The sequence below is a fragment of the Nocardia spongicola genome (assembly GCF_047200775.1).
Classification (GTDB): domain Bacteria; phylum Actinomycetota; class Actinomycetes; order Mycobacteriales; family Mycobacteriaceae; genus Nocardia.
Genome location: NZ_JBJZOO010000017.1, coordinates 1 through 57,671, shown reverse-complemented (window position 1 = coordinate 57,671; position 57,671 = coordinate 1). Strand labels below are relative to the sequence as shown.

Annotated in this window: 46 protein-coding genes, 2 CRISPR repeat arrays and 1 riboswitch (1 of these 49 running past the window's edge); of the genes, 25 read left to right on the top strand and 21 right to left on the bottom strand. The window is 64.9% G+C overall.

The features are described from left to right. A protein-coding gene (locus ACL02S_RS21240; RefSeq protein ID WP_412804226.1) for an NAD(P)H-dependent amine dehydrogenase family protein crosses the window boundary here: on the top strand, positions 1 to 865 show its 3' portion. It extends 212 nt beyond the left edge of the window; only the last 865 of its 1,077 coding nucleotides appear in the window; its start codon lies off the left edge, out of view; its stop codon occupies positions 863 to 865. Positions 866 to 924: 59 nt separating this feature from the next. Here the strand turns inward: ACL02S_RS21240 and ACL02S_RS21235 are convergent, their stop codons facing one another. Beyond that, complete coding sequence (locus ACL02S_RS21235) at positions 925 to 2,064, bottom strand: aminotransferase class V-fold PLP-dependent enzyme (protein ID WP_412804225.1); 1,140 nt, start codon at positions 2,062 to 2,064, stop codon at positions 925 to 927. 410 nt (positions 2,065 to 2,474) lie between these two features. On the opposite strand from ACL02S_RS21235, the gene ACL02S_RS21230 reads away from it, so the two are divergent. Beyond that, positions 2,475 to 3,761, top strand: coding sequence for an IPT/TIG domain-containing protein (locus ACL02S_RS21230; protein WP_412804224.1), 1,287 nt, complete (start codon positions 2,475 to 2,477; stop codon positions 3,759 to 3,761). A gap of 184 nt (positions 3,762 to 3,945) precedes the next feature. Here ACL02S_RS21230 and ACL02S_RS21225 read toward each other — a convergent pair whose 3' ends face one another. The 3 genes from ACL02S_RS21225 to ACL02S_RS21215 form a co-directional block, all read right to left on the bottom strand. After that, positions 3,946 to 4,422 carry a nuclear transport factor 2 family protein gene (locus tag ACL02S_RS21225; RefSeq protein ID WP_412804223.1) on the bottom strand — a complete coding sequence of 159 codons (477 nt, stop codon included), beginning with the start codon at positions 4,420 to 4,422 and terminating at the stop codon, positions 3,946 to 3,948. Positions 4,423 to 4,604: 182 nt separating this feature from the next. Then, positions 4,605 to 6,308 carry an FAD-binding dehydrogenase gene (locus ACL02S_RS21220; RefSeq protein WP_412804222.1) on the bottom strand — a complete coding sequence of 568 codons (1,704 nt, stop codon included), beginning with the start codon at positions 6,306 to 6,308 and terminating at the stop codon, positions 4,605 to 4,607. Positions 6,309 to 6,310: 2 nt separating this feature from the next. Next, the gene (locus tag ACL02S_RS21215) at positions 6,311 to 6,949 is read right to left on the bottom strand and encodes a TetR/AcrR family transcriptional regulator (RefSeq protein WP_412804221.1); all 639 of its coding nucleotides are present in this window, start codon (positions 6,947 to 6,949) and stop codon (positions 6,311 to 6,313) included. Positions 6,950 to 7,169: 220 nt separating this feature from the next. On the opposite strand from ACL02S_RS21215, the gene ACL02S_RS21210 reads away from it, so the two are divergent. Next, entirely contained in the window at positions 7,170 to 8,174 is a 1,005-nt protein-coding gene (locus ACL02S_RS21210; RefSeq protein ID WP_412804238.1) for a zinc-binding alcohol dehydrogenase family protein, read from the top strand. Between the two features lie 245 nt (positions 8,175 to 8,419). Then, positions 8,420 to 9,415, top strand: a complete 996-nt coding sequence (locus tag ACL02S_RS21205; protein ID WP_412804220.1) for an IPT/TIG domain-containing protein — start codon at positions 8,420 to 8,422, stop codon at positions 9,413 to 9,415. A gap of 287 nt (positions 9,416 to 9,702) precedes the next feature. Here ACL02S_RS21205 and ACL02S_RS21200 read toward each other — a convergent pair whose 3' ends face one another. Beyond that, on the bottom strand, positions 9,703 to 11,745 hold the full coding sequence (locus tag ACL02S_RS21200; RefSeq protein WP_412804219.1) for an SDR family oxidoreductase: 2,043 nt from the start codon (positions 11,743 to 11,745) through the stop codon (positions 9,703 to 9,705). Between the two features lie 726 nt (positions 11,746 to 12,471). Here ACL02S_RS21200 and ACL02S_RS21195 point away from each other — a divergent pair. Further along, entirely contained in the window at positions 12,472 to 13,992 is a 1,521-nt protein-coding gene (locus ACL02S_RS21195; protein WP_412804218.1) for a SulP family inorganic anion transporter, read from the top strand. Continuing rightward, positions 13,955 to 14,416 (top strand): MerR family transcriptional regulator, encoded by a 462-nt coding sequence (locus ACL02S_RS21190; RefSeq protein ID WP_412804217.1) that lies wholly within the window; start codon positions 13,955 to 13,957, stop codon positions 14,414 to 14,416. Before ACL02S_RS21195 ends, ACL02S_RS21190 begins: the two co-directional genes overlap by 38 nt. 117 nt (positions 14,417 to 14,533) lie before the next feature. On the opposite strand, the gene ACL02S_RS21185 is transcribed toward ACL02S_RS21190, so the two are convergent. Continuing rightward, complete coding sequence (locus ACL02S_RS21185) at positions 14,534 to 15,190, bottom strand: biliverdin-producing heme oxygenase (protein WP_412804216.1); 657 nt, start codon at positions 15,188 to 15,190, stop codon at positions 14,534 to 14,536. Positions 15,191 to 15,294: 104 nt separating this feature from the next. Next, complete coding sequence (locus ACL02S_RS21180; protein WP_412804237.1) at positions 15,295 to 16,719, bottom strand: threonine/serine exporter family protein; 1,425 nt, start codon at positions 16,717 to 16,719, stop codon at positions 15,295 to 15,297. Between the two features lie 235 nt (positions 16,720 to 16,954). On the opposite strand from ACL02S_RS21180, the gene ACL02S_RS21175 reads away from it, so the two are divergent. Further along, on the top strand, positions 16,955 to 17,806 hold the full coding sequence (locus ACL02S_RS21175; protein WP_412804236.1) for an LLM class F420-dependent oxidoreductase: 852 nt from the start codon (positions 16,955 to 16,957) through the stop codon (positions 17,804 to 17,806). Between the two features lie 93 nt (positions 17,807 to 17,899). On the opposite strand, the gene ACL02S_RS21170 is transcribed toward ACL02S_RS21175, so the two are convergent. From ACL02S_RS21170 to ACL02S_RS21160, 3 genes are read right to left on the bottom strand one after another with little or no spacing between them, the layout of a single operon-like run. After that, positions 17,900 to 19,531 (bottom strand): ABC transporter permease, encoded by a 1,632-nt coding sequence (locus ACL02S_RS21170; protein ID WP_412804215.1) that lies wholly within the window; start codon positions 19,529 to 19,531, stop codon positions 17,900 to 17,902. Then, positions 19,528 to 20,469, bottom strand: coding sequence for an ABC transporter ATP-binding protein (locus tag ACL02S_RS21165; protein ID WP_412804214.1), 942 nt, complete (start codon positions 20,467 to 20,469; stop codon positions 19,528 to 19,530). Before ACL02S_RS21165 ends, ACL02S_RS21170 begins: the two co-directional genes overlap by 4 nt. Beyond that, complete coding sequence (locus ACL02S_RS21160) at positions 20,469 to 21,122, bottom strand: TetR/AcrR family transcriptional regulator (RefSeq protein WP_412804213.1); 654 nt, start codon at positions 21,120 to 21,122, stop codon at positions 20,469 to 20,471. The genes ACL02S_RS21165 and ACL02S_RS21160 overlap by 1 nt, the downstream gene beginning before the upstream one ends. 100 nt (positions 21,123 to 21,222) lie before the next feature. On the opposite strand from ACL02S_RS21160, the gene ACL02S_RS21155 reads away from it, so the two are divergent. The 3 genes from ACL02S_RS21155 to ACL02S_RS21145 all read left to right on the top strand — a co-directional run bounded on the left by ACL02S_RS21155 (position 21,223) and on the right by ACL02S_RS21145 (position 25,019). After that, positions 21,223 to 23,154 (top strand): acyl-CoA dehydrogenase family protein, encoded by a 1,932-nt coding sequence (locus ACL02S_RS21155; protein WP_412804212.1) that lies wholly within the window; start codon positions 21,223 to 21,225, stop codon positions 23,152 to 23,154. A gap of 166 nt (positions 23,155 to 23,320) precedes the next feature. Next, positions 23,321 to 23,740, top strand: coding sequence for a hypothetical protein (locus ACL02S_RS21150; RefSeq protein ID WP_412804211.1), 420 nt, complete (start codon positions 23,321 to 23,323; stop codon positions 23,738 to 23,740). A 331-nt stretch (positions 23,741 to 24,071) separates the two neighbouring features. Then, the gene (locus ACL02S_RS21145; protein WP_412804210.1) at positions 24,072 to 25,019 is read left to right on the top strand and encodes a hypothetical protein; all 948 of its coding nucleotides are present in this window, start codon (positions 24,072 to 24,074) and stop codon (positions 25,017 to 25,019) included. 307 nt (positions 25,020 to 25,326) lie between these two features. Here ACL02S_RS21145 and ACL02S_RS21140 read toward each other — a convergent pair whose 3' ends face one another. The 3 genes from ACL02S_RS21140 to ACL02S_RS21130 all read right to left on the bottom strand — a co-directional run bounded on the left by ACL02S_RS21140 (position 25,327) and on the right by ACL02S_RS21130 (position 28,435). Then, complete coding sequence (locus ACL02S_RS21140) at positions 25,327 to 25,989, bottom strand: phosphatase PAP2 family protein (protein WP_412804209.1); 663 nt, start codon at positions 25,987 to 25,989, stop codon at positions 25,327 to 25,329. 28 nt (positions 25,990 to 26,017) lie between these two features. After that, entirely contained in the window at positions 26,018 to 26,914 is an 897-nt protein-coding gene (locus ACL02S_RS21135; protein ID WP_412804208.1) for a nuclease-related domain-containing protein, read from the bottom strand. Between the two features lie 126 nt (positions 26,915 to 27,040). Then, positions 27,041 to 28,435 carry a DUF2252 domain-containing protein gene (locus tag ACL02S_RS21130; protein ID WP_412804207.1) on the bottom strand — a complete coding sequence of 465 codons (1,395 nt, stop codon included), beginning with the start codon at positions 28,433 to 28,435 and terminating at the stop codon, positions 27,041 to 27,043. Between the two features lie 353 nt (positions 28,436 to 28,788). On the opposite strand from ACL02S_RS21130, the gene ACL02S_RS21125 reads away from it, so the two are divergent. From ACL02S_RS21125 to gcvP, 8 genes are all read left to right on the top strand, one after another. After that, positions 28,789 to 29,382, top strand: a complete 594-nt coding sequence (locus ACL02S_RS21125) for a CDP-alcohol phosphatidyltransferase family protein (RefSeq protein ID WP_412804235.1) — start codon at positions 28,789 to 28,791, stop codon at positions 29,380 to 29,382. Positions 29,383 to 29,424: 42 nt separating this feature from the next. Further along, positions 29,425 to 29,823 carry a glycine cleavage system protein GcvH gene (gcvH, locus tag ACL02S_RS21120; RefSeq protein ID WP_412804206.1) on the top strand — a complete coding sequence of 133 codons (399 nt, stop codon included), beginning with the start codon at positions 29,425 to 29,427 and terminating at the stop codon, positions 29,821 to 29,823. A 168-nt stretch (positions 29,824 to 29,991) separates the two neighbouring features. Continuing rightward, positions 29,992 to 30,477, top strand: a complete 486-nt coding sequence (gene odhI, locus ACL02S_RS21115; RefSeq protein ID WP_412804205.1) for an oxoglutarate dehydrogenase inhibitor Odhl — start codon at positions 29,992 to 29,994, stop codon at positions 30,475 to 30,477. A gap of 97 nt (positions 30,478 to 30,574) precedes the next feature. Then, positions 30,575 to 31,378 carry a transcriptional regulator FtsR gene (gene ftsR / locus ACL02S_RS21110; RefSeq protein ID WP_412804234.1) on the top strand — a complete coding sequence of 268 codons (804 nt, stop codon included), beginning with the start codon at positions 30,575 to 30,577 and terminating at the stop codon, positions 31,376 to 31,378. A gap of 147 nt (positions 31,379 to 31,525) precedes the next feature. Then, on the top strand, positions 31,526 to 31,999 hold the full coding sequence (locus tag ACL02S_RS21105; protein ID WP_412804204.1) for a bifunctional nuclease family protein: 474 nt from the start codon (positions 31,526 to 31,528) through the stop codon (positions 31,997 to 31,999). A gap of 186 nt (positions 32,000 to 32,185) precedes the next feature. Further along, the gene (locus ACL02S_RS21100; protein ID WP_330231358.1) at positions 32,186 to 32,743 is read left to right on the top strand and encodes a MerR family transcriptional regulator; all 558 of its coding nucleotides are present in this window, start codon (positions 32,186 to 32,188) and stop codon (positions 32,741 to 32,743) included. A 142-nt stretch (positions 32,744 to 32,885) separates the two neighbouring features. Continuing rightward, positions 32,886 to 34,241 carry a M14 family zinc carboxypeptidase gene (locus ACL02S_RS21095; RefSeq protein ID WP_412804203.1) on the top strand — a complete coding sequence of 452 codons (1,356 nt, stop codon included), beginning with the start codon at positions 32,886 to 32,888 and terminating at the stop codon, positions 34,239 to 34,241. Positions 34,242 to 34,355: 114 nt separating this feature from the next. After that, positions 34,356 to 34,455, top strand: a riboswitch (glycine riboswitch). 158 nt (positions 34,456 to 34,613) lie between these two features. Continuing rightward, positions 34,614 to 37,424, top strand: coding sequence for an aminomethyl-transferring glycine dehydrogenase (gcvP, locus tag ACL02S_RS21090; protein ID WP_412804202.1), 2,811 nt, complete (start codon positions 34,614 to 34,616; stop codon positions 37,422 to 37,424). A gap of 24 nt (positions 37,425 to 37,448) precedes the next feature. On the opposite strand, the gene ACL02S_RS21085 is transcribed toward gcvP, so the two are convergent. From ACL02S_RS21085 to ACL02S_RS21060, 6 genes are all read right to left on the bottom strand, one after another. Further along, the gene (locus ACL02S_RS21085; RefSeq protein WP_412804201.1) at positions 37,449 to 39,044 is read right to left on the bottom strand and encodes a VWA domain-containing protein; all 1,596 of its coding nucleotides are present in this window, start codon (positions 39,042 to 39,044) and stop codon (positions 37,449 to 37,451) included. Between the two features lie 201 nt (positions 39,045 to 39,245). Further along, positions 39,246 to 39,518, bottom strand: a complete 273-nt coding sequence (locus tag ACL02S_RS21080) for a WhiB family transcriptional regulator (RefSeq protein WP_412804200.1) — start codon at positions 39,516 to 39,518, stop codon at positions 39,246 to 39,248. A gap of 27 nt (positions 39,519 to 39,545) precedes the next feature. Further along, complete coding sequence (locus tag ACL02S_RS21075) at positions 39,546 to 40,091, bottom strand: HNH endonuclease (RefSeq protein ID WP_412804199.1); 546 nt, start codon at positions 40,089 to 40,091, stop codon at positions 39,546 to 39,548. A gap of 329 nt (positions 40,092 to 40,420) precedes the next feature. After that, positions 40,421 to 41,014 carry a DM13 domain-containing protein gene (locus ACL02S_RS21070; protein ID WP_412804198.1) on the bottom strand — a complete coding sequence of 198 codons (594 nt, stop codon included), beginning with the start codon at positions 41,012 to 41,014 and terminating at the stop codon, positions 40,421 to 40,423. Between the two features lie 152 nt (positions 41,015 to 41,166). Further along, positions 41,167 to 42,456, bottom strand: coding sequence for an acyl-CoA dehydrogenase family protein (locus tag ACL02S_RS21065; RefSeq protein WP_412804197.1), 1,290 nt, complete (start codon positions 42,454 to 42,456; stop codon positions 41,167 to 41,169). Between the two features lie 31 nt (positions 42,457 to 42,487). Beyond that, entirely contained in the window at positions 42,488 to 42,655 is a 168-nt protein-coding gene (locus ACL02S_RS21060) for a hypothetical protein (protein ID WP_412804196.1), read from the bottom strand. A 370-nt stretch (positions 42,656 to 43,025) separates the two neighbouring features. Between ACL02S_RS21060 and ACL02S_RS21055 the strand changes: the two genes are divergently transcribed. Beyond that, complete coding sequence (locus ACL02S_RS21055) at positions 43,026 to 45,206, top strand: malate synthase G (protein ID WP_412804195.1); 2,181 nt, start codon at positions 43,026 to 43,028, stop codon at positions 45,204 to 45,206. Here ACL02S_RS21055 and ACL02S_RS21050 read toward each other — a convergent pair. Next, entirely contained in the window at positions 45,203 to 45,931 is a 729-nt protein-coding gene (locus tag ACL02S_RS21050; protein WP_412804194.1) for an HAD-IA family hydrolase, read from the bottom strand. The genes ACL02S_RS21055 and ACL02S_RS21050 overlap by 4 nt on opposite strands. Before the next feature lie 209 nt (positions 45,932 to 46,140). Then, on the bottom strand, positions 46,141 to 46,446 hold the full coding sequence (locus ACL02S_RS21045; protein ID WP_412804193.1) for a hypothetical protein: 306 nt from the start codon (positions 46,444 to 46,446) through the stop codon (positions 46,141 to 46,143). Positions 46,447 to 46,855: 409 nt separating this feature from the next. Then, positions 46,856 to 47,305: direct repeats of the CRISPR family, unit length 23 nt; unit sequence GTCCTTCCCGCGCACGCGGGGGT. A 174-nt stretch (positions 47,306 to 47,479) separates the two neighbouring features. Here ACL02S_RS21045 and ACL02S_RS21040 point away from each other — a divergent pair. From ACL02S_RS21040 to ACL02S_RS21015, 6 genes are all read left to right on the top strand, one after another. Further along, a complete protein-coding gene (locus tag ACL02S_RS21040) occupies positions 47,480 to 48,778 on the top strand; it encodes a type I-G CRISPR-associated protein Cas7 (RefSeq protein WP_412804192.1) in 1,299 nt (432 codons plus the stop codon). Then, complete coding sequence (locus ACL02S_RS21035) at positions 48,775 to 50,013, top strand: hypothetical protein (RefSeq protein WP_412804191.1); 1,239 nt, start codon at positions 48,775 to 48,777, stop codon at positions 50,011 to 50,013. Before ACL02S_RS21040 ends, ACL02S_RS21035 begins: the two co-directional genes overlap by 4 nt. Continuing rightward, the gene (cas3g, locus tag ACL02S_RS21030; RefSeq protein WP_412804190.1) at positions 50,013 to 53,468 is read left to right on the top strand and encodes a type I-G CRISPR-associated helicase/endonuclease Cas3g; all 3,456 of its coding nucleotides are present in this window, start codon (positions 50,013 to 50,015) and stop codon (positions 53,466 to 53,468) included. Before ACL02S_RS21035 ends, cas3g begins: the two co-directional genes overlap by 1 nt. Beyond that, positions 53,465 to 54,136 carry a type I-E CRISPR-associated protein Cas6/Cse3/CasE gene (locus ACL02S_RS21025; protein ID WP_412804189.1) on the top strand — a complete coding sequence of 224 codons (672 nt, stop codon included), beginning with the start codon at positions 53,465 to 53,467 and terminating at the stop codon, positions 54,134 to 54,136. Before cas3g ends, ACL02S_RS21025 begins: the two co-directional genes overlap by 4 nt. A 40-nt stretch (positions 54,137 to 54,176) precedes the next feature. Beyond that, positions 54,177 to 54,632: a CRISPR direct-repeat array (repeat unit 29 nt; unit sequence GTCTTTCCCGCGCACGCGGGGGTTGTCCC). 644 nt (positions 54,633 to 55,276) lie between these two features. Further along, positions 55,277 to 55,957, top strand: a complete 681-nt coding sequence (locus ACL02S_RS21020; RefSeq protein ID WP_412804188.1) for a DUF2283 domain-containing protein — start codon at positions 55,277 to 55,279, stop codon at positions 55,955 to 55,957. 308 nt (positions 55,958 to 56,265) lie between these two features. Beyond that, the gene (locus tag ACL02S_RS21015; protein ID WP_412804187.1) at positions 56,266 to 57,270 is read left to right on the top strand and encodes a serine/threonine protein phosphatase; all 1,005 of its coding nucleotides are present in this window, start codon (positions 56,266 to 56,268) and stop codon (positions 57,268 to 57,270) included. Positions 57,271 to 57,671: the final 401 nt, after the last annotated feature.

Below are 57,671 nucleotides of genomic sequence, written 5' to 3'. Positions count from 1 at the left end.
CTGTGTCGTCTACTGCTCGATGACCGATAACCGGCTTGTCGAGGCGGTGCAGGATCTCCAGCGCATCCTCGCCGCCGGGGTCGATGTCGTCGCCTGTGCTCCGGTGTTCTTCCAGTACCCCTATGGCGTGCTCCCGGATGAGCTGTTGAAGCCGGTACAAGAGGCTGCCGCGCAAGGGAATTCGTCGCTGTGGGTCAACGGTATCGATCCCGGTTTCGCGAACGATCTGCTTCCGCTCGCACTCGCGGGCACCTGCCTGCGTATCGATCAGGTGCGATGCCTGGAGATCGTCGATTACGCCAGTTACGACAATCGCGAGGTCATGTTCGACATCATGGGTTTCGGCAAGCCTGTCGACGACATTCCCATGTTGCTGCAACCCGGGGTACTTTCGCTCGCGTGGGGTGGCACGGTCCGCCAGCTCGCCGCGGGAATCGGCGTCGGCCTCGATGCCGTCACCGAGACATATGAGCGGATTCCCGCGCCGGAGTCGTTCGATATCGCGACCGGGCATATCGCCGAGGGCACTGCCGCCGCATTGCGTTTCGAGGTACGCGGCATGGTCGGTGCTGAACCGGTCACGGTGCTGGAGCATGTGACAAGGTTGCGTCCGGACTTGTGCCCGGACTGGCCGCTGCCCGCGCACCCAGCGGGTTCCTACCGAGTCGAGATCACCGGTGAGCCGTGTTACGCGATGGATCTGGTGACCTCGAGCCGTAATGGTGACCACAACTACGCGACCCTGCTGGCCACCGGCATGCGTATTGTCAATGCCGTTCCCGCTGTGGTCGCGGCACGTTCCGGAATTCTCACCGCGCTCGATCTTCCGCTGATCACCGCACCGGCGGCCCGCCAGAAGCATTGAGGGCGCACGGCCGTCTGTGCTACGGGATGGTCACCTGGTATCCGGGCGTCGCGGTCCGGTTATGCAGTACGCAGCGCAGACAGTGCGCGTTCGACATCGTCAGTGCTGTTGTAGAGATGGAAGGAGAACCGGACCAGGCCCGCTCGCGCTGAGGCGATCACCTCCGCCTCCGCCAGCTGGTCCACCAGGTCTGCCGTACCGGGTATACAGACGATGGGGGAGCGCGCGGGAATCGGCTCGTAACCCAGTGCGCGTAATCCGTCGCGGAACTGTTCGGCCAGTTCGAGGTTGTGTGCGCCGATCTTGTCGACGGTGATTTCCTCGATCAAGGACAGTCCGGCCGATGCGGCCACAACGCCGAGCCAATCCGGCGTCGCGTCGTAGCGCCGCGCTGTGGCGGGCAGTGCGATCGGATGATAGAGCTCGGCCCAGCGATCTTCGGCGGCGTACCAGCTGGAGCCGATCGGTCGTAGTTGGGTAACGAGTTCCGGTGCTACCGCGAGGAACGAGACGCTGCGCGCGCCGATAAGCCATTTGAAGCTGGCGCAGACCCAGTAGTCCGCGTCGGCGAAGCGCAGTGGCAGCCAGCCCGCGGCCTGGGTGGCATCTACCAGCAACCGTGTGTCGTTGGCCTTGGTGGCCGCGCGCAGTTCGGCGAGGTCGACGACGCGGCCATCGGCTGATTGGACCACGCTCACCGCCACCAGCGCGGTCTCCGGTCGCACCTGTGCGGCCAGCTCCGCCAGTGGCGCGAAGCGTACGACGAGATCATCCCGGTATACGAAAGGCATTGATACCGAGGAGAACTCACCTTCGGCCAGTAGCACCTCCGCACCTGGTGGCAATGCGGTGGCCACCGGGGCGATCAGGCCGGCGACACCGCTACCGAGTGCGATATCGTCGGGGTTCGCTCCTGTGAGCAGGCGAGCGAACCCCGCGCGCATATCGGGCACCAGATGATCCATCGCCGCCGGTCCGCCCCGGCCTGCTGCCCAGTTCGTGTCGGTCGCGCGCACAGCGGCCAGCGCGCGGGCCGACGGCAGACCGTAAGAGGCCGTGTTCAGATAGGTGGTTTCGGGTAGGTACTCATTCGGAGTCAGCGAGGACATATCAGCAGCATCTGCTGTCGCTGGCCGGTCGTCCAGTGCCGGTGCGGGAAAAGTGGACTGATTCGTCGGTGTCGAGTTCATCCGAGCCATCGCCGCCTCCTCCCGCAGGCTTCTCGCTCTCTCGGTCCTCGGCGACATACCGCACCGACCATGTGCGGGGGCCCTCCATGCACACGAACATTCCGAACGCCGCACCACTGATCCCGGATTGCGCCGGTACAGCAACCTTGACCTCCGGTGCCTGGTATCTGGTTATCCGTTATCCAGACCCCGATACCCGTTGCCGGGCAACCACAGTCACCTCGCGGACCTGCCTGTCGGAAATCTGGTTCCAGGTCCGAGGCGGATATCGGACGACAACAGACCGGGGATTCGTTGTGGAACTGCGATCGGGGATTCGTTGCGGAACCATCACCGTCGGTGGGTTACTGGAGACAACGGTGTCGCGACCACGCCGACATCTGTTGCAGAACAACCTTTTCTCTGTTCGGAGGCATCCGATGGCGCCGGTGCTCACCTCACTCAACCCGAGTTCCGGTCCCGCAGCCGGGGGCAATACGGTGGAGATCGTCGGCAGTGGGTTCGCCGGTGCCGGTCCACTGTCCGTGCGGTTCGGTACAACGGCAACCACCTTCACCATCGTCTCGGATACCCAGATCAACGCCATCGCTCCACCCGGCACCGGTACGGTCGAGGTCACCGTTCAGGCGCTGCTGGACGGCACGAGCAATCCACTGCCCTACACCTACGGCGGTGCCGGCCTGCTGTTCTTCACCGACGTCGGCTTCCCCCTCGGCAATGTGTATTCGGTGCCGCAAACCGGTGGCATACCAACTCTGCTGGCGTCCGGACTGAGCGTTCCCACAGGTCTCACCCGGGTCGGTAGCCTCCTCTACATCTGCGAGTTCGGGGCCGGTCGGGTGTCGACGTTGCCGGTCGCCGGTGGCACACCGACTCCTCTGGTGACGGGGTTGTCGAGCCCTTGGGGTATCACGGTCTCCGGTGGCACCCTGTTCATCGCCAATCGCGGCACCGGTCAGGTGGTGTCGGCGCCGATCACCGGAACCGCGACCCCCACGGTGATCGCCACCAGCCCCACCAGCGTATTCGGGATCACCGATGGGTCGCCGACGCAACCGGGGGGCGCACCGTTTGCGCCTGCCCTTCTGGCGACACCGGTGCTCACCTCGCTCAACCCGAGCTTCGGTCCCGCAGCCGGGGGCAATACGGTGGAGATCGTCGGCAGTGGGTTCGCCGGTGCCGGTCCACTGTCCGTGCGGTTCGGTACAACGGCAACCACCTTCACCATCGTCTCGGATACCCAGATCAACGCCATCGCTCCACCCGGCACCGGTACGGTCGAGGTCACCGTTCAGGCGCTGCTGGACGGCACGAGCAATCCACTGCCCTACACCTACGGCGGTGCCGGCCTGCTGTTCTTCACTGATATCAGCGTCCCCGGCAATGTGTATTCGGTGCCGCAAACCGGTGGTACACCAACCCAGCTGGCAGTCCTGGGCAATACTGCGGGCCTCGTCCGGGTCGGTAACCTCCTTTACATCTGCGAGTCCCAATTCGGTCGGGTATCGACAGTGCCGGTCACTGGTGGCACTCCGACCCCTTTGGTGACCGGTCTGTCGGGCCCTGCGGATATCACCGTTTCCGGGAGCACTTTGTTCATCACCAACGCAGGCACCAACCAGGTGGTGTCGGCGCCGATCACAGGAACCGCGACTCCCACCGCCATCGCCACCAGCCCCACCGACGTATCCGGGATCACGATTTGAGTGTCGGCCGGACTGTGTGGCACGGCCGAAATCCCTCGGACTGTTGCCGAACAGCTCCTCGGGGAGGCTACAGCTGATACAACCGGACGAGCAGCCAGGTGTGGCCGCGCTGGCGGACACGGTTACGTTCGTCCGCACGAAACCACCATTGTCCATCGCTGCGAGTCACACCAGCGGTGACCGGTTACTGTTCGGTGGCCCACATATTGGACAGCAGGTGGAAACTCGGTGTGTCAGACAGCGCTTGCGTTGATTCGTAGATGCGTTGGTAGCCGGTGGTGGTGATGCGCCACTGGTCGTCGGCGTCGCGGCGGTAGGTGTCGGTGTAGTACCCGGCGCCTCGGATCAGTACACCGTGCTCGGTAGCGATCACGGTGTCTTCGAAAGCCCATGAACCTGTGGCTTTTTCGCCGTCGACTCGGATCTCCGGGTGATCGGCGATGTGCACGGTGACGATCGATGGGCCGAGATTCTCCCGCATGAACGCGGTGATAGCGGCGCGGCCGTCCAGATGCAGCGGCTCGCCTACCGCATGGGTGCCGTAGCGTCCGATCGCATCGACGGTGAGGGTGTCGGCGAACTCGTCCCACTGTTTGAGGTCGAGGGTCCGGAAATAGCGGTACTTCAGTTGGCGGATGGCTTCGATGGCGTCGAGATCCATTGCTAGAGCCTGGCATGCGCGGATCCCCCATGGTTGTGTTTTGCGGTAGCCGGTTCCGACATGCTGTGCGGTGATATCACCGCGGGGATATCGGCCCGATACCGGGGGTGCGCACCACCAGAAGGAGCCCGGGGCGATGATCGCCGCGGGATCGACGGTGGTGCGCTGCCGCTCGTAGGTGATCAGGCGAGTTTCGCCGCCAGCGCACGTCCGGCGGCCCGGCCGGAGAAGATGCACCCGCCGAGGAAAGTGCCCTCGAGGGCGTTGTAGCCGTGGACGCCGCCGCCACCGAATCCGGCGACCTCACCCGCGGCGTACAGGCCGGGGAACGCTGTGCCATCCGGCCTGATCACCTGGGAATCCAGATTGGTCTGTAAGCCGCCGAGAGTCTTGCGGGTGAGGATGTTGAGCCGCACGGCGATCAGCGGTCCGGCGGCCGGGTCGAGGATCCGGTGCGGTGTGGCCACCCGGCCGGCCTTGTCGCTGAAAGACCGACGCGCGTTGGCGATCGCCATCAGCTGACTGTCTTTGCTGTATTTATTGGCCAGCTGGCGGTCGCGGGCGATGATCTGGCGCTCCAGATCGGCATAGTCCAACTGGGGGCGTTGCCCATCCTGCCCTGCCCGCCCGAGCTTGTTCATGCCATCGACCAGCTCCCGCAGGGTGTCGGCGACCACGAAATCGACACCGTGCTGCTTGAACGCTTCTACCGGGCCCGGCGCTCCCTTGGTGAGCCTGCTCTTCAGCGTGAGTTTGAGATCCTTGCCGGTAACGTCCGGATTCTGTTCGGAGCCCGAGAGCGCGAATTCCTTCTCGATGATCGACTGGGTGAGGACGAACCAGGAGTAGTCGTAACCTGACCGCAGGATCTCCCGCATCGTGCCGAGGGTGTCGAATCCGGGGAAATACGGTGCGGGCAGCCGCTTTCCGGTGGCATCGAACCACATCGAGGACGGGCCGGGAATGATCCGGATAGCATGGTCGGGCCAGATCGGATCCCAGTTGATGATGCCCTCGGTGTAGTGCCACATGCGGTCCCGGTTGACGATGGCCCCGCCCGCCGCCTCGGTAATGCCGAGCATCCGCCCGTCGACGTGGGCGGGAACCCCGGAGATCAGCGTCTCCGGGCACGGGCCGAGCCGCTCGGTGGGCCAGTTGCGCCGGATCAGCTCATGGTTGTGTCCGATCCCACCGGAGGTGACGATCACGGCTTTCGCGCGGAATTCGAATTCGCCCACCTTGTTCCGGGACGAGGCCCGGCCACGTTCCAGATCGGAGTCCTCCAGTACTGTGCCGCGCACGCCGACCACCGCGTCGTCGGCCACGATCAGTTCGTCTACCTGGTGGCGGAAGCTGAAACGGACCAATCCCCGCCGTTCGCCCTCCAGCACCGGTTCGGCGAAGACCCGGACCACCTCGGGGCCGGTTCCCCAGGTGATGTGGAAGCGCGGCACCGAATTACCGTGGCCATCGGCGAAGCCGCCACCGCGCTCGGCCCAGCCGACCATCGGCAGTACCCGCAGCCCGAGATCGCGGAGATAGTCCCGCTTCTCCGTAGCCGCGAACCGCACGTACGCCTGCGCCCACTGCCTGCCCCAGTGGTCCTCGTCCTCGCGATCGAATCCGGCCGAGCCCAGCCAATCCTGGAGTGCGAGATCGTAGGAATCCTTGATGCCGAGGCGGCGTTGTTCCGGGCTGTCGACGAGAAAGAGACCGCCGAGCGACCAGAACGCCTGCCCACCCAGGTTATGGCGATTCTCCTGGTCGAGTATGTGTACCGTGCGACCGGCCTTGGCCAGTTCGTATGCGGCCACCAGGCCGGCCAGTCCGGCGCCGACGATGAGGACGTCCGCTTCCGGTGCGGCATCGGGATTGTTATGGGACATGTTCATCCTTCGGTTGCGGTGCTGTAGGCCAATACGACGTGATGGAAGAGTTCGGTGCGCCGTGCGCGCACGACGTGACTGTCCGGCTCCAGCAGTATCTGCACACTGGTGCCGTCGTGGACGGCGATGAGCGCCTGACCGAACCCCTCCGGATCGGACACACTGCGGCCTGCCCTGGTGAGCGCGGCGACGATCGTCGGCATGAGAGCCGCCACGATGGCTTCCTCGCGCGCGACCATCACCCGGCGCAACGCGGGGGTACGCAGGGCATACGCGGTGAACTCGGCGGTGATCCGATACCAGCCCGCATCGATCGGGACGGCTCGCTCCAGCTGTTCGACCGCGGTGCGGACGTCCTCGGTGCCGTCTGCCGCGATCTCGTCGAGAATGCCGCCCGCTTCGGCGAGCATCGCTGTGGAGCGTTGCTCCCACATAGCCAGGAACAGCTCATCCAACGAGCTGAAGTTCGAGTAGAACGCACCGCGGGTGAAGCCGGCCCGCTCGCATACCCGTTCCACGGTGGCGCGCCCGAACCCCTCCTCGGCGAAGGTCTCATAAGCGGCGGTGAGCAGCCGGTTTCTGGTTTCGGCGCGGCGCCGGGTGACCCGAACGGGCGCGGGGTGCGCGGCGTCGGACGCCATCGGCCATCTCCTCGATAGGTTCCGGCGGTCTGCCTCCGCCGATTGGATACAGATCTGTATTCAATACGAAAATGTATCAGAAATACGCGGGTGTGGGGAGTCAAATCGGCGAGTACAGTGACCTCGGTATCCCCGGCCCTGCCGGGATATCTGGTCCGTATCGAGCCGATCGGTGCGAGGTGATCCTGCGATGAGCGAGGCCCGCGGCAGTACCACCACCATGCGTTCCTGGCGGGTGCGCATGCCGGGGCCGATCGAAGGCGGGGCGTTGGTCGCCGAGCGCACGCCGATCCCGGAGCCCGCGCCGGATGAGCTGCTGGTGCGGGTGCTGGCCTGCGGCGTATGCCGGACCGATCTGCATGTGGCGGAGGGGGATCTTCCGGTGCACCGGGCAGGGGTTGTGCCGGGGCACGAGGTCGTCGGGGAAGTCGCCGTGGTCGGGTCCGCAGTGCGGGCGGAGGGGTTCGCCGTCGGAGATCGGGTTGGCATCGCCTGGCTGCGGCATACCTGTGGGATATGCAAATTCTGTCTACGTGGAGCCGAGAACCTTTGCCCACGTTCGCTTTATACGGGCTGGGATACCGATGGTGGCTACGCGGAGTTCGCTTGTGTGCCCGCGGCGTACGCGCTGCGCCTGCCCGCCGGTTACTCCGATATCGAGACCGCGCCGCTGTTGTGCGCGGGCATCATCGGGTATCGGGCACTGGGACGAGCCGATGTACCGCCGGGAGGGCGACTCGGGATCTATGGTTTCGGTGGTAGCGCCCATATCACCGCCCAGGTCGCGCTCGCCAGGGGCATCGAGGTGCATGTGATGACCCGCGATCCCGCCGCGCGGGAACTCGCTTCCGCCCTGGGGGCGGCATCGGTGCAGGGAGCGGCCGATCCGCCTCCGGTGCAGTTGGATTCGGCGATCATGTTCGCGCCCGTCGGCGAGTTGGTGCCGCCCGCGTTGGCGGCGCTCGATCGCGGTGGTGTGCTCGCCATCGCCGGTATCCACCTCAGTGACATTCCCGCGCTGAACTATCAGCGGCATCTGTTCCAGGAACGGGAGATGCGCTCGGTGACTGCCAATACCCGCTCCGATGCCCGAGAATTCCTCGCTTTCGCCGGTGTGCACCGAGTACAACTGACCACACACAGGTACGCGCTGGATGTGGCTGATCGGGCGCTGGCCGATCTCGCGCATGGACGATTCTCGGGTGCGGCGGTTCTGGTCCCCTAGGATGGGTCGATCCGTGGCTCGGAGCCCTCCGGTTCGATGCCGCGACACAGCACAGGTCTCTCGCCGTACAACCGCCGCGCGCGATCGACCTCTTCCGCAACAGTCTGAAAACGGACAAAATCAGACCACCAAACCCCTTGCCCGGCAATGGTTACCAGGGCGTTAATGGAATCAGCCGGGCCAACAACATACGTCGGGCACCCCCCGGTGAACGGTAACCAGCACACTCACCCAAGGGGCCTGTCATGCCTACCATCACCGCTATCTTCCCGACATCCGGTCCGCCGTCGGGTGGGAACTTCGTTGTCATCACCGGCACCGGGTTCGTCGGCCCGACCTCGGTCTACTTCGGTGGCACCGCGACCACCTTCGTCCAGGACAACCCCGCCCAGATCACCGCACTGGCCCCACCCGGATCCGGCACCGTCCTGGTCACCGTGATCAACTCCGGTGGAGTCAGCAACGGCGTGCCCTACACCTACGGTGTGCCCGCGGTACCGACCCTGACCGCGATCGCGCCCTCTTCGGGTCCGACCACCGGCGGCACCGTCGTCGTACTCACCGGCACCAACCTCACCGGGGCCACCGCGGTTACTTTCGGTGGGACACCGGCGACTTCGTTCACCGTGAACTCGGCCACCCAGATCACCGCTATCGCGCCCCCAGGCGTGGCCGGTACGGCCGCGGTCACCGTGACTACAGCGGGTGGCACCAGTACCCCGATCGGTTATATCTATATCGGAGTGCCGACTCTGCTCGCGCTCAGCCCGACCTCGGGTTCGGTCACCGGCGGTACCGTCGTCGTACTCACCGGTACCGGTTTCACCGGGGCCACCGCGGTCACCTTCGGGATCACACCGGCGACCTCGTTCACCGTCGACTCCGACACCCAGATCACCGCCACCGCTCCTCCCGGGACGGCTGGTGTGATCGGGGTTACGGTGACCACGCCGGGTGGAGTCGCCGGACCGGCCCTCTACACCTATCTCCCGGTACCGGTCGTCACCGTGATCGCCCCGACCAGCGGTCCGGCGGCCGGTGGTACCCCCGTGCTGATCTCCGGCACCGGCTTCACCGGGGCCACCTCGGTGGCATTCGGTGTAATACCGGCAACGTTCGTGGTCAACTCCGATAGCAGTATCAGCGCGATCTCTCCGGTGGGCTCTCCCGGACTCATCGTATTGGTCAACGTCACTACCCCAGGAGGAATCGGCGTAGGACCGGCCTTCATGTATCTATAGCGGCTACCGGTGCCTCCGGGAGTGGTGCTGGTGTAGGGCGACCTCTACCAGCACCGTCTTCCGGAGAGCTGCTCAGGTAACCGCAGCGATATCACGTACGCGGCGGGTGCGCGTCCCTTTGCCGGGCCACGCGCCCGCCGCACCCCGTGCAGGTATGCCGAACGGATTGCCCCAGGGCAACCACGATCGGTGACAAGCGACTGATCAGCGGACCGGATACCGACCGTCCGGACGGTGGCCTTCGCGGTGGCGGCCATCGTGCTGATCATTTCGCGTCAGCCGGGTGGCTACCACTGCACGCCGGGGACGATGCGGGCGACGCGGGCCGCGGGGCCTGGCATGGACATGAGTGGCATGATCACCGGGGCCAGTGCGGATAGCGGACCGGGGCGCGGTGCGGCGCCAGCGGCGACGGGTTTCCCTTCCGGTGCCGTATGACTGTGATCTCGGTGATCTCCTTGCGCGGCACGGGATTCCCCGAACAGCCGGTATCCCTGGTGCAGGATCTGCCGTTTCACCGATGGCATGAGCAGCTCGACCGCTTGGGCGAAGGTGCCGACCGGTGTGTCGATCCGGTGCGGGCGGTCCTCCAGTGCGCGGAGCACAATGGCGGCCGCTTGTTCCGGATCGGGGACCGGGAGGGAACGGTACAGATCGGTCGGTGCGATCATCGGGGTGCGTACCAGTGGCATCCGTACCGAAGTGAACGTGATTCCGGCATCCCGGTTCTCGACCGCCGCGATCTCGCTGAAGTTGTCCAGCGCCGATTTACTCGCCACATAGGCGGCGAACCGAGGCACCTTGGTCTGCACCGCGATCGAGGAAATGTTGACCACATGCCCGAACCGGCGTGCCCGCATGGACGGCAACAGGCCGAGGATCAGCCGCACGGCACCGAAATAGTTCACCGCCATGGTGCGCTCGAAGTCGTGCATCCGTTCGGTGGAGTTGAGCACCGAACGGCGGATCGAACGGCCCGCGTTGTTGACCAGATAGTCGACGTGGCCGTGGTCGTCGAGCACGCACTGGACGAGTTTCTCGACCGCCTCGGAGTCGGTGATATCGCACGGATAGGCGTATGCCGCATAGCCTTCCGCGTTGATGGCCGCGGTCGCGGCGGCCAGATCGTCGCGACCGCGGGCGACCATGAGCACCGTGGCGCCCCGACGGGCGACCGCGTGCGCGGTGGCCAGCCCGATACCAGAGGAGGCGCCTGTGATCAGCACAGTCCGGCCTGCGAGCGGATCAGCGCCGACGGACACCCGGCCGCGCAACGGGTCGAGATGGTCGCGCCAGTACTGCCACAGGCGCTCGGCATAACTGCTGAACGGTGGCACGCTCAGACCCGAACCGCGTAACTGAGCGCGGGTGGAGTCGCTGATGAAATCGGCGGAGAACGAGGTGTGCGCGGCCACCGTGGCCGGAATACCCAGCTGTTCCAGCAGGAAATCGCGCATGTCCGGCACGAAGGGGAGACGGGCGAGCCCGCTGAGTGTCAATCCGCTGCCTGGCACTGTGCCGATACCGGTCGGTGCCCCCGCCGCCGTGGCCAGCGCGCCGTATACCTCGCCGAACGGCTGCGGTTCCGGGTTGACCAAGTGGAAGGTGCGCCCGTCCAGGCCGGGGCGGCGGATGAGTTCGACCATGGCGGCCGAAACATAATCGACCGGAACGATATTGGTGGCACCGAGATCGGGCAGCGGCATCGGCAGGGCGGACGGTAGCGCACCGAGCTTGGCGATCGCGTTGAAGAAGTAGTACGGGCCGTCGATCTTGTCCATCTCGCCGGTACGGGAATCGCCGACGATGATAGCGGGCCGGTACACCCGCCAGCGCACCCCGCTCGACTGCCGCACGAGCTTTTCGGCAGCGAATTTGGTGCGATGATACGGCGAGGTCAGGCGCTGGCCGAGATCGAAGTCCTCTTCGAAGAACTTGCCCTTGTGGTCGCCGGCCACTGCGACAGAGGAGACATGGTGCAGTACCGCGCCGAGCTCACCGGCCAGTGCCAGCACCGAGCGGGTGCCGGTGACATTGGCCGCGTGGGAGGTTTCCTCGTCGGCGGTCATATCGTAGACCGCCCCTACGTGGACAATGTGATCGGCTTGTGGTGCAGGGCAGGCCAGTCCGAGTCCATCCGCGGTGAGATCGCCGATCAGCGCGAAGGCCCGGTCACCCCCGCGCCAACTTGCCGCGAGCTCCGCGAATTTCGGGCGCGATGTCTCGCGCACCAGCACGTGGATGATCGCCTCTTGGTCATGATCCAGGAGATCCTGAACGATCCTCCTGCCCAGGAATCCGGTTCCGCCTGTCACGATGTAGGTAGCCATCGCACTCTCCTGCCGTTCACTCGAACCGTGTTGTCGCACAAGTTATCCGGCATGCGGCAGTGAATGCGGACAGCTGTTCGGCCCCATGGCAGTCCGCCGGGCCGAAAGTAGGAACACCCTCGTCCTGACTTACTACTGAACGGTAATCGACCGCGACTGGTACCGGCAAGCAATCGTGTCCTGTTCGATATGTGGGACCGGTCACCATCAGGGCAGGTCAAAGGGTATGTGTTACAAAAATTTCCAGGTATCGACAGAGGTGGACGGCGGCTGAGCAACCGCATAGCGGTCGGCGATCTCCACTCGAATGTGTTGTCCCGGTCCGGGATTGTCCCGGCGGGAGTTGGCGTGACCCGCTGTGTGGGTGTCACGTGGCGAGATGGCATCGGTGGTATCGGCAGTATCGGTGGTGTGGCGATACCGTGCCGGGATGCGGTGAATGCCGCTGCGCGGTGGCCGGTGCCGGGCGGCGGGCAAATGTGCCGCTGTGGCGGCTCGGTGCGACGTGGGTCACTGTCGGTCGGACGGAGTTGTCACTCTCCCCTTACGGGAGGGTATGGTTTCTGTCGCTGAGCGATTGCTGATCGCCGATGCCCGGCAGTGCGGCCCGGATCGGTTCGGCCTTGTCGTGCCGAGGTCCGGCTCGGCTTCTCTTCGACCTCTTCGCCGATGAGCGGGTACTCATCGGCCGCGCGTGTGTGCGTGTGATCAGTGAACGGAGTACCGATGGTCTCGACGACTCATCGTCCCGACAGTGCCGAGGGTTCGGTGCTGGCGGCCATGCGCAACCCGAAGCGGTTGCGGATCGAAGCGCTGGCCGGGTTGGTGGTGGCGTTGGCGCTGATACCAGAGGCGATCTCGTTCTCCATCATCGCAGGCGTCGATCCGCGAGTGGGATTGTTCGCCTCGTTCACCATGGCGGTCACCATCGCCATCACCGGTGGGCGCCGGGCGATGATCTCCGCGGCGACCGGTGCGGTCGCGCTGGTGATCGCACCGGTCGTCAAAGAACACGGGATGGACTACCTGATCGCGACGGTATTGGCGGCAGGGTTGCTGCAGATCGTGCTGAGCGTGGCCGGGGTGGCGAAGCTGATGCGGTTCATCCCGCGCAGCGTGATGGTCGGCTTCGTCAACGCCCTGGCGATTCTGATCTTCCTGGCCCAGGTTCCGCATCTGCTCGGCGTGCCGTGGCTGGTCTATCCGATGGTCGCGGCCGGGCTGGCGGTCATGGTGTTCCTGCCGAAGCTGACCACTGTGGTTCCGGCTCCGCTGGTGGCGATTGTGGTGTTGACCGCGGCCACCATGGTGTTCGCGCTGGATATGCCGAATGTCGGTGATGAAGGTGAATTGCCGTCCAGCCTGCCGACGCTGTTGCTCCCGAATGTTCCCCTGACCCTGGAAACGGTGCGGATCATCGCCCCGTACGCGCTGGCGATGGCGTTGGTCGGTCTGCTCGAATCGCTGATGACGGCCAAGCTCGTCGACGACATCACCGACAGCCACTCCGATAAGACTCGCGAAGGGTGGGGGCAAGGCATCGCCAATATCGTCACCGGCTTCTTCGGCGGTATGGGTGGTTGCGCGATGATCGGCCAGACCATGATCAACGTCAAAGTGTCCGGTGCCCGAACCCGTATTTCGACCTTCCTGGCCGGTGTGTTCCTGTTGATCCTGGTGGTCGGTCTGGGCGGATTGGTCGCCCAGATCCCGATGGCGGCTCTGGTCGCGGTCATGATCATGGTCTCGGTCGGCACCATGGATTGGCATTCCCTCGCTCCGAAGACTTTGCGGCGTATGCCGATCGCGGAAACCAGCGTCATGCTTGTGACGGTCGCGGTCACTGTGGCCAGCCACAACCTGGCCTATGGCGTGATCACGGGCGTACTGACCGCGATGGTCGCGTTCGCCCACCGGGTCGCTCATTTCACCGAGGTCGTCGCGGTGCACGAAGCCGACACCGATCAGGACGGAGAGCGCGACACCAGGGTGTACCAGGTGCGTGGCGAGTTGTTCTTCGCCTCCAGCAATGATTTGGTCTACCAATTCGACTACCTCGGCGATCCGCGCAATATCGTGATCGACATGTCCGAAGCCCATATCTGGGACGCCTCCACGGTCGCCACTCTCGACGCGATCACAACCAAATACGCGGCCAAGGGCAAGAACGTGGAGATCATCGGGCTCAATCCGGCCTCGGAGGCGCGGCATGAACGACTGTCCGGTCATGTGGTCGGCGCCCACTGAGATGACGACCGGCGCCGACGGACAGTACCTGCAGATCGGGCAGGTGGCCGAACAGACCGAACTGTCGATCAAGTCGATCCGTTATTACGACGAGGTCGGTTTGGTGGCTCCCTCGGCCCGCTCGGCCGGTGGGTTCCGGCTCTACACCGAAGTCGATGTGGCACGACTGTTGGTGATCCGCCGGATGAAGCCGTTGGGTTTCACCCTGGCGGAGATGAAGCAACTGCTGGAAGCCTTCGAGGTACTCGACGATGACACCGCGACGGCTCGGCAGCGGGACCAGGCGACAGCATTCCTGCGCCGTTGCCGCGATAAGACGCGCGAGAGTGCCGGACGACTACGCCGTCAGCTCGCCTACGCCGAAGAGTTCACCGACCTGCTCACCACCCGCTCCACCGCGTCTGCCGGATATGTCGATTCCTGACCGGACCGGATGTGGCCTGCTCGGTGTGGTCGTGACCCGGCGTTCGGACAGCCGGAGAGCGGGTGGGGGTCGGGGCGGACTGCCCCTGGTGGTCGCCGGTGCGCGGCAGACAGTGGCCTAGCGAGCGGTGGTGAACTCCACGCCGAGCTCGTGGAAGACCGCGGCGTTCATGGTGAAGGCGCGTCTGCTCTCGTCGAGTACCCGGCGGCGTTCCGGCTCGTCGAGCGGCAGATGATCGAGCAGGGCGCGATACTCCCGCTTGAATGCCGCGGGATTGCCGACTCCCTCGAAGACATAGAAGCGGACACCATCGCCCCGGCGCGGCAGATTCCACAGCTTCTCCGCGGTGCCACGGATGACCTGGCCACCGGACAGATCGCCGAGGTAGCGGGTGTAGTGGTGGGCCACATAGCCCGCGGGCCACTCGCGGGCGCATTGTTCGATGCGCTCGGCGTAAGCGGCCGTCGCGGGCAGTGGTGCCAGGCCGGTGCGCCAGCCGGGGCCGAGGAGATGGGTGAGATCGCGCTCGAGTTCGGCAGTACGGGCGAGTTCCGGACGGATGAACGGCCCGGCGATCGGGTCGGTGGCCAGAGTGTCCGAGTGCCGCTCCAGTGCGTGGTAGATGAACCAGAGCTGGCCGGTATAGCGGTGATAGGACTCGACGCCGAGCGCCCCGCCCAGCATATCGCTCATGAATGGGGAGTTCTCCGCCGCCGCGTGTTGTTCGGCGGTGGCGTTACGGATCTGCTTCGAGAACGGCACTGCCTCCGACATGCTGGAACCACCTTAATCTCGCATCGGGCCGCCACCGAGTCTCGCTGCCCTGACCGGTTCGATAGCAGACTACCGGGCCGCCGCCGGGTGTGGCTGCGCCTCGCTCAGCGGGCGGGCGCCGAGCGCCGCCGCCGCCGGACGATCGGTCGCCGCAGCGAGCCGAACCGGCGCAATATCCGTGGCCTGCGCGCGGTCCTGTCGAACCATTCGCCGAGGGTGACGCCCGCCGCCAAGGCACAGCCGATGCCGACCGCCGCGAGCAACTGGTCGGCTCCGGCCAGCAGCTCGTCGTTGAGCAGGGCATAGAGCCCGCGGTAGACCTTGAGGCCGGGCAGGAGCGGAGTAATGCCCGCGACCGCGACCACGAGCGGAGGAGTCAATGCCCGGCGGGCCATCAGACCACCGGCCAGCCCGACCAGTGTCGCGGCGACCCCGGAGGAAACCACTGGACCGAATCCGGCCTGCTGCACCAGGAGGAAACAGATGATGCCCGCGGCGCCGCTGCAGGCCGCGGCGGCAAGCGCGCGGCGTTCGGCATAACAGGCGAGCGCGAAGGCCAGGGCGGCAATGGCGCCCGCGGCGATCTTCAGCGGCAGATCGGTGATATCGCGACCGGAGGTGAGGTAGACCAATGGCACGGTGGCATCGGCGAGATCGGCGATGCGCAACGCGAGCGCGATGCCCGCGATGATGCCGCCGGTCATCATCATCACTTCGAGCATACGAGCTGTCGCGGTGATAGGGGCGCCGGTTATCGCGTCCTGCACCGCACCGACCAGTTGTAAGCCACTGAGCAGCACGGTGATTCCCGCCGCGATGATCAGGGCCGGGTCGACGTCGATCTGTAGTCGCACGGCGAGACTCGCCAGCACGATGGCGGGTAGCGCCGCGATCGCGCCGCCGACCATGTGCTGGAAGAAGAACGGCAGACCATAGCGATTGAGAACACGGTTGGTGCGATCGATCGCCGCGGTGGTGACGAAACTGATCGCCGCGACGACCGCGCCTCCGCCGAGCAGTACGGCGATCGCCGCTGCCATGAGCGACCAGGCGGCGGTAGCGGACCAGCGGTGGTAGGGGTGCGGTGCCGAGGTGGTGGCATCCAGTGCGGCGCGCGCCGCACTGGGCGGGACCACCTCGTTACGGATCCGGCGGGTCAGCCGGTCCACTGCGGCCAGTCTGGTGAAATCCAGTGCGCGATAGTGCACGATCCGCATGGTGCTTGCCGGCGGTAGCTGGGGGCCGCGATCGGCCCAGATCCGGATGGCGTCATAGGTGACGTCGATACTGCAGCGGGGCAGGCCGTAGGTTGCGGCGATGAACCGTACCGTCGTGGTGGTATCCACCACACCGGTGCCGGAGGCGAGGACCACTTCGCCTACTCGAACCGCGAGATCGAGTACCTCGGCAACCTGGGCATCGTCGGTGAGGTCGATCGGTTGTATCGGAGTCGGCGCCGTGACGATGGTGTCCACGGTCGCCTGCCGGTCCGCGACCAACCGGCCGAAGGCCTGGCTCACCACAGGTATCGGACGGGTACGCCGCAGCCGCAGCCCGCGTCGCCAGCCGAGATGAACTACCCGATCTGTAGTGATACTTCCTCCAGAAGATACGTCAGGACCCATGGACGCGAACCTAGTCATTCGCTGTGTTGTCGGCATCCAGGTGGTCCGCCGATGGACGTATCGGTATCGGCCCAGCCGTTGGCCCGGCCGGGAAAACATGGTAGAACTTGTTCTAATTTTTCTGATGGGAGTGCAGGCGATGCGGTACGGAATCGTGTTGTTCACCAGCGATCGGGGCATCACCCCCGCAGAGGCGGCAGTGGCCGCCGAGCGTTCCGGTTTCGATACGTTCTATGTGCCCGAGCACACACATATTCCGGTGATCCGTGCGGCAGCGCATCCGCGCACCGGCGATGCGAGCCTGCCCGACGACCGGTATCTGCGTACCCTCGACCCATGGGTCGCGCTAGCGATGGCGGCGGCTGTGACCAGCCGTATCGGACTGTCCACTGCGGTGGCGTTGCCCGCCGAACACCATCCGATCACCTTGGCCAAGACCATCGCATCACTGGATCATCTCTCCGGTGGCCGGGTTCGCCTCGGTGTCGGGTTCGGTTGGAATACCGATGAGCTGGCGCATCACGGTGTGCCCGCGGGCAAGCGCAAGACTGTGTTGCGCGAGCATCTGGATGCCATGCGTGCACTCTGGACCGAGGAGGAAGCCGGTTTCGCCGGCGAGTTCGTGACATTCGGGCCGAGCTGGTCGTGGCCGAAACCGGTGCAGAAACAGATTCCGGTATTGCTGGGGGCGGCGGGTACCGAGAAGAACTTCACCTGGCTGGCCGAGCACGCCGACGGATGGATCACCACCCCCACCGAGGATGGACTCGACGAGAAGATCGCGATGTTGCATCGGGTCTGGCGCGAGCACGATCGCACGGACCCGCCCGAGGTCATCGCGCTCGCCGGTCGCCATGATGCGCAACAACTGGCACGGTGGGCCGAATCCGGCGTCACCGAAGTGGTTTTCGGACTGCCCGATCGTTCGGCGGATGAGGTACGGGCCTATCTCACCCGGTTGGCCGGGAAACTGGGGTTGGAGTCCGGCTGATGACGCGCTGAGCGTCGCGCACAGCAGCTGGTGCGCGCGGGCCCATGCCTGTGGCCGGTGCGCCTGCCCTCGCACCGGCCACAGGTGCCTGGATCAGCGCAGATCGCGCCGGTGGAACGTGGTGAAGCCGAAGCTGAGCAGTCCCACAGCGATCACGAGCAGCCACAGCACCGGTTGGGCCTGGAACTGCGCGCCGGGCAGTTTCGGTGGATGGATGAACGGGACCAGATCGATCATCCATTGGGGCAACCCGTCCAGCGAACCGAGGAAGAAGATCACCACCATGGCGCTGAGCACGCCCCAAGCGACCGGCGCGAACCGCGGCGCGGCACCGTAGAGGGCCATCGTGATACCGGTAACCACCCAGATCGCGGGTAACTGCACAGCCGCGGCGGCGAGCGAGCGCGGCAGCTCGGTACCAGGGTCGCCGACCGAGGCGCCATACACGATTCCGATCGCCGCGCTGGACACCAGCAGCACCACCGCTGGCCCGAGTAGTGCGAAGCCGATATGACTCAGCGCGTAGCGAGTGCGGCCGACCGCTCCGGACAGGGTGGCCTCGCTCCGGCCGCTGGACTCCTCATCGTGCAGCCGCAGGGTAGCCGAGATCGAATAGGCTGCCGCGGCCGCGGCCAACATGGTGATCGCGTAGGTGATGAAGGACTCCTGCAGCTGCTGCGAGCCACCGATCCGGGTGAACATATCGCGGATAGCGGGGTTGCTGTCGAACATATCGCCGATGCTGTTCGCCGCCCCGCCGATCAGTAAGCCGTACAAAGCGAAGCCGATCGACCAGGCCAGGAGCGTGCCGCGCTGCAGACGCCAGGCCAGTCCGAGCGGGCCGGACAGTTTCGGCCCGGCCGCGGCGGGGCCAGGACGTTCCGCGAGCAGCCCCGAGCCGAGGTCGCGACGACCGAGCAATGCGTACGCGATACCCGTTGCGAGCACCGCGACAGCGACCAGCGGAAGCAGGACCCACCAGCGTTCGTTCGCGTACGGGCGGATCTGCAGACACCATCCGATGGGGGAGAACCACGACAGCACACCGTTTCCGGCATCGCCGACCGCCCGGAGCGCGAAGGCGGCACCGAGTGTGCCCAATGCGATGCCGCGCGCCACCCGAGCACCTGCGCTCACCTGGGCGGCTACTGCCGCGACCGCGGCCCAGAGTATGCCGGAAGCCGCCAGTGCGGCCCCGAAGGCCACCGACCCGGCACCGGGCAAGTCGGTGGCGTAGAGCGCCACCGTGCACAGCAGACCGGCGCCGAGCGCTCCGGCGCAGGTCATGATCAGGGCGGCGGTGAGGCCCGCGTACCGGCCGATGCTGGTGGCGCCGACCAATTCCGCGCGCCCGGTTTCCTCTTCGACTCTGGTGTGCCGGATCACCGTCAGTACCGTGGCGATCGCGATCATGCTGTACAGGGCGCCTGCTTTCCAGGTGCCGATGGAACCGAGTGCGGAGCTGAACACCGGGCCGTACATAGCGATCAGCGCGGGGCTTGCCGCTGTGGTCCCCGCCAAGGTGTCCAGCGCGGACTGGGTGTTGTACAGATCCTTGATGCTGATCACCTGGAACGCGGGCATCAGGCCGATCACCAGCGTCCACAGCGGCAAGACGATCCGGTCTCGCCGCAGATACAGCCGCAGCAGCTGAACCGTGCCCGCGAAATCACCGGATTCGCCGAATACCGGTGCCGTGGTGACGCGGTCGGTGGTGAGTGTCATGCCCGCACCTTCTCTCCGGTGGCGGAGGCGGTCCCGGTGTTTTCGGTGCTCTCGCCGTCGATGCGGTAGTGGCGAAGGAACAGCTCTTCGAGCGTCGGTGGTGCGCTGGTCAGGCTGCGTACACCGGCGTCGCCGAGTGCCCGGATCAGCTCGCCGAGGTGTTCGCTGTCGACCTGGCAACGCAGGATGGCGCCATCGCGTTCGATGTCCTCGACGCCGGGGATGCTGCTGAGATCGCCTGGATCACCGTGTAATTCGGCAGTGATCGAGGTCCGGGACAGATGGCGGAGCTCGGACAGTGAGCCGCTCTCCACTGTGCGCCCGGCTCGGATGATGGTCACCCGATCACACAGCGCTTCCACCTCCGACAGGATGTGACTGGACAACAGGATGGTGGCGCCGCGCTGCTGTGCTTCGTGTACGCACTCCCGGAAGGTCTGCTCCATCAACGGATCCAGTCCGGAAGTCGGCTCATCGAGTAATAGCAGTCGCACATCGGAAGCCAGTGCGGAGATCAGCGCGACTTTTTGACGGTTGCCTTTCGAGTAGGTACGTGCCTTCTTGCGTGGGTCGAGGTCGAAGCGCTCGATCAGTTCAGCGCGTCGTCGCGGATTGATGTTGCCGCGCATCCTGGCCAGCAGGTCGATGATCTCGCCGCCGGATAGCGATGGCCAGAGCGTGACGTCGCCTGGAACGTAGGCCACCTCGCGGTGCAGGGCGACCGCGTCGGCCCACGGGTCGCGGCCGAGGAGCCGGGCCCGGCCCGCCGTAGCGCGCAGGATACCGAGCAACACCCGGATCGTGGTGGACTTTCCCGAGCCGTTGGGGCCGAGGAAGCCGTGGATCTCCCCGTCGGCGACGGAGAGGTTCAGCCCGTCCAGTGCGGCGACAATGCCGAAGGTTTTGCGCAGGTCGCGGACTTCGATGACGTCGGACATCACTGCTCCTTGATAAATGTGTCCAAGATCGTGGGATCGGTGAGCAGGCCCTGGGTGTAGAGCTCCAGGGCGGGCAGGGTGATTTCGTTCGAGAGTTCGCGAAGCGCCTTGCGATAGTCGATCTCCTCGCCGCGGTGCAGGCGCATCTGCATGGACAGCAGGGTTGCGCCGACATTCAGCATCACCAGATATCTGGCGCGAGCGACGGGATCCCGGCTCGGTTTGACGTTGCCCGCCTCGACCCCCTGCCGGAGATATTCCGCCGTATCGGAGATCATGTCCTCCAGCAGCGATTCCGCCATCGGCCCCCCTGCTTGGAGGCTGCGCATCATGTACGCGAACAAGGGTGCGTAGGAATCGATCTCGGCGAGGGCATCGAGCATGTTCATCGCGACGGACGACGCGGTGAGCGCCTTGATCTTCTCATCGCGGATCAGGTGCAACACCCGCGCATCGCAGGCGGCCCGTAGGCCGTCTTTGGAACCGAAGTGATGATTGACCAATCCGGGAGAGACGCCGGCGGCGGCGGCGATTTTTCGGATGCCGACCTGGAATCCGTGTTCGCCGAACAGCTCGATCGCGGTATCGCGAATGCGTGCCGCGGTGGTCAGATCTTCGGCGGGTCCTTGCGAAACGGGCTGTTGGCTATACACATGTACAGTATGTTAAACGCCCGTTCAATACCGGGCAAGGGGTGCTGCGGGCTTGTTATGTCAACGATTAGGTGTTCGTTGGCCGGGCTATCGTCGAGTTATGACGACCGGTACGGCAACAACGGCAGATCACCTACGTACAGCCCTGGACGGCCCTTGGGGAGCGGTCCGGGAGGAAACTCGAAACCTGCTGGCCGGCGAGGAGTTCGCCGCGGATCCCACGCTGGACTACAAGGCGGCGCGAGCGCGGGTGCTGGAGCAGATGCGCGCCATCGCCACCATGGGAATCGCCGAACGCGGATTTCGGCGGGAGAACGGTGGGACCAGCGAGCCGGGCGCGGCGGTGGTCGGCTTGGAGACGCTGGCCTACGCGGACATATCGCTGTGGGTGAAGGCGGGTGTGCAGTGGGGTTTGTTCGGCGGTGCGGTGGAAAACCTCGGCACCGAACGGCACCAGGAGTATGTCAAACAGCTGATCTCGCTGGATCTGCTCGGATGCTTCGCCATGACCGAATCCGGGCACGGCAGTGATGTCGCGCACCTGGAGACCACGGCGACCTATGACCCGAGGACACAGGAGTTCATCGTGCACTCGCCGACACCGTCGGCGCGTAAGGACTACATCGGCGGTGCGGCCGAACATGCCAGGATGGCCGCGGTTTTCGCACAGCTGATCACCAATGGCGAGAACAAGGGTGTGCACTGTCTGCTGGTGCCGATCCGTGATGAGAGCGGCGCCGACCTGCCCGGCGTGACCACTCTCGACGACGGCCTCAAAGGCGGCCTGCTCGGCGTCGACAACGGGCGCATCATCTTCGATCACGTGCGGGTGCCGCGGGAGAATCTGCTCAACCGATACGCCGATGTCGCACCGGACGGCACCTACAGTTCCGATATCGACAATCCCAGCCGCCGGTTCTTCACTACGCTCGGCACTTTGGTGCGCGGCCGGGTCAGTGTCGGCGGCGCGGCAGCGGCCGGTGCCAGGGTCGCGCTGAGCATAGCGATCCGCTATGGGTTGAAGCGCCGCCAATTCACCGACCCCGATACCGGTGTGGAGACGGTCCTGCTGGACTACCGCAACCACCAGCGTCGATTGCTGCCCTTGGTCGCGAAGTCCTACGCGCTCGCGTTCGCGCAGAACGATCTGGTGCGCCGGATGCATCTGGTGCAGACCGACCAGGATCTGGAGCCGGGCGCGCAGCGGGCGCTGGAGAAGCGCGCCGCAGGCCTGAAGGTCGCGCAGACCGAGCATGCCACCCGCGCTATCCAGGAATGCCGTGAAGCATGTGGTGGCGCGGGTTACCTCACGGAGAACCGGTTGGTCACGCTGAAGGCCGACACCGATGTGTTCACCACTTTCGAAGGTGACAATGTGGTGCTCACTCAGTTGGTGGCCAAGGAACTGCTCACCTCCTACTCCGATGAGGTGCGTGATCTGGACGCGCTCGGCTGGGTGCGTTTCGCCGCGACCATGGCCGGTGATGTGGTGCGTAAGCGGTCCGGTGTGCGTCAGCTGATCCAGACCTTGCGTGATCGAGGGGACGAATCGGTCGACGAAGGTGACCTCGCGCGGCGAGACGTGCAACTGCAGTTGTTCGCCGATCGCGAGGACTATCTGGTTCGGACCGCGGCGCACCGGCTGCGGGCCAGGGCGCAGGACACCAGTCCGTTCGAGGCATTCAATAACGCGCAGGATCACATTCTCGCCGCCGGTTCGGCGCATATCGACCGGCTTGTGCTCGAGGCGTTCATCGAGGGGATCGCCGATATCGAGGATCCGGACGCGCGTGAACTCGCCGACGCGGTATGTGATTTGTTCGTCTACTCCACGCTGGAGGAGAACCAGGCGTGGTTCATCATGCACCGGTTCATGTCGGTGGAGCGGGCGAAGGCGGTGCGCCGTGGGGTGAACGAGCTGGTCGACCGGTTGCGTCCGCATGCCCTGACCTTGGTCGAGGGCATGGGTGTGCCGGAGTCCATGCTGCGCGCGGCCATGCTGCATGATGCGAGCGTGTTCGACCGGACCTGATCCGGTGGCGCCGGGCGCTCTCGCGGCCGGTACCCTCGTTCGGGACACGAGGGCACTGGCCGCGCGATTATCGATGCACGATCGGGCTGTGGTCTCGCTGCCGCGGGAACGCTTGGATATACTCCGCCCCATTCAGGGAATGGGGAGTTCACCGAAGGGACCGTAGATGACGCGCTCGACCACTGAACGGCTGACCAGCCTGGAGGCTGCGCAATACAGGACCGGTGACGCCCTGGGGGGACTCGAGGCAGATACCACCGACATCAAAGCGGATACCACCCAGATCCGCCGTACGATGCACGAGCATCACGCGGCTACGCTGGCCGAGTTCGGCGAAGTCCGGGCCACGATGAACGAGCGGTTCGATGAGGTGAACGGTCGTCTCGACAAGGTAGACGCCCGGCTCGACAAGGTAGAGACTCGCCTGGACAAGGTGGACACCAGGCTGGACAAGATGGAGACTCGCCTGGACAAGATGGACGGACGCCTGGACAAGGTAGATGCCCGCCTCGATAAGATCGACGGGCAACTCGGCAGCATGAACGAGGCGCTGAGTAAGATTCTGGTTCATCTCTCAGAGAAGTAGCCGCCCCGGCCTCCGGGGCTTCGACCAGGACCGAGCACAAGATCCGCGTTGTGTTCGACCGGACCTGATCCGGCGGCATTGGGTGTTTCGGTGGCCCGCACTCCCACCTAGGGCGGCGCGGGTACCGCGGCGGGATTGTCCGATGCGCGATGAGATTGTCGCGTCGCTGTCGCAGGACCCTTGGATATCGAACCGGGGCCATGTCGTTCATCCCTCTGCAGATGGAGACAATACCGAGCCGGGCTCAGCCATACCTCTGATCGTCCGTCAGGCCGGCACACTCGGCGTCGTCGGTTGCTGTACCCGCCTGTGGTAGGGAAACCTCTCTGGCATGGAAGAAGTGATCGGGCCTTCGGTGTTCGAGGCGATCAGCGAGGTCGAACCAGAGCCGCTGCGCGAGCATTGGGTGGTTGTCGCGGACAAACGCTATCCGCCCAAGCAGGTGTATCAACTGATCACCGGTTTGCCGCGCTCGGCGTATACATCGCATCGAGCCCTCGCCGAGTTGCGCAGGTTGGGGCTGTCGACCAGTGTCTACACGCCGTCGCGGACCCAAAGTGCCCGAGTGGAGGCGTCCGAGGAGTCCGGTGAGACCAGTGGCATAGATGAATTGGCCGAGTCGTTCGCGACGCTGTCACGGTTTCTCACCGACCACGACCTGACAGCGCACCTTGCCGCTGCGGAAGCCGCTTTCCAGCATACGGGATCCGCAACGAGTCGTGAGGTGATAACCGAGTACGGATTCAGCGATGATCTTCTCGATGCCGCACTAGCTGTGCGCACGCAGGTCGGGCGCATCAACGACGTCATTCATGCGACCGTCATCGCGCGCGTGCTACCCATCGTATTGGAAGAAGGAGAGGTCGTCGTCCGGCGGCCCTCGCTGGCAGCGGGAAATGATCCGTCGCGGCCGTTCGATCTGGAAACCGACCGTCGGATCGCCGAGTTCAAACTCGCACAGTGGAAGGGTAAAGACGCTATGCGCAAGCACAGTGTCGTCGCCGACCTGGTTCATTTGGCGCTCGATGAAAGCGGTCGGCGTGCTCAGCTTTTCGTCGTCGGTGCGCTACCGGTCCGGTTTCTTACAACAACCACGTCGACGATCGCGTGGGCACTCGGTCGATCGCCTGCTCACTTCAGGTCCCGGTTCGAGCAACGCTTCGGACCCGCAACCGATTTCACCATTGCGGAATTCGTTCGTGCCCACAGCGAACGTATCGAGCTGGTCGACCTGACAACACTCGTCCCGTCGTTGGCGCTTTCACCGGAACGTATCTGACGACCGATACGGTTCTCTGCCGGACGAGGCTCACTCTACTGACCTGCCAGACGACTTCCGCCCCTCGATTATGGATCATGCACGAAACGGCACGCTTCTTGTGTGCCCACAATCTGTTGGGGCGTGTTCGACGATGGCCGCCGCGATGGATGCCTGGCGGAAGCTGCGCTCCGGACCGGGACCGAATGCGCGTGTGGTCGCTCGGTGGCAGGTCGCTTGCGGATTCCGGCCGTACCCCACCTACTGCCGCTGGGTACGCACCGAGGAATGGCGGGTATCCATGACGCGTGGCGGTCCGTGCTCCCGTTCAGGGCGCGCGGGTATGGAAGGCGCGGATCCGGGCCGCGCCGCGCTCGATCAGGACTTCCGCCGCCCAGCACAGCAGGATCGCGAGTGTGATGGCCGCGGTGACGCCGCCGAGGATATCGGTCGGATGGTGGTAGTCGAGGCCGATCATGCCGACGGCTGCCGCGAGCATCGATACGCAGGCCACCGCACCCGCTGCCAGCCGGGCTCGTACGGAGTCCACGAGCAGCATGAAGGTTGCCGCGATGGCGACCAGATGGACGGTGTGTCCACTGGGATAGGCGAGATAGTCGTGCAGTTGCCGTCCCCACAGCGGCTTCAGCAGCCAGGTATTGCCGGCCACGGCCAGTTCCGGTACCAGGAGCATCGTCACCGCGTATCGTCTCGCGCCGCGGTACATGAACCAAGCGCAGGCCAGGAGCAGTAGCGGGAGCAGGACGTACCCATTGCTCGGGACGACGAGTGCCTGGTAGACGCCGGGATGCGTATCGAGTGCCTGATGGATGGGATCGGCGATCGCCTGATCCAACGCCGATGGTCCGCCGTCGGCGGGCAGAGTCGCGGGCACTGCGGCAGTGCCCGCCGCGCATGTCGTGGCGAGACCGATCCGGGTTTTCTTCGCCGGGGTGTTCTTGCCGGGGCCGCTCTCCCGTCCTGCGCGCACTGCTCGACCATAGCGGCCGGATGTTCGATCAGCCGGGGCCGTAGGTCGAGATCGCGGTGATGACGAACCACACAACCCAGGTGAAGGCGATAACCATGCCGACGGCCAGCAGGGTGCGCAGCACCGCGCGACCGAGATCCAGGTTGCCCTCCTCGCGCGGATACAGCTTCCACGGGCTGTACCAGGGCGCCCGGATGGCGAAGGCCGAGGCTCGCGCATCCCGTTCGGCCTGCGCGAGTTCCTCGGCGTAGGCCTCTGCTTGTGCTTGATTGGGGCTGCCGTGCCACAGCGTGATGTCGATCGGGCCGAGGAAGCCCTCGTTCAGCAGTTCCTGCGGTGCGGGTAGATAGGGCAGGATACCGAGACCGCGGAACGCGATGGCGACATCGTTGGCGGTCCAGAGGAATTTCTCCTGGGCGGCGAGTGCGTCGAAGTAGCGCCGTAGCGGATCGGGCTCACTGCCGATGATCACATCGAAACTCGGATCGGCCCAGGCCTGCTCCAGCTGCACCCGAGCGCCGCGTAAGGGGAGGATCAGCGCGACGCCATGGACGACACGCTGTCCGAGGCCACGGGCGGCCAGCCAATCCTGTAGCGCGAAGGTGTGTTCTCGTGACCGCTCCAGCGGGGTGTGGCGGCCGCGGCGCTCGGTTGCCATGGGCTCACCGTTGATCGTCCACTGGCCGTTCAGCGGGACCTCCAGCAGGCCGTCCTGCTCGGTGGTGAGCGCATCGGTTTCGAGCACAACGCAGCTGGTCGGTGTCCAGATCACCGCGTCGAGATGATGGAGCCGTTCCTTGTGGAACAGGTTGCAGTTGATCGTCGCGACGCCATGTGGGCTCCCTGGATCTTTCCAGGTGCGCAGCCAATCGATCAGCGTGCGCTCGGCATCGGTGCCTGTGGCATCCTGGACTCGCACGAGCATTGGCGGACCACCCTTCGTGTCAGCGCTCGACAGAGGACAGGATACGAGGTCCCGCACCGAGTTCGCCGCCTCCACGCCGACGAACAGCGAACCGGGCGGGCCCTTTTCGTGATTCGTTCGGTTCGGTTACGCTTCTTCGGCCGCGATCCGGCCTGCGCGGACCGCCGTGACCAGTTCGGCGTGATCGGCCTCGGCGCGATCGGCATAGCGCACGGCGAAGGCGGCCACCGCCTCGTCGAAACGCTCGTCACCGTCCAGATAGCCTGCAGGCAGCCGGGGGTCCAGTGAGCGGGAATGGGCCCTGGCCAAGAGCGCGCCCGCCAGCCTGCCGTAGTCGTCCAGGTCGCTCGCAGGCAGTTCGGTGGGATCGATCTTGCCCTTGAAATTTCGGAATTGCCTTACTATAAAAGGTAATTCGATACCATCGTCGGCTGGGCTCAGTGAGGTCCAGCCCAGCAGGATATCGGTGTCCGACTGCACCAGTCTGGTGCCCCGCACGATGCGCTCGCCCTCATGTCGCACGAGCTGTGCCGGCAGATACGGGGCCAATGCGGCGCTATTGGCCTGTTTCACCTGTAAGACCAGCGACTCACCCTCGTTGCCGTGCAGCAGCGCGACATAGGTGTGCAAGCCCACACTTCCGGTGCCGACGATGCGAAACGCTATGTCCGACACCGCGAATCGATCCAGAAGATTGCGCCGGGACTCACGCAGGGTCTCGGCGTATCGTTCCAGCCCGCTGATCACTCGCTCGGCGACCTGTTCGTCCACCGCGGTGAGAATCGGCGGATCGCTGACGAACCGGTGCTCGCGGATACCGGTCTCATGGTCTTCGAGATGCTCGGTCCATTTGGCCACGACCTTGGCGCTGGTGTTCTTGCGTGCTTTCTCTGCCGCCTTCTCGAAGTCGTCGATCAGCCCCTCGGCCTGGGTTCTGGCGATCACGGACTTGTCGGGGAGCGCGTTCCAGGACTCCATGAACGGCATCGTGGCGAGTGCGTCGACAGCGAGCCGGTACGAGCGGGCGGCATCGCGCGCTGCGGTGCGGCAGTCGTCCTCACTCGCACCTGCGGTGCGCCCGGCCAGCACCAGGCTGGCGGCGAGCCGTTCCAGATCCCACTCCCACGGCCCCGCGATCGTTTCGTCGAAGTCGTTGATGTCCATGATGATCTCACCGCGGGCCGTGCCGTAGAGCCCGAAGTTCGCCGCATGCGCGTCGCCGCATAACTGAGCGGTGAGCCCGCTGTTCGGACCGTTTGCCAGGTCGGCGCCCATCAGCCCCGCGGTTCCTCGGTAGAAGGCGAAGGGTGAGGTGATCATCCGTCCGATGCGCAGCGGTATCAGGTGCGCAAGTCGCCCCGCGTTGCTTGCCTCCACGAAATCGAGCACATCCGGGCGGTGCCCGCCGGTGGCTGCTCGATCCCTGGTGTCGACCGGAACCCGCTGACGCAATGCGCGTCCCTTGGCGCGGACCTGCTCCGCGGGGACGAAGGACCGTAGATTGATAGCGCTGTCCGACATGACGAATCACGCTAGTGGTCGCGGTACCGGCGTCGGTGTGGCATCCGCCTCATCTCGTGGAGCCCGCAGTGGTATCGGCGTGGGTCGCGGGAGGCGGGTGGGGCGAGATGCGCGGGAAGGAGGCGATCGCGGTACTGGGCGAGCCCGGCACTCTATTGCTGAATGATAGTAATAATCTATCATCTTCTCGTTGTCGCACTGTGGTGGAATCTATCGCCGCGTCGGTCGATCGGACGAACATCCGGGTAATCGGCGCGTGGAGATGGCGGTGGCGGGGTTGATGCGGTATGCACGGGGACGTGACGACCGAATCAGGCGCAGCGGAACCCGAGCAGCGTGCCGTCGACGGCGCGATGCCGGGCGTCTTCGCCGACCGTATCCTGACCGTACCGAACGTGCTGAGCATACTGCGCCTGCTCGGCGTCCCGCTGTTCCTGTGGTTGCTGTTGGTCGAGCGGGCCGATGGCTGGGCGTTCGTCCTGTTGATCGTCAGCGGTATCACCGATTTCCTCGACGGCAAACTGGCCCGGCTGTTGGATCAGTCTTCCCGGTTGGGCGCGCTGCTCGATCCCTTCGTCGACCGCCTGTATCTGGTGACCACTCTGGTGGCCTTCGTGATCCGTGGCCTGATCCCGTGGTGGGTGGCGGCACTGCTTGTCGGGCGGGATCTCGTGCTGACGTTGACGCTGTCGGTGTATAAACGCCGCGATCTGCCCCCGCCCGAGGTGATCTATCTGGGCAAGGCGGCCACCTTCGCGCTGATGTCGGCACTGCCATGGTTGTTGGCCGGGCAGATGGACTGGGCGGCCGATGGTTTCGGGCGGGCCTTCGGCGGGGCGTTACTGGTCTGGGGGACCGCGGTTTACTTGTGGACCGGGGTGCTCTATACCGGTAAGGCCGTTGTGGTCGCGCGAGCGCTACCGGCTGTGCGGCACCGGAGTGCGTAGCCGATAGAGTTTGCGTGCCACGTTCGAACGAAAGGACGGCCTGTGACCCAGACCCCCGAGGATCTGCGCTACACCGAGGAGCACGAGTGGATACGCCGGATCGCCCCGACCCGGGTGCGGGTCGGTATCACCGACTACGCCCAGTCTCAACTCGGTGACGTTGTGTTCGTGCAGCTGCCGGAAGCGGACGCGGAGGTGGCCGCCGCCGACAGCATCGCAGAGGTGGAGTCGACCAAGAGTGTGTCCGACATCTACGCACCGCTGAATGCGAAAGTTGTTGCGGTGAACGAGAAATTGGCTGCCGAGCCGGAGGCCTTGAATGCCGATCCCTACGGTGAGGGGTGGCTGTTCGAGCTGGAGGTGAGCGACGAGGAGAGTCTCGACGCCACGCTCGGTGAACTGCTCGATGCCGCAGGTTATCAAGGAGTTATCGGGGGCTGAAGCAGCCTTCCCAGTTCTACCTGCACGGGCGCGGTCCGGCAGGGTACGGTCAATGCCAACGGATGCGCCCGGCGGTTGTGCCGGGAATCCAGGGACTCGACGGTAGGTCGCGGTGCCAGAGGTACTACCTGCTTGCAGGGATAATCAGGTTCGAGGAGGAGAGAAACGGTGAGCGAGAACAAAGACCCGGGTTACGGGGAGGCCGCGGCCGAGACGACGTCGGTCTTCCGCGCGGATTTCCTGAACGAGGTCGACGCGTCGCGCTCCGGAGAGCCGACCGGTGAGCAGCCGGTCCAAGGGGTTGAGGGCCTGCCCGTCGGCGCGGCCCTCTTGGTGGTCAAACGTGGCCCGAACGCGGGTTCGCGATTCCTGCTGGATCAGCCGACGACATCGGCGGGGCGTCACCCCGACAGTGACATCTTTCTCGATGACGTCACCGTCAGCCGTCGGCATGCCGAATTCCGGCAGGACGACGATTCGTTCCAGGTAGTCGATGTGGGCAGCTTGAACGGCACATACGTGAACCGCGAGCCGGTGGACTCCTCGGAGTTGCAGAACGGTGACGAGGTCCAGATCGGTAAGTTCCGGCTGGTATTCCTCACCGGGCCGCGCGCGCAGGTGACCGACTCTTCGGCGGGTGCGGGCAGTCTATGACGATGACGGCGCCGGGTCTTCTCATACCCGATGAAGGGCTCGGGGTGATGAAGGATCTGGCGCTGTGACCGGTGCGGCGCAGTGGGCGCGCGGAGGGATGTCGATCGGCTCCGTGTTGGATCTGCTGCGTCCCGATTTTCCTGATGTCACCATCTCCAAAATCCGCTTCCTGGAAGCTGAGGGCTTGATTCGGCCGGAGCGGACGCCTTCGGGCTATCGGAGGTTCTCGGCCGCTGATGTCGAACGGCTCCGGTTCGTACTCACCGCGCAACGTGATCAGTACCTACCGCTCAAGGTGATCAAGGAGCAGCTGGAGGCAATCGACAGCGGTGCGGCGACGCTCGGGGTGCGGGAAGCCCGCGCCCGAGCGCACTCCGTTCGGACCGGGACGGCGGAGTCCGAGGCTGCCGTGCCGGATACCGCTGCGCAGCCGCCGGGGTCCGATCGCGACGCGCGCCAGAGCTCGACACACCGGCGGTTGGGGGTCGTACCGGATGAGGTTTCACCGGAAGATCTGCGGTTCGACCACGATATCCAGCTCACCCGGGCAGATCTGCTGGCTCAGGCCGAGGTCGAGGAGAAGTTCCTGGACGACCTGGTCCGGGCCGCGCTGATCGCGCCGGGCTCAGCAGGCTACTTCGACCATGACGCGGTCACCTTGGTCAAGACAGCCCGAGCGATGGCTGAATTCGGTTTGGAGGCAAGGCATTTGCGCGCGTTCAAGCTCGCCGCCGATCGGGAGGCCGCGTTGGTGGCGCAGATTGTCGCGCCGATCGCGAAGAGCCGTGATGCGGACGCGCGTGCCCGAGCGGAGGAGACGGGCCGCGAGCTGGCCGCGTTATCGCTGACGTTGCACACTTGTCTGGTGAAGTCCTCGGTCCGGAGTTCCTTGCAGGCATGACCCCCTGTGGCAGGTTTCATCGGCCCAACATGCTGATTTCGGCTGTGCAGACAGATCGCTGCACCGGTGTGGGTTCGCCTAGACTCGTGGTACGGCGGGCTCAGCAGTGGTCATGCCGGGCCGGTGGCGAGTATGGGAGGCAGTGCGATGAGCGAAATGCGCGTGATCGGCATCCGTGTCGAGCAGCCACAGAACCAGCCCGTGCTGTTGCTCCGTGAGGTAGAGGGCGATCGGTATCTGCCGATCTGGATCGGGCAGGCCGAGGCGACCGCGATCGTGCTCGAGCAGGAGGGGGTGACGCCCATCCGCCCGCTGACCCACGATCTGATCAAGATCCTGATCACCGAACTGGGGCGTACCCTCAAGGAGGTCAGGATCGTGGATTTGCAGGAAGGCACCTTCTACGCGGATCTGGTCTTCGAGAACGACCTGCGGATTTCGGCGCGGCCGTCCGATTCGGTGGCCATCGCCTTGCGGGTGGGTTGTCCGATCCACGCAGAAGAGGCTGTCCTGGAGGAAGCCGGGCTGGTCATGCCGGATGAGCGCGAGGACGAGGTGGAGAAGTTCAAGGAGTTCCTCGAATCGGTGTCACCGGACGATTTCAAGGCAACCGATAGCTGAAGTAGAGATAGAGATTTTTACCGCGCGTCGCGTTTGGCTCGATGAGGCCGCTCCCTGGACAATCGGGGGAGTAATCTCGACAGTTGGGTCGCGTCCGTTTCGGCCGAATCCGCACCGGTTCGGTCGGCAATGGAACCGGATCATTGATGAGGCTGGGAATGCGTCGGCGAAGCAAGGGAGTGGTCAGTGGCAGAGCAATCGCAGGATGTGGTACAGCCAGGCCTGTTCCCGGACGATTCGGTACCTGACGACTTGGTCGGCTATCGCGTCCCTAGTGCATGCCAGGTAGCGGGGATCACCTACCGGCAGCTCGACTACTGGGCACGCACCGGTTTGGTGGTGCCCTCCATCCGCAGTGCCGCCGGCTCGGGGAGTCAGCGGCTGTATTCGTTCAAGGACATCTTGGTTCTCAAGATTGTCAAGCGGCTGCTCGACGCGGGTATCTCCCTACAGAACATCCGGATCGCTGTCGATCATCTACGTAGCCGTGGTGTGCAGGATCTGGCAGGTATCACACTCTTCTCCGATGGCACGTCGGTCTACGAGTGCACCTCCGCCGAGGAGGTCGTCGATTTACTGCAGGGCGGGCAGGGTGTCTTCGGTATCGCCGTCAGCGGTGCCATGCGGGAACTGACCGGTGCCATCGCGAATTTCCCCGCGGAACGCGCCTCGGCGGTTACCGAACGCCCGGAGGACGAGTTGTCGTTCCGCCGTAAGGCGCGCATGAACCGAAAGACGGGCTAGCCCTGCGTTCATAGCTCGACCAGAACAAGCTTGATCAGGACAATTGAAGCGTTCCAACGGCCGGAGCGGAGATCGGCCGGGTAGCGCGGCGCGTACAGGTGCGGCGGGTGAAAGGGATGCGGCGGCAATGAGGAGGGGCGCCGTGCGGACAGACGAGGAAATCACCCGGCTTGTCGGGCCGATCGACTGTCTCGAAGCATTCCCGACCGTCGACGAGCTGAACGCGTTCGCCGATGCGCTGGTAGCCGATTATCCGGACCGGGTGTCGAGCACCGAACTCGGACGATCTCGTGGTGGTGACCCGATTCGCGAAATTCGGGTGGGATCGGGCGAGCAGCACATCCTGGTGCTGGGTAATCCACATCCGAACGAGCCCATCGGCATGGCGACGATCCGCCATCTGCTCGGCCGGATGGTCGCCGACGATGCGGTGACGGTAGGGGCCACGTGGCATTTCGTGCTGTGTGTCGACCCCGATGGGACCCGGCTCAACGAAGGGTGGTTCGCGGGCCCGCATACCAGAACCGGCGTCGCCCGCGGGCTCTACCGCCCGCCTGCGACCGAACAGCCGGAATGGTGTTTCCCGACCGTATGGCGTGGCCGGTCGGTCGGTGTCCCACTACCGGAGACCGAGGCCATGATGGCGTTGATCGACCGCACCCGGCCCGCGTTGATCGCGTCGTTGCACAATGCGGAATTCGGGGGTGGGTTCTTCTACACCACTGGTGGCGACCCTGGGTACTGGACTGCGCTGACCGATCGGCTCGTTGCCGCGGATATTCCGGTCTATCAGGGAGAACCCGATGTGTCGGGCGCGCGTACGCTGGCCAGAGGGGTCTTCGAACTGCCGCTGTTCGAGGCGATGGCCGATCTGCTCACCGCCCGCGGGCTCGATGCGATCGCGGCTTTGGGCGGGGGTGGTTGCCGAGACTATACCGCGCGCTACGACACCGCGATCCTGGTCTGTGAGCTGCCGTTATGGGCCGATGGGCGAATCAATGACAGTTCGGCGGGTGATCGCATGCTCGGCGATCTGCTCGATGCCACCGCGGTCGAGTATCACGCGATGGCGGAAGCGGCTGCCGGTGTGCTCGCGCGAGTCGCAGGCCGGTTGAGCGGGCACAGTCCGTTCGAACGATCAGTGCGCGCGCTGACCGCCAGACTGCCCGGTATCGCGGTGAGCAGAGGGTCGGTGCCGGGGCGGCACCGGATCGCGACCAAAGGCGAGATCTTCCTCGAGCAGTACAACACGGCCGCCATGCTGCGCCTGCGTTTGGGCGGCATGCTCTTGCGGCTGCTGGAGGAGGAATGCCGCCGCGATGCCTGCCCCGAGCTGGTTGCCGAACGCGATCGATTCGCCGCGCTCTTCGACCAGTGGTGCGCCGATATCGAGCAGAACGCGCCGGGCACCGCGGTGCCGTTGGCACGGCTGGTGGGGATCCAAGCGGAGTCGGTGTTGCTCGCGGCGACACGACTGCGTGCGGGCCTGGCCATCTGACCGTTATTCCGGACCGGTCGAGTAACGAAGACAACCAGAGTGACAAGGGCGACACTTGCCATGTAGTGGCTATGCGAATTTCGGCATGATTTCGGCATACACTGACCGGTGCGTCGCCACCGTGCGGGAGAGTCCCGGTCTCGATACGAGCCCGGGCGCCGAAGGAGCAGCACCTCCCCGTCAATCTCTCAGGCACCAGGACCGCTCGGATTCCGACGCCTCTGGAAAGCGGTGGCTTCGAGCCACCCGCCCATGGGGAAAGGGGCTCGGCCGCCAGGCCGTGGCACCCGAATCTCTCAGGCGCCACGACAGAGGGGGAGGGCCGGTACCTGTCGACCCCGCGGTCGACCTCGCCCGACCTTGGGAGCTGTTGTGACCCGCTCATTCGCCGATCGCCATATCGGACCCGACCGAGCCGAACTGGACCGGATTCTGGACGTCGTCGGGGTGTCGTCACTCGATGAACTGGCGGCTGTGGCACTGCCCGCGGGTATCCAGGACGGTGGTGGTCTGACCGAACTGCCCGCGGCGGCCACCGAACATGAGGTACTCGCCGAGCTGGCGGAGCTCGCGCAGTCCAATACCGTGGCCACCTCGATGATCGGCCTCGGGTATTACGACACGCTGACCCCACCGGTGCTGGTGCGCAATCTGTTGGAGAACCCGGCCTGGTACACCGCCTATACGCCTTATCAGCCCGAGATCAGCCAGGGCAGGCTGGAGGCATTGCTCAACTTCCAGACCATGGTGGCGGATCTGACCGGTATGGACCTCGCCAATGCTTCCATGCTGGACGAAGCCACCGCTGCCGCCGAGGCGATGACCTTGCTGCGCCGTGCGAGTAAGGCGAAATCCGCTCGGCTGGTCATCGATGCCGATCTGTTTCCGCAGACCAAGACGGTGCTGTACACCAGAGCGGCGCCGGTGGGCCTGGAGATCGTCGAGGCGGACCTGTCCGCGGGCGAACTGCCCGAAGGAGAATTCTTCGGTGTGCTGGCACAGACGCCGGGTGCCTCCGGCCGCATCGTGGACTGGACCGGTGTCATCGCCGCGGCGCACGAGCGCGGCGCCTTGGTAGCGATCGGCGCTGATCTGCTGGCGCTGACACTCATCACACCGCCCGGCGAGCAGGGTGCCGATGTGTGCTTCGGCACCACCCAGCGTTTCGGTGTTCCGCTCGGATTCGGTGGCCCGCACGCGGGGTATCTCGCGGTGCGTCAGACACAGGCTCGTCAGTTGCCTGGGCGTCTGGTCGGGGTCTCGGTGGACGCGGATGGCGACGTCGCCTACCGGCTCGCCTTACAGACACGGGAGCAGCACATCCGCCGGGAAAAGGCGACATCCAATATCTGCACCGCGCAGGTGCTGCTGGCGATCGTCGCCGCGATGTATGCCGCCTATCACGGCGCCGACGGTCTGCGTGCTATCGCCCGCAGGGTGCACGGGTATGCCAAGTCGATCGCGGCCGGGCTGGACAGTGTGGTCGTGCACGACCACTTCTTCGACACGGTCCTCGCCCATGTGCCCGGCAGTGCGGACGCCGTAGTAGCGAAGGCGAAGTCGCACGGTATCAATCTGCGGCTGGTCGATGCCGACCATGTCGCTATCGCATGCGATGAGGCGACGACCGAGGCGCATGTGCTGGCCGTGCTCCAATCCTTCGGCACCGAAGCGTCGCTCGAGCAGGCGCCGCCTGCTCCGGTCCCCGCGATCGAAAACCGCACCTCGGAGTTCTTGACCCACCCCGCGTTCACGAAATACCACACCGAGACGGCCATGTTGCGCTATCTGCGCTCGCTGTCCGATAAAGACATCGCATTGGACCGCAGCATGATCCCGCTCGGCTCGTGCACCATGAAACTCAATGCCACCGCGGAGATGGAAGCCATCACCTGGCCCGGTTTCGCCAGGGTGCACCCGTACGCGCCGGTGCAGGACGCGCCCGGCCTGTTACGGGTGATCGCGGACTTGGAACGCTGGTTGTCCGATATCACCGGTTACGCCGCGGTGAGCCTGCAACCCAATGCGGGCAGCCAGGGGGAATACGCCGGTCTGCTGGCGATCCGCCGGTACCATCTCGACCGCGGCGATATTCACCGCGATACCTGTCTCATCCCGTCCAGTGCGCATGGCACCAACGCGGCATCGGCGGTTATGGCCGGACTGCGGGTGGAAGTGGTGCGCTGCCGCGCCAACGGGGACGTGGATCTGGACGATTTGCGCGCCAAAATCGCCGACCACGCCGAACGCCTGGCCTGCATCATGATCACCTATCCATCCACGCACGGCGTCTACGAACACGAGATCGCCGAGTTGTGTGCTCTGGTGCACGATGCCGGTGGTCAGGTGTATGTCGACGGCGCCAATCTGAACGCCCTGGTCGGTCTGGCTCGGCCGGGTCGGTTCGGCGGCGATGTCAGCCACCTGAACCTGCACAAGACATTCTGCATCCCGCACGGCGGTGGTGGCCCCGGTGTCGGCCCGGTCGCGGTCCGCGAACATCTGGCGCGATACCTGCCGGGCAACCCCTTGGAAGCAGGGTCGCACGCGGTATCGGCAGCGCAGTACGGCTCGGCCTCGATCCTGCCCATCACCTGGGCCTATATCCGGATGATGGGTGCGGGTGGCTTGCGCAGGGCGACATTGTCGGCGATCGCCTCGGCGAACTACATCGCGCGCAGGCTCGGTGAGTACTTCCCGGTTCTCTACACCGGTGAGCATGGCATGGTGGCCCATGAATGCATCCTGGATCTGCGCGAGATCACCAAGCAGACCGGTGTCACCGTGGACGATGTGGCGAAACGCCTGGCGGACTACGGGTTCCACGCACCGACGATGAGTTTCCCGGTGGCAGGCACTCTGATGGTTGAGCCGACCGAGAGCGAAAACCTGGCCGAGCTGGATGATTTCATCGAAGCGATGATCGCCATTCGGGCGGAGATCGACCAGGTCGCCGCCGGGGTGTGGCCGGTGACCGACAACCCGCTGCGCGGTGCGCCGCACACCGCGGCCTCGTTGGTCGGCGAGTGGGAGCACCCTTACAGTCGGGAGCAGGCGGTCTATCCGCGTGGTCTCGGACATGCCAGGGCGAAGGTGTGGCCTGCGGTGCGCCGGATCGACGGCGCCCACGGTGACCGGAATCTGGTGTGCTCGTGCCCGCCCCTGGCGGCGTATTCGGAGTGAGCGGGCCGGTTCGCCGCGTCCGGGTTACGGTGTGGTGAGCGCCTGGACGACGGCTGAGCCGAAGCCGAGATCGTTGGAGGTGGCCAGGCGGGTGTAGCTGCCGCCGGTCTGCTCGGCCAGTGTCTCCAGGGTTCGGGTGCCGTTGCCGCCGAGCACGATCACGTCGATACGGACCGGCTTGGTGCTGTCGGTGGCCGCGTCGATCGCCGCGATCAGCTGTGGGCCGGTGACCGTGGAGTCGTCGTCCGGTCCATCGGTGATCAGCAGCACCGAATTGGTGCGGCCCGGTGTGTAATCGGTGACAGCGCTTCGATACGCGGCGATCAGTGCGGGATATGCCTGGTCGGTACGGCTCTCGTCGAGGCGGACGGTGTCGAGTGCTGTGCTGATCTTCGTCCGTTGTTCGGCGCTGAGCGCCGCTGTCGCTGCGGCTATCCGATAGGGGAAGCCGTTGCCGAGGTCTTCGCCGAAGGTCCATACGCCGAGGCCGAAGTCGGGTGGCATAACCGTCATCGTCGAGTTCAGGGCGGCAAGGACATTCGAAAGCCGAGTCGTCGCGCCTTCGGCGGTGCCCATGGAGGCCGAGACATCGACCAGGACCGTGGACTGTACCCCGAGGACAGGATCGGTCAGAATGGCGCGCACCGTATCGAGGGCGGCACGTGGTGGGACGGTGGCCGCGGCGCGCGGCGCCTGCTCGAAGCCGGTCGCGGTGAAGTCCTGTGCCTGCTCCGGTTTGCGCAGGTAGTCGGTGAAGAGCCCGGCGAGGAGGTTCTGCGTCTCGTCCACCCACGCGCCGGACATCAGCGCGGCCGGGTAATCCGCTATCGGTGTTGCCCCGGTAGGCCGGAACGCGACTACTCCGGATCGGCCCAACACTTGTTGTTCGGTGGTCGCGACCGCGTGCACCGGCGCATCCTGCGCTGCGAGCGCCGCCAGCGCGGTCGTCGGATCGGATTCCCGTGGGGCATCGGCGGCCAGCCCGGAGATCGCGGCGACCACTTGACCGGACTGCGCTGCCGCTATATCGAGTGGATCGGCACCGGAGACGACGGAGCCGACCGCTGTGGCCGCGGCCAGTGTGGGGTCGCCGGGCGGTAAGGCCAGGCGCAGACCACCCCAGCCGGACAATCCGAGCTCGCTGAGCGAGCCTTGCTGTAGGCGGGGCAGATCCGCCCAGGAGATGGCGGCCTGCTGCAGTGCCAGGCCGAGCTCCGGTGGCACCGCGAGCACGATCGGGCTGGCTGCGATCGGTTCCGGTGTGCCCTCGATCAGACCGGGCACCCGCATGGATTCGATCGAACGGGTCGAATCGGCGATCCACAGCGCTGGCTGTGGGCCGAGCGCCTGATCCCACGGCTTACCGTTGGTGAACGCGGTAACCATCGCGGGGGACGGCTGTGCGGTCACCTCGACTCGCCCGCAATGGTCACGTACTCGTGGCTGGGTCGCGTTGTAGCTGTCGGCAGCGGCCCGCACCTGCGTCGCGATATTCGGGTCGGCCGTCACGAAGAGTGTCGCGGGCCCCGCTACGCACTCGGCCGCCGCCGCACTGTCTCGATCGGCCGCGCGATGACGCAGCTGGAACCAACCGACAATGCTCGCAGCCAATACCAGCACAGCGACTACTGTGATAACCAGTCCTTTGCTGACGCCCCTGGAGCTCGTTCGGCGACGATGAGTGCCCACGTGGTCAGTGTATGGTCCCTCGGGGCAGACGAAATCGGCGAGGTTCCCCGCTGCGCGGAATACGGTGTGGCCCATGGCCACGTCACGATGGGTGGTCCGCGGTTACCCCGGACCCGCGCGACGGGGACGCTCTCAGTAGCGGATCATGCGTCCGCGGTCGAACTCATGCCCGCCCCAGACCCCTGATTGTCCGGTGCGCATGGCGAATTCGGCACATGCCTCCCGCAGCGGGCACCGGGCGCAGACATTCCTCGCGTAGTCGAAGTCCTGAGACGGATACGGGAACCAGGCCTCGTGGTTCGGGTCGCCGCGGCAGGCCGCCCGGTGCCATCTGTCGGAGTCCGAGAGCGCGAGCAGGTCGGTCAGGACTGGTCCCGTGGCGGCGGTGGTCTCGGTATGCGTCATCGCGCTGTTCTCCTTTCTCGATCGTGATCACGTGCCTGCGAGTTGCTTCCAGATCCGCCGCTGCTGCCTGATCCGGTGTGTGGGGGCCGTCGGCTGCCAGAGCAGGCGCATACCCGCTTCCTCCGGGGTGCGGTCGGCCTTGGCCGTATTGCAGGGCACACAGCAGGCCACCAGATTGCTCCAGGTGTTCGGGCCGCCCTGTGAACGCGGCCGGATATGGTCTACGGTGCGGGCCGAGCTCGCGCAGTAGCCGCACCGGTGCCGATCCCGACGTAGCACGCCTGCCTGCGTCGCCTTGCTCTCGTCGTGTACCAGTGCGGTGTACTCCAGGTATACGTAACGCAAGAGCTTGATCGTCTGTGGCAGAAACAGTTCTCTGTGCTGTGATCGAATCGGGAAATGCGGCTCATGGTCGGCGATCGATTCCGCGACACCGGTGACGAGCAGCGTGACGGCTCGGTCGGCCCGGATCTCCGTCAGCGCCTCATAGGAGGCATTCACGACGAGGACGCTGCTGCGTACCCAGTTCGCGGCAGTCGGTGCGATCGGTTTTGTGGCATGGCGGAATATCATGGGAATTACCGTGTTCCGTACGGAATCGAGTGAGAGATGAAAGGAATGCGGGCGGATCAGCCGAGGGCGAGGAGGCGGCTTCCGCGCTGTTCGCTATGCCACATACGCATCGACTCGCCGCACCCGTTGCCCGTGATCGGTAACCGTGCCATCGTTACGTTCGCTGGTTTTCCCGAATCCGGGATCATCGCCGCCTCCTCTCCACTGCTCGCCGGTGACCACCTGTGCCGCGGTGGTCGATGTCGAAACATATGGTGGCACAGCGCACCCACGGTTGTCGGGTGATTTTTCGCCCGCGACCGCAGGCGTGGCCGAGAGCGGAGGTCGGCTCAGACCGGTCGCAGCTCGGCTGCGCCGAAGGAGACGTTGAACCGGTCACACCAGATGGCGACGCTGGTCAGCTGAGTCAGGTCCGCGTCGGCCGGAAGCGGGTAGTTCTGGTTGCCCCGGTTGCCTTTCAAGGTGCCGAGGTCGGTGTACGCGCCGTCATCGAAAACAGACCATCCGGCACGGCCTTCGAGTACCGGGGCATCGGTGAGCCAGACGTGCAGGTCGGGCCCGTCGGTGGTGTCGAGATTCTCCAACCGCAGTACCCGGCTGTCATCGGACAGTTGCAACACTACGACGGTGCCCGAGGTCGCGTGTTCGTGCGAGAGGAACGTGCCGCGGGCGAGCACACGCGGTTGCGGTGCCTGCGTCGGTGCTGTGGCGTCCGGTGCAGGGGCCACAGCGACCGTCGGCGCCGCCTCCTCGACGGTGGTGTTCGTGACCAGGCGCCACGGTTGGAAAAGGGCCAGGGCGGTGCCGAGCCCCGCTATTGCCAGGACAGCGACGATCCAGGTGATCGGCGAACGCGCGATCCTGCGTGCGGACACCATGGCTTCTCCGTAAGTTGTCAGTTGGCCCAAGAGGGTCGAGCTCATTCTGCCCGACGGTGGCAGGCATCACCAAGCCGTGCGCCGGTGGATGCCATCGGGGCGGTGGCCCGGCCGGATTGTGCCGTAGGCGGATTCGGCACAGCGGGTGACCGGCCGGGTCGGTGTTCTGATCCCCGGCGCCACCTCATACAGGTGGCTCAGAGGTTCCCGACGATGTGCTCGAGGCGCTGGGCCACGAGTTCGCGTGCTTGCTCCCGCAGTGTGGGCCGGTAGCCGCTCGGGTACACCGGATCCGCGGGCGCGTAGTCCTTCAGGACCTCCTTCGCGAGGGTGATCTTGTGTACCTCGGTCGGTCCGTCGGCGATGGCCATCACCTCGGCATAGCCGAGCATGTCCATGAACGGCAGATCCTGACTCACGCCGATCGCGCCGTGCAGGTGCAGGGCGCGCTGGGTGATATCGTGCAGCACCTTCGGCATGGCGACCTTGATGGCGGCGATGTCCTTGCGGACCTTCTGATAATCCTGTTCTTTGTCGATGCGCCATGCCGTGCGCAGTACCAGCAGCCGGAACTGTTCCATCTCGATCCAACTGTCGGCGATGCGTTCCTGGGTCATCTGCAGCCCGGCCAAGGGGCCGCCGCGCATCGGACGCGACACCGCGCGCTCGGCCATCATGTCGAATGCCTTGCGGACCAGGGCGACAGTGCGCATAGCGTGGTGTACCCGGCCGCCGCCGAGCCGGGTCTGCGCGACGACGAAGCCCTGGCCCTCGGCCCCGAGCAGGTGGTCGGCGGGAACTCGGACATCGGTGAACCGCAGATGGCCCTCGTGCTCACTGAACCCGGCGACGTGGAAGTTCTTCACGATCTCCAGGCCGGGCGCGTCGGCGGGCACGATGAACATCGACATGCCTCGGTAGGGGCTGACCTCCGGATCGGTCACCACCATGACGATGTGGAAGCCGGCGAACTGCGCGTTCGAGTTGAACCACTTCTCGCCGTTGATCACCCAGTTATCGCCGTCGCGTACCGCGCGGGTCCGGAAGAGGGTCGGATCCGAACCGCCGGTCGGCTCGGTCATCACATAACATGAGCCGATCTCCCCGGCCAGCAGCGGCTCCAGATAGGTTTTCCGCTGTTCCGGCGTGCCGTAGTGGGCCAGGATCTCCGCGTTCCCCGAGTCCGGTGCCTGGCAGCCGAATACCGACGGCGCCCATATCGAGGTGCCGAGCACCTCGTTGAGCAGGGCGAGTTTCAGTTGCCCGTAGCCGGGGCCGCCGAGCTCAGGTCCCAGATGGCAGGCCCATAGGCCCTGCTGTTTCACCTGTTCCTTGAGTGGTCGCATCAGCGCCATGGCTTCGCGGTCGGTGCGGTTGTAGGGGTTGGGGTAGAGCAGATCCAGCGGTTCCACTTCGGTGCGGACGAACTCCGCCGCCCAGTCCAGCTTGCGCTGGTACTCCGGTTCGGTCTCGAAATCCCAAGCCATGGTCAACCTTTCGGATATCGGGTGGTGTCGCTCACCACGCCGTGGAACAGCGGGTCATGAGGATCTCGGCGATATCGCCGGGGGAGTGGATGCGGTGCGTCCGGTACCGGAACGCCGCTGCGCCCGGTATGCCGAGCGCAGCGTTGGCGAACACCTGGTTGCCGGTAAGCAACAGTTTCTGCGCCGAGCCCGCGCTCATGGCCTGTGGTCAGCACACCCGCGCCCGATTCGGCGAGTGCGAACATCGGGGACGACGAGCGCCGAGGCCTGCCCGGTCCCGGATTGTCCCGATGGCGGCGGCGATCTCGTCGGTACGTGGCACCCCAACTCCTGGTGCGGCGATAAATGTCCCGGTCAGTACAGTAAATCGGCCGCGCGATACGATCAAGGGGCAGTACGGTCGCCGGAATATCCACCGCCGGAATATCTACCGGTGCGGGATGTGTTCCCCCTCGGTGTAGTGGCGATAGCCGGGGCAGGGATGGCCGACCCGACCAGGGATGGCGCTACTACCCACGGGTAACATGGCACTGTTTTCCCACTCGGCTTTCTCGGAAGTGAGGCAATAGATGACAGAGCGGATTCAGGTCGGCGGGCTCCAGGTGGCCAGCGTTCTCCACGAGTTCGTCGAGAACGAGGCGCTTCCCGGTACCGGCGTGGATTCCGCCGCGTTCTGGGCCGGTGCCGAGCAGGTCATCGCCGATCTCGCCCCGCGCAACCGGGCCCTGCTGGCCGAACGCGACGAGATCCAGGGCAAGATCGATGCCTGGCACACCGAGCACCCCGGCGCGAATTACGACAAGGCCGCCTACAAGAACTTCCTGACCGAGATCGGCTACCTCCGCCCCGAGCCAGCCGATTTCCGGATCTCCACCCAGAATGTCGACGACGAGATCGCAGCCACCGCGGGCCCGCAGCTCGTGGTGCCGGTGATGAACGCCCGTTTCGCGATCAACGCGGCGAACGCACGCTGGGGCTCGCTGTACGACGCGCTCTACGGCACCGACGCGATCTCCGAGGGCAACGGCGCGGAGAAGGGCACCGGCTACAACAAGGTGCGCGGTGACAAGGTCATCGAATGGGCGCGCAACTTCCTCGACGACGCGGTCACCCTGATCACCGGTTCGCATATCGGTTCGTCGTACTACAAGATCGTCGACGGCGAACTCGAGGTCGGCCTGGAGGACGGCACCAGCATCGGGCTGGCCGACCCCGCACAGCTGGTCGGCTACCTCGGTGATCCGCAGGCGCCGAGCTCGGTGCTGCTGAAGCACAACGGTCTGCACATCGAGATCCAGATCGACCCGGACTCGCCCATCGGCAGCACCGATACCGCAGGCGTCAAGGACATCGTGCTGGAGTCCGCGGTCACCACCATCATGGACTTCGAGGACTCGGTCGCCGCCGTTGACGCCGAGGACAAGGTGCTGTGCTACCACAACTGGCTCGGCCTGATGAAGGGTGACCTCGCCGAGAAGGTCACCAAGGGTGAGCAGACCTTCACCCGCACCATGAACCCCGACCGCGTGTACACCGCGCTGGACGGCAGCGAGCTCGCGCTGCACGGCCGGTCGCTGCTGTTCGTGCGCAATGTCGGTCATCTGATGACCTCCGACGCGATCCTCGACGCCGAGGGCAACGAGGTGCCGGAAGGCATCATGGACGGCCTGATCACCTCGCTGATCGCCAAGCACAGCCTGCGCGACGATGTGGCATTGACCAACAGCCGCACCGGCTCGATCTACATCGTGAAGCCCAAGATGCACGGCCCGGACGAGGTCGCGTTCACCAATGAGCTGTTCGGCCGGATCGAAGACGTGCTCGGGCTGGAGCGCAATACGCTCAAGGTCGGCATCATGGACGAGGAGCGCCGCACCACGGTGAACCTCGCGGCCTGCATCCAGGCCGCCGCCGAGCGCGTCGTGTTCATCAACACCGGCTTCCTCGACCGCACCGGCGACGAAATCCACACCTCGATGGTGGCCGGGCCGATGGTCCGCAAGGCGGAGATGAAGTCCCAGCAGTGGATCCTGTCCTACGAGGACTGGAACGTCGACACCGGTCTGGCCGCAGGCCTGCCGGGTAAAGCGCAGATCGGCAAGGGTATGTGGGCTATGCCCGACCTGATGGCCGATATGCTCACGCAGAAGATCGGCCACCCGCGCGCGGGCGCCAATACCGCGTGGGTGCCCTCGCCGACCGCGGCCACCCTGCACGTGACCCACTACCATCTGGTCGACGTGTTCAAGCGGCAGCAGGAGATCGCCAAGGGCGGTCGCCGCGCCACGGTCGATCAGATCCTGGAAATCCCGCTGGCCGCCGACCCGAACTGGACCGACGAGGAGAAGCGCCAAGAGCTGGACAACAACTCGCAGTCCATCCTCGGCTACGTGGTGCGCTGGATCGACCAGGGCGTCGGCTGCTCCAAGGTGCCCGACATCAAGGATGTCGCGCTCATGGAAGACCGCGCGACCCTGCGCATTTCGAGCCAGCTGATGGCGAACTGGCTGCGCCACGGCGTCGTCACCGCCGAAGAGATGGTGGCGAGCCTGGAGCGGATGGCTCCGGTGGTCGACCGGCAGAACGCGGGCGACCCGAACTACCGGGCCATGGCGCCGGACTTCGCGGGCAGCATCGCCTTCCAGGCGGCCAAGGAACTGATCCTGGAGGGCACCGCGCAGCCCAACGGGTACACCGAGCCGATCCTGCACCGGCGTCGTCGTGAGGCCAAGGCGCAGGCCTGCGCCTAATCTCCGCGGGCACTCGATCCCCCGGTCCAGCTGTTTGGGCCGGGGGATTTTTGTGGCCGGAGTAGCTGATCGGCGCGCTCATCGACAATTGTGGCGTGCACCGCGGACAGATCTGGGACAACGTGGTCGGCGGGTAACGCCGGTCCTCTTCCCGCGGGAGGTACGACGGCGATCGCCCGGATTCCGGCAGCCGTGGCCGCGGCGAGTCCGGCATCGGCGTCTTCGAAGATCACGCAATCCTCCGGGGCGACCCCGAGCAGCCGGGCGGCATCCAGATAGCCCTGGGGGTGGGGTTTTCCTGCCTGGACGTCGTCTGCGGTGATCAGCACGGCGGGGGAGCGTAGCCGCGCGGCCTTCAGCCTGTTCACGGCTACCGGCCGGTGCCCTGAGGTGACCACCGCCCAGGCGGTCGCCGGTAGCTGCTCGAGAAGTTCGCTCGCACCGGGGCAGGCACGGATGCCGTCGATTTCGGTGATCTCACGGTCGAGCATGATGCGTGCTTCGGTGTGGACGTCCAGCCAGGGAGCGAACTGTGCGATGAGTTCCGCGTTCGTCCGGCCGGGCGCGGCGGCGATGACCTCCTGCGCGTTCAATCCGTGGGTATGTGCCCAGTCTCGTAAGTGCTCCTCGATGAGGCCGAGGGAATCGACGAGTACGCCGTCCATATCGAAGAGGATTGCCCGGCAGGTGATTCGGATATCCCGGGGAAGGGTCAGTTCGATCACGGGTCCGTCCTTCGGGTCAGCAGATCCGGGCAGTCACGACTCGGTGGCGCCGGCTGACAAAGCCTCCACTGCAGTGGAAGCGTGAAGATGAGTCCAGGAAGTTGTCCGATAGGTTGGGGTGGAGCATACTGCCCGCTGCGTTCGGTGGAGGGATCGCCGGATGCTGCATGCTGGTGTGGCTCGGTAGATGGATTCGATAGCCCTGACTATCAGAAGCCGATCTGATCCTCCGAGCTGTCGGTGTCGAACAGCGGGAGTAGGTGTGGGGAGGCGCCGGGTCCGCCGATTCGGCGCAGGCAGCGGGCGCAGGTCACTTCCGCCCGTGTGGGCGCTAAGGCTGAGGGCAGCCAGCCGGCGACGCCGGTCCCACAGAGAAGTTCGGGGACCACTTCCTCGCCGACCCATTGCCCGAAGCTGACCGCGTGCACGGTGCGCCCGGCCCGGACAACGGCGTGCACGCCCGGGTCGTCGAATACCGCCCGCGTGGAGGCGGCCAGCGGAGCGATATCGGTCACGTCCCACGAATCCGGAAGACGACCGGGCGGGATGTGCGTCGAATCAAAGTCTTTGACAAGCGGATTCGGCACCCGGATTAGGTTCTTTCGGGCAACATACGGGATGGGAGTCGGGCCGATCGGAACAATGGAACGCTGCGGTCGTCCCGGGCGATCCTGTCGGTGAACCGAGCTAACCTGCACCCACTGTGCCTCGAATCTCGGTTCAAGCTATCGCGACCGGCCGAGACTGGGAGATCTCGGGTGTGGCACGGTAGGCGCGCGAACAGCATCCGCTCTGCCGTGCCAACAGATCCAGGCACAGTTACACAGGAAACAGGCGGAGAAGTTGCAGAGCACCCCTTCATCGAACCGATCGAAAGTGAATGAAAATCGCTTGTCTCGCCGATGTCTATGCAGGTCAGGGAGTGTCCTTCCCGCGCACGCGGGGGTCGTCCCGCCCCGGCACCGGAGCCGGGCTCGACAGCTGGGTCCTTCCCGCGCACGCGGGGGTCGTCCCTGCTCGTCGTAGACGGTGATCGCTACCGCGGCGTCCTTCCCGCGCACGCGGGGGTCGTCCCACTTTCGGGATGTTGATGCTGTCGGTGCCCGAGTCCTTCCCGCGCACGCGGGGGTCGTCCCACTTTCGGGATCCCGCAAAGTTGCTGGCCAAGTGTCCTTCCCGCGCACGCGGGGTCGTCCCGGGTTCGGGGAGGGTGTGGTGCGGGTGCGTAAGTCCTTCCCGCGCACGCGGGGGTCGTCCCTTCGGCCATGCCGTCACAATCGATGATCTCCTGTCCTTCCCGCGCACGCGGGGGTTGTCCCGCGATCGCCGCCTACGGCATCACCGGCGTCTAGTCCTTCCCGCGCACGCGGGGGTCGTCTGCGCTGCGGGCCGCTCTCCCTCCTTGCGTCGTGAGTGAATCCGACACTCGGGCACGGGTCACTCACTTCATCTGAATCGGCGCCGAGGCGGCACTGCTGTTTTGTGTCGGTGGTCGGTCGTACTGTCCAGCACATTGTTTCGAGTGTCGACATCGAAGGGATGGGATGAATGACTGATCCGAGCATGTTGGTAGAGAGCGTCCGCGCCGCTGTGGGGGATGTGTCCGTGGCCGCGGTGGCTATCGAGCACGATCTGGAGCCGATCGACGGTGTCGGTGCTGCGGTGGCTCCTCCGACCTATCCGTCGAACGATGGTGCTATGCATCCCTATTCGCCGACGGGGACGATTCCGATGGCATCCGAGGGTGGGTGGCTGACCGGTGTAGCGACCGGGGAAGATGGGCGTGCGCTGTCGATGCCGTTGGTGATTCTCGATGATGTGCAGGCGCAGTCCGCGCGGGCGAGCCAGGCGTTGTGGGAGAATCGTTTCGAGTTGGGCGGGTTGCCAGGGTTTGTGTTGAGTGGCGACGATGCGGGCCGTCCTGCGACGGGCGCGAATACTGTTGATGCGCTGGTGGATGATGTGGCGCTGTCGTCGTGGACGGCTTCGCATCGGCACGCTGATTCGTGGATCCAGATGGCGGCGGTGAAGCCGGGGGGCGAGCCGGTGTGGAAGGTGAACGATGACGCGTTGGGTGATCTGTTGAAAGGGATCAACAGCACGGTCGATGCCACGTCGGCGTTCACCTATGCGCCGAACTCGTTGTTGTATGGTTACTGGCTTTCCGCTCATGTCACGCGGACGCACCGGCAGGCGCGTGTCTATCGGACACGGATCATCGGATATGGCGCTAAGGAATTGTTCAGCGGCGCGACGAAGGTCGATCCGTTGCCGATTTCCAAGGAGTCCCGAGTGGATCGGGCAGCGTTCGGGGTCGGTGCCGCCAAGTCAGGTTCCAAGAAGGGCGTGAGCGAGCGGACCGACAGGCCGTCCAATCTCGGGTTCGGACCGAATCCGGGGACTGTCTCGGTCCGTGGGTACGGGTGCGAGCGGATCGCGGCCCGTGGTGCGATTTCCCTGTCGTTGCTGCGGAGTGTGCGGTTCGGTGGCGATCGGGCCAAGCAGTCTGCGGCTGCGACTGCGTTGACGGTGTTGGGGCTGGCTGGGGATGCGTTGTCGCGGCGGCGGACGTTCCTGCGGTCCGGTTGTGATCTGGTGGCCACGGCCAGTCGTTACGGATTGCGTCGGCAGGGTCGGACTGTGCCGGAGCTGTTGCCGGTCGATGTTGCTGCCGATACGTCATGGTGGGGCGAAGCGCTCGGTGTCGCACTCGCGGATTGTCGTTCTTCGGGTTTGGAATTCGCTGAACCGGTGCAGTTGTATCTGTCGGCGCCGCAACGGAAACTCCTGGAAGAGGGAGCGGTGGCATTGAGCACCGGCGCGCCGGTGGAGGACGGGGCTCAGTGATTCGGGTCCGTCTGTTCAATCCTGGCCTGTTGTGGACGGCAGCACACAAGAACTCCCGCAGGATCGAGGCTCAGTGGCCGCCGTCGCCGTGGACTGTGTTGGCGGCGTTGGTGGCCGGTGCGCACGCCACCGACGATCCCGGTCCTGCCCGCGCGGCGATTGCGCGATTGGCTGCGGCTGCGGATCCGGAGATGTGGCTTCCTGATGTGCACTATCACAGGGCTCGTGGGGTCTTCGTCGGCAAGACGGGTCCGCAGGGCGCAGAGAAGCACTGGGTGCTGTTGGACGCTTCGCGCGCTGTCGCGGGCTTGACCGATCGTCGAACGAAACATCAGTGGTTCACGGTCGGGGCCGAATGGACCCATCCTTGCGCGTTTCTCGATTTTCCGGTGGTCCTGGACGACGAGCAGGTATCCGCGTTGGCGGCGGCTGCGCTGGCGGTGCCCTACGTGGGCCGCGCCACGGATTGCGTGATGCTCGGTGTCCTCACGCCGAGCAGTGACGGGTGGGTGGATCACACCAGCGGTGATGGTCGCGTGGATCAGGAGCTGGCCGGACCCGGTGTGGTGCACGAACGGTGGCAGCCTGTCGACCGGCCGGGTCCGGTGCGGGCCGCCACACCTGATCTGCTGGATGTACTGGATCTCTGTCACAACCGACGCTACCGTTTGGGCTTGCCGGGGCTGCCGGATCATGTCAAGGGTCGTGGTGTGACCTACGTTCGGTGTGATCGCGACGGCGGGCCGGCCTCGACACGGGTCGTGCTTCTTTTGTCGAAGGGCCGCACTCAGCAGGAAGTGATGGCGGCGTTGTCCGGCTCGCCGCTGCTGCTCGGTGGACACAAGCCGTGGGCGGTGTCGTTCGAATCCCGCGACGACGCCACCGCAGCCGCCGGGGCGGCACCCGAACTGTTTCGTGACGGTCAACCGCATATCCGGCATGTCGACCGCTACTACGGTCGACCGGCCTCGTCCTGGATATCGGTGGTGCCGGTGGTGGCTCACCCGGACCGGCGCATCGCCGAACACGAGATTGCGGCGGGCCTGGCCGAGAACGGTCTCACCGGCAGTGTGCAGGTGTCTCGTCCGGGAGGACCGTGTCCTGAGTTGCCGCATCTGACATTGTGGCGGGCCCGGATCGGACTCGACGATCTACATGTCGGCCCGCTGCGGGTCGGGCACGGTCAGCAGTACGGGTACGGACGGCTCTGCACTGACGAAGGCGAGGAACAGTAATGGGCTTTCCGGCATTTGCGCAGTTCCACGAAGGTCTGTACGGCGCCGAGCCGTTTCCGTGGCAGCAAGCGCTTGCCGACCGTGTGGCAGGCGAAGGATGGCCGGACACGATCGATATCCCGACCGGCCTCGGCAAGACCCGCACTATCACCGTCGCGCTGTGGCACCTGGCCTCCCAGATCGCGCACGGCGGGCCGAGGACAGCGCCGCTGCGAATCCTGCATGTCGTGGACCGCACCACCATCGTCGACCAGACCCACCAGGATCTGCGGATCATGTATGACGCCCTACACGGAGAAGGTGACGGGGCAGTCGCGGCAGCGGCGGCGGTGTTACGTGAGGTGTTCGGTACGCCGTTGGTGATCGGCAAGATCCACGGTGGCGCGGCCGACGACGGGGAATGGATCGCGGTGGACAAGCCCACTGTAGTCACGATGACCGCGCATCAGGCCGTATCCCGCGCCCTGTTCCGGGGTTTCGGCGTCTCTGCCGGTATGGCACCGGTGCATGCGGCGCTGCTCGGTGTCGATTCGCTGATCCTGTTGGATGAGCCGCACCTTTCAGTGGCCGCGCTGTCCACACTGCGTGCGATGAAAGATCTCCAGCAGCCACATCCGGTGGGGGTCCCGACAGGCAGAACCGTGCAGATCGGTGCCACTGTCGCACCGATCGAGGGTGGTGCCGTGCATCGCATCACCGATGCGGACCGCGCACACCCGGTTGCATCCAAACGGCTTGTTGCGTCGAAAACCTTGTCATTGCATCGGTGTAGCGGCAGTGACAAGTCCACCATCGACACCATCATTCGGGTGGCGCGCACCGAACTCGCTGCGACCGAATCACCGGTCGTCGTGGTCGTGAACACCGTCGACGCGGCACGCCGGATCCACACGGCGCTCACCTCCGGCCGCTCCCCGGCTGTGGCGAATCAGGATTCGCTGCTGGTGACTTCCCGTATCCGCAAGTACGAGCGCAAGCACCTCGACGGCAGACTCACCGACGATCTGCTGCCGCGGTTGTTGGTGGCCACGCAGACAGTGGAAGCGGGTATCGACTTCTCGGCCTCGGTGCTGATCACCGAGATCTGTGACTGGCAAGCCTGGATGCAGCGATTGGGCAGACTGAACCGGCGAGGGGAGTTCGACACGGCCACAGCCCATGTGGTGGTGCCGGAGACGCCGCGCCCCGGCACGAAAGCGGTCTACGGAGAAGGCCCCGCCACGGCACTTGCCGCGATATTGACCGATCTCGGCGACGGAGCAGATCTGTCCCCGCGGTCGCTGGCCGAGTTCGCGGCAGCGCACTCGCAGCAAGTCCAGCAGGCGACCCGTCCCATGCCGCCGGTGCCTACCCTCATCCGAGAACTCTTGCCCACGATCGCGCACTCCCGCCCGGCTCCGGCCGCCGACCTGCCGGTCCAGCGCTATATCACCGGCGTACCGGATACCGACCGCGTCACCGATGTGACCGTGCTGTGGCGCCACACCCTGGACTCGGAACTGGCCCGCCGCATGCCTCCGGTCGCGGAGGAAACCGTCACCGTGCCACTGGCGGCGGTGAACGCACTCATCGCCGCCCGGGTTCCACACGGCAAACCCCGTGAGCCGGTAGTGGCCGACGAAGCAGAATCCGCCCCCGACACCACTACCTCCACATGGTTCATCGACCGCACTCGACCGCCGGCCGCACTGATCTTCGACGGCACAGCATGGGTCGGCGCGTACTCACATCGCGACATCACTGCCGGTACCACCGTCATCTTGCCCAGCCACATCGGCGGCCATGACAACACCGGTTTCCACTCCGCCTCGACCACACCAGTAGCCGACCTGTCCGCGCTTCTGCGATGGCAGTCCGGCCAATGGTGGCACGCCGACCGCGACAGCCTGCCCACCCTCGGCATCGATCTGCACGATATCGATTTGCACCAGCTGGCCGGACTCGGTGACCGGCACCCCGACGAAATCGATGAACTCCTGCCCCAGCTTTTGCCCGAAGACCTTCTAGGGCCGGTGCAATACGGCCAAGTCACCGACGCGGGGGTATGGCTGCGCGCGCCGGTAGAGGAACGCGACCGGCAACTGGTCCCACTCGATGAGCACGCCGCGCAGGTCGCCAACGAAACAGACACCGCTGCAGGGAAAGTCGGGCTGGATTCCGAGACCACCATGCTGCTGGTCAAGGCCGCCTACCACCACGATGACGGCAAACGTGAACCCTTCTTCCAAGCCGCCCTCGGCGCCGCGCCCGGTGATCTGCCCCTGGCGAAACTCGCCCCCGGCGCCACCTTCCGACGAAGTCTGGTCCCGGAGGGCTGGCGGCACGAATCGGCCTCTCTGGCTCGTAACCCAGAGGAAGCACATCCGTTGGTCCGGCATGTGATCGCCGCACACCACGGCTGGGCACGCCCTCTGCTGCCCCCCGCGCAAGGGCCGGACCAAGCACAACCTACCGCCGACACCTTCGCCCAACTCAACAATCAATACGGCATATGGGGCCTGGCCTGGCTCGAAACCGTCATGCGACTGGCCGACCACCGTGCTAGCCGACACCCCCGAACCGGACATCGACCACCGGACCACGTCCACACATCCGCCCTACATCACGCAGACACCGTCTGTGACCGCGGACTTGTCGAACTAACCGGGGTCCAAGTCCATACCGCATTGGACTGGTGGGCCACCGCCGGAGCCCTCGCCGCCGCCACCGACATCGACCCACAAGCAGCCATCTCATACGAACCCAGTCCCTGTGGACCGCTTGCAACGCTGCACACCACGGCACATGTGGAAGATATCGCTGCCCAAGTTGTCGTGATCACTACCGAACTCGACCACTTTCGATCTCGCCTCGCGAAGAAGAATGAGAAAGCCGCAGCAGCCTGGGCCCGCAGCACAGTCGCAGCACTCGACACCACAGGCCAGGCCAGACGAATCCTCGCCTCACTCCTCGCGGACACCGCCATCCCGGACAGTGCCGGCAACGTCCCCCTGCGCTCGGTGTGGATTCACAACAACTCGACCTTGCTCGGCGCCGTGACCGAGTCCGAACACACAAGCGAGCAAATCGCTGATGTACTGACCCGACATACTCCGGAACAGTACGACGGGGGCCACCACTTCGGTATGACACCACAGGTCGGCACCACCATGATCATCTCGGGTATGGCCGAGAAGAACATCCGATCACCCCTACAGTCACTGCTGTTCGCTGCCACCGCACGCCTCCCCGCCACCGGCTGTCTGCGACCGCCTGGTCAGTCGCGCTCGGGTCACATGCGCTTGCCGCTGCCCCAGCGCTCGACGAGTTGGTTCGAACTCGTCGCCCTGCTCCAGACACCCAGCACCGACCGGCAACCGCCGCACCCCTCCAGCGTGAAACGCCTTCTGTATCAACGCGTCGCGCTCGAACACGCCAAGAGCCACGCCTGGGAACGAGCCGAGGAGGCCACATGACCAGCACCGACTACATGATCCGTACGACGCCGCGCATCGCTGAGGAAATGGACGCGGACCGCGAAACCGGACACCGCATGACCATGTCCCTGTTTCCCCGAACTGCGAGTACCTCGGCCCGAGCCAGCTGGAACGTACTCTGGACCGTCCTGCACGGATCCACGGTGCTCATACGCACCACCCACACCGGGGAACTCCGCTTACCCGACTGGGTCAAACAATTCGACCACCACCCTACAACCCAACGTGCCATCGGCGACCAGGTCACCTTCACCCTCGAGCTCGCCGCCCTGCGCACCCCTCGCGTACGCGTCGACCCAACCCTCCACGCCCAACTCAAAGCCGGCTCCGACGGAACCCCCCGCCCACCAGGACAGGGAAAAGCATACCGAGCCAACAAAATTGCTGTGCCCCGCGACGAAATCTACGACTGGGCAATCACAAAACTCACCCGACACGGAATCCACCCCGAACACATCGACATCCGGTGGTACCGCACCATCCGCCTTCCCGGCCACCGGGACTCTCTCCCAATCGCCCGAATCCACGCCACCGGAACCATCACCGACGCCACCACCTACAACCAAACCAAACACCACGCCCACAACCTCGGCAAAGGAAAAGCCTACGGAACAGGGCTCATCGCCGAACACGCCGAAACTAAATGAAAATCACCGACCAGGCCGACATCCATGCAGGTCAACAAGTGTCTTTCCCGCGCACGCGGGGGTTGTCCCCCACCACGCGCGCGGCGCTGTATCAGCTGACCGTCTTTCCCGCGCACGCGGGGGTTGTCCCGTCAAGGTCGAGATGGAGCGCAGGGGGATCACGTCTTTCCCGCGCACGCGGGGGTTGTCCCAGGGCGCTGATTTCGGAAGAGCCGATGCCTTGGTCTTTCCCGCGCACGCGGGGGTTGTCCCTACGACAAGGAACAGAAGTCGTACTACATCGCGTCTTTCCCGCGCACGCGGGGGTTGTCCCAAGGCCCGGCCCGCCCTGGCGAAAATGCACGAGTCTTTCCCGCGCACGCGGGGGTCGTCCCCCGGCCGGGCAATACACCAAGCTGTGGCCAAAGTCTTTCCCGCGCACGCGGGGGTCGTCCCCGATGCTGCGCAACGTCACCACGAAGCTGTGGGTCTCTCCCGCACACGCGGGGGGCGTCCTGCATATCTGAATGCACGACGCTGCGGTTGAGAACGAGCGAGCACGAAGGACTACGCAAGTGGATAGGTGGCAGTCAACGCTGGATTGTCTGAACAAGTTGGAACGCGGAGGTCCGCGATACGTCGGCGGCGCGGTTGAGAACGAAACGGCGCCGTATGTCGCAGATTGAGCTGGCACCTGGAGCTCATGGGAAGCTCAGTGAGCCTAAATGAAACGAAGCTCGGAAGATATACCAGGTTCATTGCCTCGTTGGCGATCCATCGAAAGTGCATGACTCAGGAAAGACCAAACCGAAAGCCATTGCGAATCTCAAGAAGCGGCTTGCCACATGGAAACCGCGTGCCGAATCGGTTGGTACTTATCCGCCAGGAGTGAGCGTCGAGGATCTGTGCAGGATGTGGCTCCGCACCTACCGGAACGACAAGTAGCAGAGGCCTCAGAGTGCAAAGCATTATCGGCGTGAGATCGAACCAGCCACGAAGGGCCGCGCGAAAGCCGACAAGATCACGCTGGCTGGGTCGGTCCTGGGAAGGATGAAGGCGGCCGAGATGAGGCCGTTCCACATCCGAATCCGCTTGGAGTTGCTTAGCGGGTTTTCATACAAGAACGCTCACCGGAAGTCAATTCTGCGCAATGTGTTTCAGATGCTTGTTGACGATGGCTTCCGTGATGACAGTCCTGTCGATGCGGTAAAGGGCCCCAAGGGAAGTCGGGCAAAACAGACAGGAAGTCGCGCAAGAAAGGTGCACAACCCGTTTTCTCCGATGAGCCGCAGCCGTTCACCCCAAGGGCTCAGCCGGTACGGGGAGGCTGAACGTGACTACTTCCCTCGCCCGAACCAATTCCGTTTGTTCGAACAGCGATACATGGATTTTACGAAGCTGACGTACGAGCTCGCTGCTAGCCCGAGCGAGGCTTTGTCCGTTCGCTTCGACGACGTTAACTCTGACACGCATGAAGTGACTATTTCTGGCACTATCGTCGATACCGAACTGCGTGTTCGGCAACTCAAGGAAATCATCGAGCAGTATCGGCTGCCTCCTGAAGCCGCGTGCAGTGATGCTGCCGAGCCAACGGAAAGCTCTGCAGAGATGGAAGACTCTTCGAGTATGCGCATACGGTATGACCCAGAAGCTGACGCCGCGTATATCGCGTTGAAACCCATTAGCGTTGGCGAACCAGTCCGCCAGCAGATCGTTCCGATCAGCGACGGCGAAGTCATTCTCGACTTCGACAAGAACAACCTGCTCATAGGCATCGAGGTCCTCGGTGCGGGTGATATCCTGCATCCCCGAACTCTGGAGTCGGCCGAACGCTACAAGTGACACCGAGGCATCCCTCTGGGAGGGGAGGGCTTGGTAGGTTCTAAACGTGGTTCCGGTAAAGTTCGCCGAACTTTGGGCGGATATGGCGCGATTCCAGAAGGTCCTACCTGACGTAACCAGAGTGCCCGGCGGATGTGTCGGTAGGGCAGGACACAGGCCACCCGGGCAACTCATCTGAAGTTTGGGGGAACAAGGATCCGTATTCGACTGGTCTGTATTTCCCGGATCACCTCGTTGAGCTGCGGTCGGTTTCCTTGGGCCGTCGCACCGCAAGCGGTCAACCACCCGGTCGGTGGCAGGATGGTGTGATGACAGCTGCCAGGAGCGACCTCCACCAGAGAATCTCGGCTTTCCTGGCTTCCCGCAGCGACATTGAGCTCGCCGAACTCATAGCCGCGGGGCGGCCCAACAGCGTGGGGGTCGGCGGCGGCACGGCAATACTGGACGTCGACGGCATGCCGGTGTTCACCAAGCGCATCCCGCTGACCGATCGGGAACTCGCACACCGGCGCTCCACCGCGAACCTGTTCGACCTGCCGGTGTTCTGCCAGTACGGCATCGGTGGCCCGAGCTTCAGCGCATGGCGCGAGCTGGCCGCGAACATCGTTGTCACCGATGGTGTTCTGGCCGGCCGGACCCAGTCGTTCCCGATGCTCTACTACTGGCGGGTTCTACCCGGCCGGTCACCAGTCGCCGCCGAACACGCCGACATCGACACGGTGGTCGCCGCCCAGGGCGGCAGCCCCGCCGTGCGTGCCCGTCTCGAAGCGCTGGCCGCCGCATCATCCAGTCTTGTGCTGTTCTGCGAATACATCCCGCACCCGATTTCGGACTGGCTGAGCGAGAACCCAGCAGGCAAGGCGGCCACCGTCGAGCGGCAGTTTTCGGAGATCGTGACATTCCTGGACGATCGGGAGCTGCTGCACATGGATGGACACTTCGCCAACCTGCGCAGCGATGGGGAGCGGATCTATCTCAGCGATTTCGGGCTGGCGACCTCGCCGCATTTCGATCTGTCGTCCGCCGAGCGTGACTTCGCAGAACGCCATGCCACTCATAACGCCGACTACGCCGCCATGCGACTGGTCAACTGGCTGGTGACCGATATCTGCGGAATACCGATGTCGACCAACGGCGGCCCCATCACCCGCAACGAGTACGTACGCCAATGCGCCACTGGCCACATTCCGGACGATGTGCCGCCGGTCGTGGCGGCGATCCTGGCCCGGCACGCACCTACCGCCGCGAAGATGAACGCCTTCTACTGGAAATTGTTCGGCGGCGATACCCACGCCGAATACCCGGCGAGTTAATGTGCAATAGAGTGACCTGCACAGCAACATCTTTCGATGTTCTGTCATTACGCACCGCTTCAGAAAGGTCCGTATTCAACTGGTCTGCGTTCCCCGGGGCACCTCGTCGAGCCACGGTCGGTTTCCTTGGTGGAGTATGTCGTCCAGCTTCATTGTCAATAGAGGTGCCTGCCGAGCTGGTGCAGGTCGCCGAGGTGGTCACCGTGATCCGGTGACCGCCTACGCGCGGAGCATCGCACCGCCGATTTTGTGCACAGCGACGACACCGGAGCGGGGGCGACTACGACAGAGAGTGTGAACCCGGATGCGGGGTTCAGGGCAGTGGGGCTGCTCCGCGCTGGGCGAGCATCATGCTCATCAATCCCACTTCTTGACTCTGTTGATGGATCATGGCGCGGGCG

What these genes read in the sequence shown, in the direction of transcription:
- ACL02S_RS21060 (WP_412804196.1), bottom strand. Translation starts at nt 42,655, where the DNA reads ATGAGCGCGGGCTCGGCGCAGAAACTGTTGCTTACCGGCAACCAGGTG.
- ACL02S_RS21190 (WP_412804217.1), top strand. Translation starts at nt 13,955, where the DNA reads ATGAACGACTGTCCGGTCATGTGGTCGGCGCCCACTGAGATGACGACC.
- ACL02S_RS21175 (WP_412804236.1), top strand. Translation starts at nt 16,955, where the DNA reads ATGCGGTACGGAATCGTGTTGTTCACCAGCGATCGGGGCATCACCCCC.
- ACL02S_RS21075 (WP_412804199.1), bottom strand. Translation starts at nt 40,091, where the DNA reads ATGATATTCCGCCATGCCACAAAACCGATCGCACCGACTGCCGCGAAC.
- ACL02S_RS21015 (WP_412804187.1), top strand. Translation starts at nt 56,266, where the DNA reads ATGACAGCTGCCAGGAGCGACCTCCACCAGAGAATCTCGGCTTTCCTG.
- ACL02S_RS21185 (WP_412804216.1), bottom strand. Translation starts at nt 15,190, where the DNA reads ATGTCGGAGGCAGTGCCGTTCTCGAAGCAGATCCGTAACGCCACCGCC.
- ACL02S_RS21215 (WP_412804221.1), bottom strand. Translation starts at nt 6,949, where the DNA reads ATGGCGTCCGACGCCGCGCACCCCGCGCCCGTTCGGGTCACCCGGCGC.
- ACL02S_RS21155 (WP_412804212.1), top strand. Translation starts at nt 21,223, where the DNA reads ATGACGACCGGTACGGCAACAACGGCAGATCACCTACGTACAGCCCTG.
- ACL02S_RS21025 (WP_412804189.1), top strand. Translation starts at nt 53,465, where the DNA reads ATGACCAGCACCGACTACATGATCCGTACGACGCCGCGCATCGCTGAG.
- ACL02S_RS21230 (WP_412804224.1), top strand. Translation starts at nt 2,475, where the DNA reads ATGGCGCCGGTGCTCACCTCACTCAACCCGAGTTCCGGTCCCGCAGCC.
- ACL02S_RS21205 (WP_412804220.1), top strand. Translation starts at nt 8,420, where the DNA reads ATGCCTACCATCACCGCTATCTTCCCGACATCCGGTCCGCCGTCGGGT.
- ftsR (WP_412804234.1), top strand. Translation starts at nt 30,575, where the DNA reads ATGTCGATCGGCTCCGTGTTGGATCTGCTGCGTCCCGATTTTCCTGAT.
- ACL02S_RS21220 (WP_412804222.1), bottom strand. Translation starts at nt 6,308, where the DNA reads ATGTCCCATAACAATCCCGATGCCGCACCGGAAGCGGACGTCCTCATC.
- ACL02S_RS21070 (WP_412804198.1), bottom strand. Translation starts at nt 41,014, where the DNA reads ATGAGCTCGACCCTCTTGGGCCAACTGACAACTTACGGAGAAGCCATG.
- ACL02S_RS21105 (WP_412804204.1), top strand. Translation starts at nt 31,526, where the DNA reads ATGAGCGAAATGCGCGTGATCGGCATCCGTGTCGAGCAGCCACAGAAC.
- ACL02S_RS21065 (WP_412804197.1), bottom strand. Translation starts at nt 42,456, where the DNA reads ATGGCTTGGGATTTCGAGACCGAACCGGAGTACCAGCGCAAGCTGGAC.
- ACL02S_RS21210 (WP_412804238.1), top strand. Translation starts at nt 7,170, where the DNA reads ATGCGTTCCTGGCGGGTGCGCATGCCGGGGCCGATCGAAGGCGGGGCG.
- ACL02S_RS21225 (WP_412804223.1), bottom strand. Translation starts at nt 4,422, where the DNA reads ATGGATCTCGACGCCATCGAAGCCATCCGCCAACTGAAGTACCGCTAT.
- ACL02S_RS21170 (WP_412804215.1), bottom strand. Translation starts at nt 19,531, where the DNA reads ATGACACTCACCACCGACCGCGTCACCACGGCACCGGTATTCGGCGAA.
- ACL02S_RS21055 (WP_412804195.1), top strand. Translation starts at nt 43,026, where the DNA reads ATGACAGAGCGGATTCAGGTCGGCGGGCTCCAGGTGGCCAGCGTTCTC.
- ACL02S_RS21235 (WP_412804225.1), bottom strand. Translation starts at nt 2,064, where the DNA reads ATGGCTCGGATGAACTCGACACCGACGAATCAGTCCACTTTTCCCGCA.
- ACL02S_RS21040 (WP_412804192.1), top strand. Translation starts at nt 47,480, where the DNA reads ATGACTGATCCGAGCATGTTGGTAGAGAGCGTCCGCGCCGCTGTGGGG.
- ACL02S_RS21125 (WP_412804235.1), top strand. Translation starts at nt 28,789, where the DNA reads ATGCCGGGCGTCTTCGCCGACCGTATCCTGACCGTACCGAACGTGCTG.
- cas3g (WP_412804190.1), top strand. Translation starts at nt 50,013, where the DNA reads ATGGGCTTTCCGGCATTTGCGCAGTTCCACGAAGGTCTGTACGGCGCC.
- ACL02S_RS21195 (WP_412804218.1), top strand. Translation starts at nt 12,472, where the DNA reads ATGGTCTCGACGACTCATCGTCCCGACAGTGCCGAGGGTTCGGTGCTG.
- ACL02S_RS21165 (WP_412804214.1), bottom strand. Translation starts at nt 20,469, where the DNA reads ATGTCCGACGTCATCGAAGTCCGCGACCTGCGCAAAACCTTCGGCATT.
- ACL02S_RS21150 (WP_412804211.1), top strand. Translation starts at nt 23,321, where the DNA reads ATGACGCGCTCGACCACTGAACGGCTGACCAGCCTGGAGGCTGCGCAA.
- ACL02S_RS21130 (WP_412804207.1), bottom strand. Translation starts at nt 28,435, where the DNA reads ATGTCGGACAGCGCTATCAATCTACGGTCCTTCGTCCCCGCGGAGCAG.
- ACL02S_RS21020 (WP_412804188.1), top strand. Translation starts at nt 55,277, where the DNA reads ATGCTTGTTGACGATGGCTTCCGTGATGACAGTCCTGTCGATGCGGTA.
- ACL02S_RS21135 (WP_412804208.1), bottom strand. Translation starts at nt 26,914, where the DNA reads ATGCTCGTGCGAGTCCAGGATGCCACAGGCACCGATGCCGAGCGCACG.
- ACL02S_RS21145 (WP_412804210.1), top strand. Translation starts at nt 24,072, where the DNA reads ATGGAAGAAGTGATCGGGCCTTCGGTGTTCGAGGCGATCAGCGAGGTC.
- ACL02S_RS21200 (WP_412804219.1), bottom strand. Translation starts at nt 11,745, where the DNA reads ATGGCTACCTACATCGTGACAGGCGGAACCGGATTCCTGGGCAGGAGG.
- ACL02S_RS21080 (WP_412804200.1), bottom strand. Translation starts at nt 39,518, where the DNA reads ATGACGCATACCGAGACCACCGCCGCCACGGGACCAGTCCTGACCGAC.